Source organism: Amaricoccus sp. W119 (assembly GCF_047275745.1).
Taxonomy (GTDB): Bacteria; Pseudomonadota; Alphaproteobacteria; order Rhodobacterales; family Rhodobacteraceae; genus Amaricoccus.
Window position 1 is genome coordinate 1 of record NZ_JBKQWU010000001.1, and the last position, 57,347, is coordinate 57,347.

The 57,347-nt window shown below is 68.4% G+C and carries 50 protein-coding genes, 1 pseudogene and 1 riboswitch (1 of these 52 running past the window's edge); of the genes and pseudogenes, 33 read left to right on the forward strand and 18 right to left on the reverse strand.

Features of this window, described 5'->3' with window-relative positions:
- Window positions 1-318 precede the first annotated feature (318 nt).
- The 9 genes from rplJ to ACLJK8_RS00045 all read left to right on the forward strand — a co-directional run bounded on the left by rplJ (window position 319) and on the right by ACLJK8_RS00045 (window position 14,184).
- A complete protein-coding gene (rplJ, locus tag ACLJK8_RS00005; protein WP_413147896.1) occupies window positions 319-834 on the forward strand; it encodes a 50S ribosomal protein L10 in 516 nt (171 codons plus the stop codon).
- Between the two features lie 75 nt (window positions 835-909).
- Window positions 910-1,296, forward strand: a complete 387-nt coding sequence (gene rplL / locus ACLJK8_RS00010; RefSeq protein ID WP_413147897.1) for a 50S ribosomal protein L7/L12 — start codon at window positions 910-912, stop codon at window positions 1,294-1,296.
- Window positions 1,297-1,603: 307 nt separating this feature from the next.
- Complete coding sequence (gene rpoB / locus ACLJK8_RS00015) at window positions 1,604-5,737, forward strand: DNA-directed RNA polymerase subunit beta (protein ID WP_413147898.1); 4,134 nt, start codon at window positions 1,604-1,606, stop codon at window positions 5,735-5,737.
- Window positions 5,738-5,783: 46 nt separating this feature from the next.
- On the forward strand, window positions 5,784-9,986 hold the full coding sequence (rpoC, locus tag ACLJK8_RS00020) for a DNA-directed RNA polymerase subunit beta' (RefSeq protein WP_413147899.1): 4,203 nt from the start codon (window positions 5,784-5,786) through the stop codon (window positions 9,984-9,986).
- Between the two features lie 138 nt (window positions 9,987-10,124).
- Window positions 10,125-10,427 carry a PepSY domain-containing protein gene (locus tag ACLJK8_RS00025; protein WP_413147900.1) on the forward strand — a complete coding sequence of 101 codons (303 nt, stop codon included), beginning with the start codon at window positions 10,125-10,127 and terminating at the stop codon, window positions 10,425-10,427.
- Window positions 10,427-11,089, forward strand: a complete 663-nt coding sequence (locus ACLJK8_RS00030) for a response regulator transcription factor (protein ID WP_413147901.1) — start codon at window positions 10,427-10,429, stop codon at window positions 11,087-11,089. The genes ACLJK8_RS00025 and ACLJK8_RS00030 overlap by 1 nt, the downstream gene beginning before the upstream one ends.
- Window positions 11,086-12,435 carry a sensor histidine kinase gene (locus tag ACLJK8_RS00035; protein ID WP_413147902.1) on the forward strand — a complete coding sequence of 450 codons (1,350 nt, stop codon included), beginning with the start codon at window positions 11,086-11,088 and terminating at the stop codon, window positions 12,433-12,435. The genes ACLJK8_RS00030 and ACLJK8_RS00035 overlap by 4 nt, the downstream gene beginning before the upstream one ends.
- Window positions 12,436-12,512: 77 nt before the next feature.
- Entirely contained in the window at window positions 12,513-13,202 is a 690-nt protein-coding gene (locus ACLJK8_RS00040; RefSeq protein WP_413147903.1) for a calcium-binding protein, read from the forward strand.
- A 124-nt stretch (window positions 13,203-13,326) separates the two neighbouring features.
- On the forward strand, window positions 13,327-14,184 hold the full coding sequence (locus ACLJK8_RS00045; protein ID WP_413147904.1) for a MaoC family dehydratase N-terminal domain-containing protein: 858 nt from the start codon (window positions 13,327-13,329) through the stop codon (window positions 14,182-14,184).
- A 7-nt stretch (window positions 14,185-14,191) separates the two neighbouring features.
- Here ACLJK8_RS00045 and ACLJK8_RS00050 read toward each other — a convergent pair whose 3' ends face one another.
- Entirely contained in the window at window positions 14,192-14,680 is a 489-nt protein-coding gene (locus ACLJK8_RS00050; RefSeq protein ID WP_413147905.1) for a cupin domain-containing protein, read from the reverse strand.
- A gap of 104 nt (window positions 14,681-14,784) precedes the next feature.
- Here ACLJK8_RS00050 and ACLJK8_RS00055 point away from each other — a divergent pair, with 104 nt between their 5' ends.
- A complete protein-coding gene (locus ACLJK8_RS00055) occupies window positions 14,785-15,279 on the forward strand; it encodes a GreA/GreB family elongation factor (protein ID WP_413147906.1) in 495 nt (164 codons plus the stop codon).
- Window positions 15,280-15,281: 2 nt separating this feature from the next.
- Window positions 15,282-15,599, forward strand: coding sequence for a hypothetical protein (locus ACLJK8_RS00060; RefSeq protein WP_413147907.1), 318 nt, complete (start codon window positions 15,282-15,284; stop codon window positions 15,597-15,599).
- A 43-nt stretch (window positions 15,600-15,642) separates the two neighbouring features.
- Here ACLJK8_RS00060 and ACLJK8_RS00065 read toward each other — a convergent pair whose 3' ends face one another.
- On the reverse strand, window positions 15,643-17,250 hold the full coding sequence (locus tag ACLJK8_RS00065; protein WP_413147908.1) for a bifunctional metallophosphatase/5'-nucleotidase: 1,608 nt from the start codon (window positions 17,248-17,250) through the stop codon (window positions 15,643-15,645).
- Between the two features lie 204 nt (window positions 17,251-17,454).
- Here ACLJK8_RS00065 and ACLJK8_RS00070 point away from each other — a divergent pair, with 204 nt between their 5' ends.
- Complete coding sequence (locus tag ACLJK8_RS00070) at window positions 17,455-18,681, forward strand: aspartate kinase (RefSeq protein ID WP_413147909.1); 1,227 nt, start codon at window positions 17,455-17,457, stop codon at window positions 18,679-18,681.
- Window positions 18,682-18,705: 24 nt separating this feature from the next.
- Entirely contained in the window at window positions 18,706-20,964 is a 2,259-nt protein-coding gene (ptsP, locus tag ACLJK8_RS00075) for a phosphoenolpyruvate--protein phosphotransferase (protein ID WP_413147910.1), read from the forward strand.
- A gap of 36 nt (window positions 20,965-21,000) precedes the next feature.
- Here the strand turns inward: ptsP and ACLJK8_RS00080 are convergent, their stop codons facing one another.
- Window positions 21,001-21,531: a GNAT family N-acetyltransferase gene (locus tag ACLJK8_RS00080; protein ID WP_413147911.1), complete on the reverse strand. Its 531-nt coding sequence runs from the start codon at window positions 21,529-21,531 to the stop codon at window positions 21,001-21,003.
- A gap of 199 nt (window positions 21,532-21,730) precedes the next feature.
- Between ACLJK8_RS00080 and ACLJK8_RS00085 the strand changes: the two genes are divergently transcribed.
- Window positions 21,731-22,324: a flavin reductase family protein gene (locus ACLJK8_RS00085; protein WP_413147913.1), complete on the forward strand. Its 594-nt coding sequence runs from the start codon at window positions 21,731-21,733 to the stop codon at window positions 22,322-22,324.
- Window positions 22,325-22,524: 200 nt separating this feature from the next.
- Here ACLJK8_RS00085 and ACLJK8_RS00090 read toward each other — a convergent pair whose 3' ends face one another.
- From ACLJK8_RS00090 to coxB, 10 genes are all read right to left on the reverse strand, one after another.
- Window positions 22,525-23,952 (reverse strand): FAD-binding oxidoreductase, encoded by a 1,428-nt coding sequence (locus ACLJK8_RS00090; protein ID WP_413147914.1) that lies wholly within the window; start codon window positions 23,950-23,952, stop codon window positions 22,525-22,527.
- Complete coding sequence (locus ACLJK8_RS00095; protein ID WP_413148249.1) at window positions 23,949-24,494, reverse strand: GNAT family N-acetyltransferase; 546 nt, start codon at window positions 24,492-24,494, stop codon at window positions 23,949-23,951. The genes ACLJK8_RS00090 and ACLJK8_RS00095 overlap by 4 nt, the downstream gene beginning before the upstream one ends.
- Before the next feature lie 59 nt (window positions 24,495-24,553).
- Entirely contained in the window at window positions 24,554-25,816 is a 1,263-nt protein-coding gene (locus tag ACLJK8_RS00100) for a M16 family metallopeptidase (protein ID WP_413147915.1), read from the reverse strand.
- Window positions 25,813-27,213: a threonine synthase gene (gene thrC, locus ACLJK8_RS00105; protein WP_413147916.1), complete on the reverse strand. Its 1,401-nt coding sequence runs from the start codon at window positions 27,211-27,213 to the stop codon at window positions 25,813-25,815. Before thrC ends, ACLJK8_RS00100 begins: the two co-directional genes overlap by 4 nt.
- Before the next feature lie 17 nt (window positions 27,214-27,230).
- Entirely contained in the window at window positions 27,231-27,902 is a 672-nt protein-coding gene (locus ACLJK8_RS00110; RefSeq protein WP_413147917.1) for an SURF1 family protein, read from the reverse strand.
- An 88-nt stretch (window positions 27,903-27,990) separates the two neighbouring features.
- A complete protein-coding gene (locus ACLJK8_RS00115) occupies window positions 27,991-28,812 on the reverse strand; it encodes a cytochrome c oxidase subunit 3 (protein WP_413147918.1) in 822 nt (273 codons plus the stop codon).
- Between the two features lie 13 nt (window positions 28,813-28,825).
- Window positions 28,826-29,470, reverse strand: a complete 645-nt coding sequence (locus ACLJK8_RS00120) for a cytochrome c oxidase assembly protein (protein WP_413147919.1) — start codon at window positions 29,468-29,470, stop codon at window positions 28,826-28,828.
- 3 nt (window positions 29,471-29,473) lie between these two features.
- The gene (locus ACLJK8_RS00125; RefSeq protein WP_413147920.1) at window positions 29,474-29,662 is read right to left on the reverse strand and encodes a hypothetical protein; all 189 of its coding nucleotides are present in this window, start codon (window positions 29,660-29,662) and stop codon (window positions 29,474-29,476) included.
- Window positions 29,663-29,672: 10 nt separating this feature from the next.
- Complete coding sequence (cyoE, locus tag ACLJK8_RS00130) at window positions 29,673-30,632, reverse strand: heme o synthase (protein ID WP_413147921.1); 960 nt, start codon at window positions 30,630-30,632, stop codon at window positions 29,673-29,675.
- Between the two features lie 138 nt (window positions 30,633-30,770).
- Window positions 30,771-31,628, reverse strand: coding sequence for a cytochrome c oxidase subunit II (gene coxB / locus ACLJK8_RS00135; RefSeq protein ID WP_413147922.1), 858 nt, complete (start codon window positions 31,626-31,628; stop codon window positions 30,771-30,773).
- A 177-nt stretch (window positions 31,629-31,805) separates the two neighbouring features.
- Here coxB and tldD point away from each other — a divergent pair, with 177 nt between their 5' ends.
- On the forward strand, window positions 31,806-33,227 hold the full coding sequence (gene tldD / locus ACLJK8_RS00140; RefSeq protein WP_413147923.1) for a metalloprotease TldD: 1,422 nt from the start codon (window positions 31,806-31,808) through the stop codon (window positions 33,225-33,227).
- A 16-nt stretch (window positions 33,228-33,243) separates the two neighbouring features.
- Here tldD and topA read toward each other — a convergent pair whose 3' ends face one another.
- Window positions 33,244-35,856, reverse strand: a complete 2,613-nt coding sequence (topA, locus tag ACLJK8_RS00145; RefSeq protein ID WP_413147924.1) for a type I DNA topoisomerase — start codon at window positions 35,854-35,856, stop codon at window positions 33,244-33,246.
- Between the two features lie 138 nt (window positions 35,857-35,994).
- Complete coding sequence (gene dprA, locus ACLJK8_RS00150) at window positions 35,995-37,269, reverse strand: DNA-processing protein DprA (protein WP_413147925.1); 1,275 nt, start codon at window positions 37,267-37,269, stop codon at window positions 35,995-35,997.
- 128 nt (window positions 37,270-37,397) lie between these two features.
- Here dprA and ACLJK8_RS00155 point away from each other — a divergent pair, with 128 nt between their 5' ends.
- A complete protein-coding gene (locus ACLJK8_RS00155; protein ID WP_413147926.1) occupies window positions 37,398-38,201 on the forward strand; it encodes an MBL fold metallo-hydrolase in 804 nt (267 codons plus the stop codon).
- Between the two features lie 94 nt (window positions 38,202-38,295).
- Entirely contained in the window at window positions 38,296-40,554 is a 2,259-nt protein-coding gene (rnr, locus tag ACLJK8_RS00160) for a ribonuclease R (RefSeq protein WP_413147927.1), read from the forward strand.
- A gap of 135 nt (window positions 40,555-40,689) precedes the next feature.
- Here rnr and ACLJK8_RS00165 read toward each other — a convergent pair whose 3' ends face one another.
- Complete coding sequence (locus ACLJK8_RS00165; protein ID WP_413147928.1) at window positions 40,690-41,238, reverse strand: histidine phosphatase family protein; 549 nt, start codon at window positions 41,236-41,238, stop codon at window positions 40,690-40,692.
- Window positions 41,239-41,301: 63 nt separating this feature from the next.
- Window positions 41,302-41,379, forward strand: a riboswitch (cobalamin riboswitch).
- Between the two features lie 53 nt (window positions 41,380-41,432).
- On the opposite strand from ACLJK8_RS00165, the gene ACLJK8_RS00170 reads away from it, so the two are divergent.
- From ACLJK8_RS00170 to ACLJK8_RS00180, 3 genes are all read left to right on the forward strand, one after another.
- Window positions 41,433-41,642: a CbtB domain-containing protein gene (locus ACLJK8_RS00170; protein WP_413147929.1), complete on the forward strand. Its 210-nt coding sequence runs from the start codon at window positions 41,433-41,435 to the stop codon at window positions 41,640-41,642.
- A gap of 7 nt (window positions 41,643-41,649) precedes the next feature.
- Window positions 41,650-42,453, forward strand: coding sequence for a CbtA family protein (locus ACLJK8_RS00175; RefSeq protein ID WP_413147930.1), 804 nt, complete (start codon window positions 41,650-41,652; stop codon window positions 42,451-42,453).
- Window positions 42,454-42,673: 220 nt separating this feature from the next.
- Entirely contained in the window at window positions 42,674-43,915 is a 1,242-nt protein-coding gene (locus ACLJK8_RS00180) for a lytic murein transglycosylase (protein ID WP_413147931.1), read from the forward strand.
- Between the two features lie 88 nt (window positions 43,916-44,003).
- Here ACLJK8_RS00180 and zapE read toward each other — a convergent pair whose 3' ends face one another.
- The gene (zapE, locus tag ACLJK8_RS00185) at window positions 44,004-45,113 is read right to left on the reverse strand and encodes a cell division protein ZapE (RefSeq protein ID WP_413147932.1); all 1,110 of its coding nucleotides are present in this window, start codon (window positions 45,111-45,113) and stop codon (window positions 44,004-44,006) included.
- Window positions 45,114-45,420: 307 nt separating this feature from the next.
- Here zapE and ACLJK8_RS00190 point away from each other — a divergent pair, with 307 nt between their 5' ends.
- The 10 genes and pseudogenes from ACLJK8_RS00190 to rpmE all read left to right on the forward strand — a co-directional run bounded on the left by ACLJK8_RS00190 (window position 45,421) and on the right by rpmE (window position 53,584).
- On the forward strand, window positions 45,421-46,674 hold the full coding sequence (locus tag ACLJK8_RS00190) for an MFS transporter (protein WP_413147933.1): 1,254 nt from the start codon (window positions 45,421-45,423) through the stop codon (window positions 46,672-46,674).
- Between the two features lie 200 nt (window positions 46,675-46,874).
- Window positions 46,875-47,270: a VOC family protein gene (locus ACLJK8_RS00195; protein ID WP_413147934.1), complete on the forward strand. Its 396-nt coding sequence runs from the start codon at window positions 46,875-46,877 to the stop codon at window positions 47,268-47,270.
- A 400-nt stretch (window positions 47,271-47,670) separates the two neighbouring features.
- The gene (locus ACLJK8_RS00200; RefSeq protein ID WP_413147935.1) at window positions 47,671-48,789 is read left to right on the forward strand and encodes a glycosyltransferase; all 1,119 of its coding nucleotides are present in this window, start codon (window positions 47,671-47,673) and stop codon (window positions 48,787-48,789) included.
- A 330-nt stretch (window positions 48,790-49,119) separates the two neighbouring features.
- Window positions 49,120-50,610, forward strand: a complete 1,491-nt coding sequence (gene ffh, locus ACLJK8_RS00205; protein ID WP_413147936.1) for a signal recognition particle protein — start codon at window positions 49,120-49,122, stop codon at window positions 50,608-50,610.
- Between the two features lie 74 nt (window positions 50,611-50,684).
- Window positions 50,685-51,020: pseudogene (locus tag ACLJK8_RS00210) on the forward strand (chorismate mutase); the annotation flags it as partial.
- Between the two features lie 4 nt (window positions 51,021-51,024).
- Entirely contained in the window at window positions 51,025-51,387 is a 363-nt protein-coding gene (rpsP, locus tag ACLJK8_RS00215; protein WP_413147937.1) for a 30S ribosomal protein S16, read from the forward strand.
- Window positions 51,388-51,437: 50 nt separating this feature from the next.
- The gene (rimM, locus tag ACLJK8_RS00220; RefSeq protein WP_413147938.1) at window positions 51,438-51,959 is read left to right on the forward strand and encodes a ribosome maturation factor RimM; all 522 of its coding nucleotides are present in this window, start codon (window positions 51,438-51,440) and stop codon (window positions 51,957-51,959) included.
- 185 nt (window positions 51,960-52,144) lie between these two features.
- Window positions 52,145-52,954 carry a tRNA (guanosine(37)-N1)-methyltransferase TrmD gene (gene trmD / locus ACLJK8_RS00225; protein WP_413147939.1) on the forward strand — a complete coding sequence of 270 codons (810 nt, stop codon included), beginning with the start codon at window positions 52,145-52,147 and terminating at the stop codon, window positions 52,952-52,954.
- A gap of 1 nt (window position 52,955) precedes the next feature.
- Window positions 52,956-53,351: a 50S ribosomal protein L19 gene (gene rplS, locus ACLJK8_RS00230; protein ID WP_413147940.1), complete on the forward strand. Its 396-nt coding sequence runs from the start codon at window positions 52,956-52,958 to the stop codon at window positions 53,349-53,351.
- Window positions 53,352-53,362: 11 nt separating this feature from the next.
- Window positions 53,363-53,584 carry a 50S ribosomal protein L31 gene (rpmE, locus tag ACLJK8_RS00235; protein ID WP_413147941.1) on the forward strand — a complete coding sequence of 74 codons (222 nt, stop codon included), beginning with the start codon at window positions 53,363-53,365 and terminating at the stop codon, window positions 53,582-53,584.
- Window positions 53,585-53,769: 185 nt separating this feature from the next.
- Here the strand turns inward: rpmE and ACLJK8_RS00240 are convergent, their stop codons facing one another.
- Window positions 53,770-55,338 (reverse strand): D-alanyl-D-alanine carboxypeptidase family protein, encoded by a 1,569-nt coding sequence (locus tag ACLJK8_RS00240; RefSeq protein ID WP_413147942.1) that lies wholly within the window; start codon window positions 55,336-55,338, stop codon window positions 53,770-53,772.
- Window positions 55,339-55,584: 246 nt separating this feature from the next.
- Between ACLJK8_RS00240 and ACLJK8_RS00245 the strand changes: the two genes are divergently transcribed.
- From ACLJK8_RS00245 to ACLJK8_RS00255, 3 genes are all read left to right on the forward strand, one after another.
- Window positions 55,585-56,100 (forward strand): phasin family protein, encoded by a 516-nt coding sequence (locus tag ACLJK8_RS00245; RefSeq protein WP_413147943.1) that lies wholly within the window; start codon window positions 55,585-55,587, stop codon window positions 56,098-56,100.
- Between the two features lie 280 nt (window positions 56,101-56,380).
- Window positions 56,381-56,704: an ATP-dependent Clp protease adapter ClpS gene (gene clpS, locus ACLJK8_RS00250; protein WP_413147944.1), complete on the forward strand. Its 324-nt coding sequence runs from the start codon at window positions 56,381-56,383 to the stop codon at window positions 56,702-56,704.
- A gap of 18 nt (window positions 56,705-56,722) precedes the next feature.
- On the forward strand, window positions 56,723-57,347 hold the 5' portion of the coding sequence (locus ACLJK8_RS00255) for a class I SAM-dependent methyltransferase (protein WP_413147945.1). The gene runs 392 nt beyond the window's last position; only the first 625 of its 1,017 coding nucleotides appear in the window; its start codon is at window positions 56,723-56,725; its stop codon lies beyond the right edge, outside the window.

Genomic DNA, 57,347 nt, shown 5'->3' on the forward strand with positions numbered 1-57,347 from the left:
CGCTCTCCTCGACCATGGGGCCGGGCGTCAGCGTCGACATCGCGACCGCGGTCGCCGAATAAGGAATCTCCGTCGGGGGCGACCCCGGCGGGATCAGGGCGGCCGACCTCCGGGGCGGCTTCCCTTCTGTCCGAGACGGTGGGCGGCCGAAAGGCGCTAAGTCCTGCCCGAGACGGGAAACGATCAGGATCGAATTGGGGCCCGCGCGGCTCCGGGGCGGTTTTGGCGGGACCCGGATACGGACCCGAGACGCCGGGAGATGTCCCGGCGAAACTGAGCCGGCGGGGGTCTCCCTCGCCATGAACTTGGAGCAACACTGTGGATAGAGCCCAGAAAGAAGTCGTGGTCGGCGAGCTCGGCCAGATCTTCGCGGACTCTGGTGTCGTCGTGGTCGCGCACTACGAAGGCCTCACGGTTGCCGAGATGACCGATTTCCGCCTGCGTATGAAAAACGCCGGCGGATCGGTCCGTGTCGCCAAGAACAAGCTCGCCAAGATCGCCCTCAAGGGATCGGCCGTCGAAAAGATGGGCGATCTGCTGAAGGGCATGACGGTGCTCGCCTATTCCGAGGACCCCGTCGCCGCCGCGAAAGTGGTGGACGACTATGCGAAGGCCAACAAGAAGCTTGTTGTCCTCGGGGGTGCCATGGGGGCGACGCCGCTCGACGAGGCCGGTGTGAAAGCCGTGGCCCAGATGCCGTCGCGCGAGGAGCTCATCGCTTCCGTCGTCGCCTGCATCGGTGCCCCGGCCGGCAACCTGGTCGCGGCCATTGGCGCGCCCGCGAGCGACATCGCAGGTATCCTCACCACGCTCGAAGAGCGTGAGGCGGCCTGAGCGAAGCAACCCGAAGGGCCGGAGAGGCGAACCCGCCGATACCGGACAGAACGAACCTGATTGGAAACGGATAAAATGGCTGACCTGAAGAAACTCGCCGAAGAGATCGTGGGCCTGACCCTGCTCGAGGCCGCCGAGCTGAAGAAGATCCTGAAGGACGAATACGGCATCGAACCCGCCGCCGGTGGCGCGGTCATGATGGCCGGCCCGGCCGCCGGTGGCGACGCCGGCGCCGCCGCCGCCGAGGAGCAGACCGAGTTCGACGTCATCCTGAAGGCGGCCGGCGCGCAGAAGATCAACGTGATCAAGGAAGTCCGCGCGATCACCGGCCTCGGCCTCAAGGAAGCCAAGGACCTCGTCGAGGCCGGCGGCAAGGCCGTGAAGGAAGGCGTCTCCAAGGCCGAGGCCGAGGAGATCCAGAAGAAGCTCACCGACGCCGGCGCCGAAGTCGAGTTGAAGTAATCCTCCCGGGCGCCTATATGGTGCGGGAGCGATTTTGAAAATGGGGGCTGGACCCGCGGAGACGCGGGCCCGGTCCCCTGTAGGTTTCTCAATGACGTCAAGGGTTTGCTGATCCCCTGACGCTGTCGATGCCTCTCTCAGGACGCCCGACTCGCCCGACGCATGGGCGCACGGGCCTCCTGACAGACGCATCTCGATCCGGGTGCGTGGCCTTGGGACGCCGCGCAAGCATGGGATCGGATCGTCGAGCATGGTCGAGCGCCCCGTTCCCCGCCGGGCCGCTCGCGGCAGAGGGTACCAGAAGAGCATGGCTCAGACGCATTCAGGTCACAAGCGCATTCGGAAATTCTACGGGCACATCCGCGAAGTCGCGCAGATGCCCAATCTCATCGAGATCCAGAAGTCGAGCTACGACCTGTTCCTGCAATCGGGCGACCAGGAGATTCCCCAGGACGGCGAGGGCCTGAAGGGGGTGTTCCAGTCGGTCTTCCCGATCCGGGACTTCAACGACACCGCCGTTCTCGAATTCGTGAAATACGAGCTCGAGGCGCCGAAATACGACGTTCAGGAATGCATGCAGCGCGACATGACCTATGCCGCGCCGCTGAAGGTCACGCTGCGCCTCATCGTCTTCGAGGTGGACGAGGAGACCGGCTCGCGCTCCGTGAAGGACATCAAGGAGCAGGACGTCTACATGGGCGACATGCCGCTCATGACCCAGACCGGCACCTTCGTGGTGAACGGGACCGAGCGCGTAATCGTTTCCCAGATGCACCGCTCGCCCGGCGTCTTCTTCGACCATGACCGGGGCAAGACCCATTCCTCGGGCAAGCTCCTGTTCACGAGCCGCATCATCCCCTACCGCGGCTCCTGGCTCGATTTCGAGTTCGACGCCAAGGACATCGTCTACGCGCGCATCGACCGGCGCCGGAAGCTTCCGGTGACGACGCTGCTCTACGCGCTCGGGCTCGACCAGGAGGGCATCTGCGACGCCTATTACGACACCGTCACCTACCGCAAGGAAGGCGACATGTGGGCGACGCGCTTCTTCCCGGAGCGGCTGCGCGGCACCAAGCCCGCGCATGATCTGATCGACGCGGCGACCGGCGAGACCGTGGCGCCCGCTGGCAAGAAGATCACCCCGCGCATGGTCAAGGAATGGCTCGACCGGGGCGACATCAACGAGATCCTCGTGCCCTTCGAGACGGTGATCGGCCGCTTCTCGGCCAAGGATATCATCGACGAGTCCAACGGCCGCATCTGGGTCGAGGCCGGCGACGAGCTGACCTGGGAAGTCGATGCCAAGACCGGCGATCTCGTCGGCGGCACGCTCAAGACGCTGCTCGACAGCGGCGTGACCGAGATCCCGACGCTCGACATCGATAACGTCAACGTGGGCGCGTATATCCGCAACACGATGGCGGTCGACAAGAACATGAACCGCGACCAGGCGCTGATGGACATCTATCGCGTCATGCGTCCGGGCGAGCCGCCGACCGTGGAAGCGGCGAGCGTGCTCTTCGCAGGCCTGTTCTTCGATCCCGAGCGCTACGACCTCTCGGCCGTCGGCCGCGTGAAGATGAACATGCGCCTCGACCTCGACGCGCCCGACACGACGCGCACGCTCCGCGAGGAGGACATCATCGCCGTCATCAAGGCGCTGGTGGAGCTTCGCGACGGCAAGGGTGAGATCGACGACATCGACCATCTCGGCAACCGCCGCGTGCGCTCGGTCGGCGAACTCATGGAGAACCAGTACCGCGTCGGCCTGCTCCGCATGGAGCGCGCGATCCGCGAGCGCATGTCCTCGGTCGAGATCGACACGGTGATGCCGCAGGATCTCATCAACGCGAAACCCGCGGCGGCCGCGGTGCGCGAGTTCTTCGGCTCGTCGCAGCTTTCGCAGTTCATGGACCAGACCAACCCGCTCTCCGAGGTGACGCACAAGCGGCGTCTCTCGGCGCTTGGCCCGGGCGGTCTGACGCGTGAGCGCGCGGGCTTCGAGGTCCGCGACGTGCACCCGACCCATTACGGCCGAATGTGCCCGATCGAGACGCCGGAAGGCCCGAACATCGGTCTCATCAACTCGCTCGCCTCCTTCGCGCGGGTGAACAAGTACGGCTTCATCGAGACCCCCTACCGCAAGGTGGTGGACAGCCAGGTCACCGACGAGGTGCACTACATGTCCGCGACCGAGGAGATGCGGCACACGGTGGCGCAGGCCAACGCGCAGCTCGACGACGAGGGCCGCTTCGTCAACGATCTCGTCTCGACCCGCAAGGCCGGCGACTTCATGCTGAACCCGCCGTCGAACGTCGATCTGATCGACGTCTCGCCGAAGCAGCTCGTCTCGGTCGCCGCCTCGCTGATCCCGTTCCTCGAGAACGACGACGCGAACCGCGCGCTCATGGGCTCGAACATGCAGCGTCAGGCCGTGCCGCTTCTGCGCGCCGAGGCGCCCTATGTCGGCACCGGCATCGAGGAGATCGTTGCCCGCGACTCGGGCGCGGCGATCACCGCGCGCCGGGCGGGTGTCATCGACCAGGTGGACGCCATGCGCATCGTCGTGCGCGTGACGGAGGATCTCGCACCGGGCGAACCGGGCGTGGACATCTACAAGCTCCGGAAGTTCCAGCGTTCGAACCAGAACACCTGCATCAACCAGCGGCCGCTGGTGAAGGTGGGTGACACCGTGCGCAAGGGCGAGTTCATCGCCGATGGCCCGTCGACCGATCTGGGCGAGCTCGCGCTCGGCAAGAACGTCCTCGTCGCCTTCATGCCCTGGAACGGCTACAACTACGAGGACTCGATCCTCATCTCCGAGCGGATCGTGAAGGACGATGTCTTCACCTCGATCCATATCGAGGAATTCGAGGTCTCGGCCCGCGACACCAAGCTCGGGCCGGAGGAGATCACGCGCGACATCCCGAACGTCGGCGAGGAGGCGCTGCGCAACCTCGACGAGGCGGGCATCGTCTATATCGGCGCCGAGACGGGCCCGGGCGACATTCTCGTCGGCAAGATCACCCCCAAGGGTGAGAGCCCGATGACGCCGGAGGAGAAGCTCCTCCGCGCAATCTTCGGCGAGAAGGCCTCGGACGTGCGCGACACCTCGCTCCGCCTGCCGCCGGGCAACTACGGCACGGTGGTCGAGGTCCGCGTCTTCAACCGGCACGGCGTCGACAAGGACGAGCGCGCGCTGCAGATCGAGCGGGAACTCGTGGAACGGCTCTCCCGTGACCGCGACGACGAGCTCACGATCCTCGAGCGCAACATCTACGCGCGCCTCAGGACGCTGATCCTCGGCAAGACCGCGGTGAAGGGTCCGAAGGGGATCAAGGCCGGCTCGGAGATCACCGAGGAACTGCTCGGCACGCTCTCGCGCGGCCAGTGGTGGCAGCTCGCCCTCGGCGACGACCAGGACGCGCAGGCGCAGGAAGCCCTGCACCAGCAGTTCGAGATCCAGCGCAAGGCTCTCGAGCGCCGGTTCGAGGACAAGGTGGAGAAGGTCCGCCGCGGCGACGACCTGCCGCCGGGCGTGATGAAGATGGTCAAGGTCTTCATCGCGGTGAAGCGCAAGCTTCAGCCGGGCGACAAGATGGCCGGCCGTCACGGCAACAAGGGCGTCATCTCCCGCGTCGTGCCCGAAGCCGACATGCCCTTCCTCGCGGACGGGACGCCGGTCGATTTCGTGCTGAACCCGCTTGGCGTGCCGAGCCGCATGAATGTCGGGCAGATCCTCGAAACCCACATGGGCTGGGCGGCCCGCGGTCTCGGCCGCGCGATCGACCAGGGCCTCGACGAGTACCGCCGCACCGGCGACATGACACCGACCCGCGAGGCGATGAAGGTCGCCTATGGCGAGCAGCTCTACAACGAGGTGCTCTCCGAGATGCCCGAGGAGGACTTCCTCGAGGCGGCGGGCAATGTCACCCGCGGCGTGCCGATCGCGACCCCGGTCTTCGACGGCGCCAAGGAGAAGGACGTGAACGACGCGCTCCAGCGCGCGGGGTTCGACACCTCGGGCCAGTCGATCGTCCATGACGGCCGCACCGGCGAGCAGTTCGCGCGTCCGGTCACCGTGGGCGTGAAGTACCTGCTGAAGCTGCACCATCTCGTGGACGACAAGATCCACGCGCGCTCGACGGGGCCGTACTCGCTCGTCACCCAGCAGCCCTTGGGCGGCAAGGCGCAGTTCGGCGGTCAGCGCTTCGGCGAGATGGAGGTCTGGGCGCTGGAAGCCTATGGCGCCGCCTACACGCTGCAGGAGATGCTGACGGTCAAGTCCGACGATGTCGCCGGCCGCACCAAGGTCTACGAGTCGATCGTCAAGGGCGAGGACAATTTCGAGGCCGGCGTGCCGGAATCGTTCAACGTTCTCGTCAAGGAGATCCGCTCGCTTGGCCTGAATATCGAGCTTCTGGACTCGGAAGCGGAGTGAGGGCGCCCGGCGCCCTCCCTTTCCCGAACTCGATCAAGGATTTGAGATGAACCAGGAACTCACCAATCCGTTCGCCCCGGTCCAGCCGATGCGGACCTTCGACGAGATCAAGATCTCGCTCGCCTCGCCGGAACGAATCCTCTCCTGGTCCTACGGCGAGATCAAGAAGCCGGAGACCATCAACTACCGCACGTTCAAGCCGGAGCGGGACGGGCTCTTCTGCGCCCGGATCTTCGGCCCGATCAAGGACTACGAGTGCCTGTGCGGCAAGTACAAGCGGATGAAGTATCGCGGCGTCGTCTGCGAGAAATGCGGCGTGGAAGTCACGCTGCAGAAGGTCCGGCGCGAGCGCATGGGCCATATCGAGCTTGCCTCGCCGGTCGCGCATATCTGGTTCCTGAAGTCGCTGCCCTCGCGCATCGGCCTCATGCTCGACATGACGCTGCGTGACCTCGAACGCATCCTCTATTTCGAGCAGTATGTCGTCATCGAGCCGGGCCTGACCGATCTCAAGCACGGCCAGCTTCTGGGCGAGGAGGAATACCTCGACGCGCAGGACCGGTTCGGCGAGGACGCGTTCCGCGCCGGCATCGGCGCCGAGGCGATCCGGGAGATGCTCGCCGCCATCGACCTCGATTCCGAGGCCGAGCAGCTGCGCGCCGATCTCGCGGAAGCCACCGGCGAACTGAAGCCGAAGAAGATCATCAAGCGGCTGAAGCTCGTGGAATCCTTCCGCGAGTCCGGCAACCGTCCCGAGTGGATGGTGCTCACCGTGATCCCGGTGATCCCGCCCGAGTTGCGCCCTCTGGTGCCGCTCGACGGCGGCCGCTTCGCGACCTCGGACCTCAACGACCTCTACCGCCGGGTCATCAACCGCAACAACCGCCTGAAGCGGCTGATCGAGCTGCGCGCCCCCGACATCATCATCCGCAACGAGAAGCGGATGCTGCAGGAATCGGTCGACGCCCTCTTCGACAACGGCCGCCGGGGCCGCGTCATCACGGGCACCAACAAGCGCCCGCTGAAGTCGCTCTCCGACATGCTGAAGGGCAAGCAGGGCCGGTTCCGCCAGAACCTGCTTGGCAAGCGCGTGGACTTCTCCGGCCGCTCGGTCATCGTGACCGGCCCGGAACTGAAGCTGCACCAGTGCGGCCTGCCGAAGAAGATGGCGCTCGAACTGTTCAAGCCGTTCATCTACTCGCGGCTTGACGCCAAGGGCCTCAGCTCCACCGTGAAACAGGCCAAGAAGCTGGTGGAGAAGGAGCGCCCGGAGGTCTGGGACATCCTCGACGAGGTGATCCGCGAGCATCCCGTCCTGCTGAACCGCGCGCCGACGCTCCACCGTCTCGGCATCCAGGCCTTCGAGCCCGTGCTGATCGAGGGCAAGGCGATCCAGCTTCACCCGCTGGTCTGCTCGGCCTTCAACGCGGACTTCGACGGCGACCAGATGGCCGTCCATGTGCCTCTCTCGCTGGAGGCGCAGCTGGAAGCGCGCGTCCTGATGATGTCCACGAACAACGTGCTGAGCCCCGCGAACGGCAAGCCGATCATCGTGCCGTCGCAGGACATGATCCTCGGCCTCTACTACCTCTCCATCGCGCGTGAGGGGCAGCCGGGCGAGGGCATGATCTTCTCCTCGATCGAGGAGGTCGATCACGCGCTGCAGAACGGCATCGTCAACCTGCACTCGAAGATCACCGCCCGGATCGAGCAGATCGACGAGAACGGAGAGAGCGTGACGCAGCGCTTCGAGACCACGCCCGGCCGACTCCGGCTCGGCGCGCTGCTCCCGAAGAACTTCCGCACGCCCTTCGACATCGTGAACCGGCTCCTGCGCAAGAAGGAGGTCGGCGAGGTCATCGACACCGTCTACCGCCACTGCGGCCAGAAGGAATCGGTGATCTTCTGCGACCAGATCATGTCGCTCGGCTTCACCGAGGCGTTCAAGGCCGGGATCTCCTTCGGCAAGGACGACATGGTGATCCCGGAGGAGAAATGGGGAATCGTCGGCGAGACCCGCAGCCAGGTCAAGGACTTCGAACAGCAGTACATGGACGGCCTGATCACCCAGGGTGAGAAGTACAACAAGGTCGTCGATGCCTGGTCGAAGTGTAACGACAAGGTCACGGATGCGATGATGCGGACCATCTCCGCCACGCGGCGGGACGAGGGCGGCGCCGAGCAGGAGCCGAACTCGGTCTACATGATGGCCCATTCCGGCGCCCGCGGCTCGGTCACGCAGATGAAGCAGCTCGGCGGCATGCGCGGCTTGATGGCCAAGCCCTCGGGCGAAATCATCGAGACGCCGATCGTGTCGAACTTCAAGGAAGGCCTGACCGTGCTCGAGTACTTCAACTCGACCCACGGCGCCCGCAAGGGCCTCTCCGACACCGCCCTGAAGACGGCGAACTCGGGCTATCTCACCCGCCGTCTCGTGGACGTGGCGCAGGACTGCATCGTCAAGATCGACGATTGCGGCACCGACCGTTCGATCACCGCCCGCGCGGCGATCGCGGATGGCGAAGTCGTGGCCTCGCTCTCCGAACGCATCCTCGGCCGCGTCGCCGCGGAGGACGTGCTCGATCCGAAGACCCAGGAGGTGATCTTCCGCCAGGGCGATCTGATCGACGAGCGCGCCGCCGACATGATCGAGGCCGCCGGCGTTCTGGAGTTCCAGATCCGCTCGCCGCTGACCTGCGAGGCCGAGGACGGGATCTGCGCCCAGTGCTACGGGCGCGACCTCGCCCGCGGCACCAAGGTGAACCCCGGCGAAGCCGTGGGCATCATCGCGGCGCAGTCGATCGGCGAGCCGGGCACGCAGCTCACGATGCGGACCTTCCACATCGGCGGCATCGCCCAGGGCGGCTCGCAGAGCTTCCTCGAAGCGAGCCAGGAGGGCGAGCTTGCGATCCGCAATTCCAACATGATCACCAACGCCGATGGCGAACAGATCGTGATGGCGCGGAACATGGAGCTCGTCATCACCGACGAGAACGGCGTCGAGCGGGCGGTCCACAAGCTGACCTACGGCTCCAAGCTGCTCGCGAAGGAAGGCACGCGCGTGGCCCGCGGCGACAAGCTCGCCGAATGGGACCCCTACACGCTGCCGATCATCGCCGAGAAGGCGGGTGTCGCGAAATTCGTCGATCTCGTGGCGGGCTTCTCCGTCCGCGAGGAGACCGACGACGCGACCGGCATCAGCCAGAAGATCGTCTCCGACTGGCGCGCGGCCCCGAAGGGCAACGAGTTGAAACCGGAGATCATCGTCATGGACCCGCTCACCGGGGAACCCGTCCGCCTCGCGAACGGCAATCCGGAGGTGCATGCCATGTCGGTGGACGCGATCCTCTCGGTCGAGGATGGCCAGGAAGTCCGTCCGGGCGACGTGCTCGCGCGTATCCCGCGTGAAGGCGCGAAGACGAAGGACATCACCGGTGGTCTGCCGCGGGTGGCCGAACTCTTCGAGGCGCGGCGTCCGAAGGACCACGCGATCATCGCCGAGGTCTCGGGTACCGTGCATTTCGGGAAGGACTTCAAGAACAAGCGCCGCATCACGATCGTACCGAGCGAGGAAGGCGTCGAGCCCGTCGAATACATGGTGCCGAAGGGCAAGCACATCCCGGTGCAGGAAGGCGACTTCATCCAGAAGGGTGAGTACATCATGGACGGCAACCCCGCCCCCCATGACATCCTCGCCATCATGGGCATCGAGGCGCTGGCCGACTACCTGATCGAGGAGGTGCAGGAGGTCTACCGGCTGCAGGGCGTGAAGATCAACGACAAGCACATCGAGGTGATCGTTCGCCAGATGCTGCAGAAGTGGGAGATCGCCGAGTCCGGCGGCACCACGCTCCTGAAGGGCGAGCAGGTCGACAAGATCGAGTTCGACGAGGAGAACGAGAAGGCGATCGCCGCGGGTCGCGAGCCCGCCAAGGGCGCACCGATCCTGCTCGGCATCACCAAGGCGAGCTTGCAGACGCGGTCGTTCATCTCGGCGGCCTCGTTCCAGGAGACGACCCGCGTGCTGACCGAGGCGGCGACCCAGGGCAAGCGCGACCGTCTCGTGGGGCTGAAGGAGAACGTCATCGTCGGACGCCTCATCCCCGCCGGCACCGGCGGCGCGACGCATCAGATCAAGCGGATCGCGACCGAACGCGACCACAAGATCATCGCCGAGCGCCGCGAGGAAGCCGCCGAGGCCCTGTCGGTCGACGAGCCGCTGACGGCGCCGATCTTCGACGGCGAATAGGACCCGCCGGTCCGCGCGGCCAACCGCGCGGCCGACACGAAGGGGCGCCCTACCCGGGCGCCCCTTTTTTCGTGCGCCCACGCGCTGGCGGCCACATCCGTCAGCGCCGTGTCAGGCGAAATGACGCATGATGGCCGCATGAAAACCCTGCTCACGACAGCCACCCTGCTCCTCGCCTCGACCGCGAGCAGCGACTCCCCCGACGATCCCGACCGGGCGCGTCAGGCGATGGAGCTTGGACTGGCGAAACCGCTGGTCGAACTGCTGCCGATGGTCGAGCGCGAGACCAAAGGCCATGTGGTGGAGGTCGAATTCGAGTTCATCGAGGACGGCTATATGTACGAATTCGAATTCATCGGGCAGGATGGCCACCTGATGGAGGCGGTCGTCGATGCGAAGACCGGCAGGATTCTTTCGGTCGAGGCGGACGAGGACGACTGATGCGCGCTCTGGCCGTCGAAGACGACCCGCGGATCCAACGCGACCTTGCCGCCGCGCTCTCGGCCGCCGGGTTCCGGGTCGAGACCGCCGCCGATGGCGAGCAGGCCTGGTTTCTCGGCGATACCGAGGATTATGATCTAGTCGTGCTCGACCTCGGGCTGCCGGTGATGGACGGGCTGGCCGTGCTGAAGCGCTGGCGCGCCAATGGCCGGGACATGCCGGTCATCATCCTGACCGCGCGGGGCGCCTGGACCGAGCGCGTCGAGGGGATCGACGCCGGCGCCGACGACTATCTGCCGAAGCCCTTCCACATGGAGGAACTCGTCGCGCGCGCCCGGAGCCTCGTGCGTCGCGCGGCGGGGCGGGGCGCGCCCATGATCACCGCCGGCGCGCTGGCGATCGACGCCAACCGTATGACCGCGGTGCTGCGCGGCGTACCGCTGGCGCTCTCGCCGCTCGAATACCGGCTCATGGCCTATCTCGCCCTGCATCGCGAGCGGGTGGTCGCACCCACCGAACTGCTCGAGCACCTCTACGGCGACGACGACGCGCGCGAGGCGAACGCGCTCGAGGCACTGGTCGCCCGGCTGCGGCGCAAGCTCGGACCGGGGGTGATCGGCACACGACGGGGCTTCGGCTATTTCATCGAACAGGCCGCGTGAGCCGCGATTCCGTCAGGCTCCGGCTCGTCGTCGCCGGGACGGTGGCGGTGCTCATCGCACTGGCGCTCGCCGCCGTGGGGCTCGACCTGCTCTTCCAGCGCCATGTGGAGCGGCGCGCCTTCGCCGAGATGCTGGTCGATCTCGACCAGCTGGCGGCGGGCATGACGCGCGATGCCACCGGGGCCTTCAGGATCGCCCAGCCGCCCACCGATCCGCGCTACGGCCAGCCGCTCTCGGGCCATTACTGGCAGGTCGATACCCCGGCCGGGCCCTTGCGTTCGCGTTCGCTCTGGGACAGCGCGCTGACGCTGCCGCCGCGACCCGCGCCGCCCGGCGTCGCCCGCGAGACGACGGCGATCGGTCCCGGTGACACCAGCCTGCTCGTGATCGAACGAACGCTCGCCTTCGGTCCCGACGGCCACCGGATACGAACCGCCGTGGCGATGGACAGGCGCGAGCTGCGCGACGCCGCCCGCGCCTTCCTCCGCGATCTCGTGCCTTATCTCACGCTGCTCGGCGTCGCCCTCGTCGCAGCGGGCGCGCTGCAGGTCGCGGTGGGTCTGCGGCCGCTGGCCGCCGTGGGGGCCCGCGTCGCCGCCGTTCGCTCCGGCGCCGAGCGCCGGCTGGGGCGCGACTTCCCCGCGGAAGTGCGCCCTCTCACCGCGGAGGTGGACGCGCTCATCGAGGAACGCGAGACGGAGCTTGCCCGTGCCCGGGGCCGCGCGGCGGATCTGGCCCATGGCCTGAAGACGCCGCTGCAGGCGCTGATCGGCGAGGCGGACCGCTTGCGTGCCAAGGGGGACAGGGAGAGCGCGGACGGAATCGAGGAGATCGCACTTGCGATGCACCGCCACGTCGACCGGGAGCTCGCCCGTGCCCGCGTCGCCGCCGCGGCGCGTTCGGCGACCTGCGATCCGGGGCGGGTGATCGAGCGGCTGCTGGCGGTACTTCGCAGGACACCCGACGGCGCGCGGCTGGACTGGATCGTGACCGCGCCGCGGGGGCTTCACGCGCGAATCGACGCGGACGATCTGACCGAGGCGCTCGGCGCGCTCATCGAGAACGCGTCGCGACACGCAAGCGAGGCAGTCGAAATCCGAGTATCCGCCAGCGCGGACCGGCTCCTGATCGAGGTCGAGGATGACGGGCCGGGAATCCCGCCGGATCAGCTCGAAACGCTGGCTACACGCGGCGTTCGGCTCGATATGGCGGGTCCAGGGGCCGGACTCGGGCTCTCGATCGCCTCGGAGATCGTCCGGGCGGCGGGAGGATCGCTCCGGTTGAATAACGGAACCGCGGGCCTTGTCGTCAGTCTGGACTTGCCACCGGGGGCGATTTCCTCCTGACATGCGCGTGACGATTCGCGTCAGACGGGCGTTTGCCCCGTCAGTTAGAGGAAGCGTCAAACGAGAGGAGACGCAATATGCTCATCCGAGGCAACTCGAGCAACAACAACCTTACCGGCACCGCGGACGCCGATGAAATCTTCGGTTTCAACGGCAACGATCACCTGATCGGCGCTGGCGGCAACGATCGCATCTTCGGTGGCCGGCACGCCGACCATCTCGACGGACAGGCCGGCGACGACCTCCTGAACGCCGGCACGGGCCATGACGCGGCGCACGCGGGCGCCGGGAACGACACGATCTACGGCGGCGGCGGCAATGACGAAATCACCGGCGGCGACGGCAGCGACCGTGTCTCGGGCGGCTCGGGCACCGACGAGTTGAACGGCGGCCGGGGCTTCGACACGCTCTTCGGCGGTCTCGGCGACGATGAACTCGAAGGCGACGGCGGCGGCGACCGTCTCGTGGCCGGCGAAGGCGACGACACGCTCGACGGCGGCACCGGAGCCGATGTCCTGGTCGGCGGCGCCGGCGCGGATGTCTTCGAATTCGACGCCGGCGGCGGCCGCGACCGGATCGACGATTTCGAGTTCGGCGTGGACCGGATCGACTTCGAGGAATTCGAGTTCGCGGATCTCGCAGCCGCTCTCGCGGTCGCGACCGAGGAGGGCGACGACGTGGTCTTCGCGCTCGACACCACCTCGGAAGTGACCATCCGGAACGCGAGCATCGCGGATTTCTCGGAAACCGACTTCATCCTCGGCTGAGGCCGGGCGATCTGGAAGGCGGCCGGGATCTCCCGGCCGCCGACACCAAGGTGCCATTGCACCGCACCGTCCCCGCCGCGATGCTGGTTCTCAGCCCGCCCGCAGCCGAGGGAGAACGACCACCGTGCCCGAAATCGAAATCGCGCCCGCGGATATCACCGGCTGGATCGGCCGCTCGGAGCTGGCGGAGGATGACGCCACCCCCCTGCTCGCGCGCCGGATGGCCGGCCTCCTCGATCGCGATCCGCCGGAGATGGGGGAGGTCTGGCCGCATTGCTGGATCTGGGCGCTGTTCTGGCCGGCCCTGCGCCATGATGCGACCGGAGCGGATGGTCACGCGGCACGCGGCGGCTTCCTTCCGCCGATCGATCTGCCCCGGCGGATGTGGGCGGGATCGCGCATCATCGCCCAGGCGCCGATCCGGGTCGGGGATCATGTCACCCGCCACTCGACCATCGCCAAGGTCGCAGAGAAATCCGGCCGTGCCGGGCGCCTCTGCTTCGTCACCGTCGAACACGCGCTCGCGGTCGGCGGTGAGTCGCGATTGACCGAGATCCAGACCATCGCCTATCGCGAGGCGACGGCGGCCGCGCCCTCCGCCGCCAGCGATCCCGGACCGGGGGCGGATTTCGAACCCATGTGGCGCCGCCGCGTCACGCCGGACCCGGTGCTGCTCTATCAATACTCGGCCGCGACCTTCAACACGCACCGCATCCACTACGACCATCCCTATGCGAACGGCGTGGAGGGCTATCCGGGCCTCGTCGTCCACGGGCCGCTGACGGCGACGCTGCTGATGGAACTGCTCGGCGAGAATCTGCCGTCGGCCGCGCCGAAGGACTTTCAGGTCACCGCGCTCCGGCCCCTCTTCACGCCAGCGCCGTTCGATCTCGTCGGGCGGGCGGACGGCGGCGCCTTCCGGCTTCTGGCGCTGAGCGAGGACGGCCATCCGGCGATGCGGATCGAAGGCACGTATCGCTGAGTCGCGATCAGTCCTTCGGGGCGGCGTGGATCGGATCGACCCAGTAGACCTCCTCGGGCGGCTCCACGGGATCGACATCGGTGATGTTCACGACCACCGCCTCGTTGTCCGACCGGACCAGCACGCATTCGAGCGGCTGGTCGGGGTCGGCGTTGATCTCCTGATGCGGCACGTAGGGCGGGACGAAGATGAAATCTCCGGGACCTGCCTCCGCCACGAATTCCAGCCGCTCGCCCCAGCGCATCCGGGCGCGGCCGCGGACCACGTAGATCACGCTCTCGAGCGCGCCGTGATGATGGACGCCGGTCTTCGCATTCGGCTCGATCGCGACGGTGCCGGCCCAGATCTTCTGGGCGCCGACGCGGGCGTGGTTGATCGCCGCCTGCCGGAACATGCCGGGTGTCTGCGGCGTGTTCGGGTCGAGTTGATCGCCCTTGATCACCCGCACCCCGTCATGCTTCCAGCGCGGCTCCGTCCCGGTGTGATCATGCGGCATCCGAGCCTCCCGTCCAACCAAACCTCGCCAGCATGCCGCGGCGCGGCCGCGATGGCCAGCGGAGCCGCTAGGCGCTACACTGATCGTCTGAGAGGGAGACTGACATGAGCCGTGCCTTTGTCCGCGAAGATGACGGGTCCCGCCCCGAGGTGCCGCCGGAGATCCCGGTGAGCGCCGCTCCGAACCTCGTCACGCCGCGCGGCCTTGGTCTGATCTCGGCCGAGATCGAGCGGCTGGACGCGGCTCTGGACGCGGCCGAGCCCGAGAGCGATCAGGCGGCGCGGCTCCGCCGCGACCTGCGCTACTGGAACCTCCGCCACGCCACCGCGCGGCTCACGCATCCCGACCCCAACGTGCCGGGCGTCCAGTTCGGCAGCCGCGTCACGTACGAGACCGAGGAGGGCGAGCGCAAGACGGTGGAGATCACGGGCGAGGACGAGGCCGATCCCGCCTCGGGCCATATCGCCTATACCGCGCCGATCGCCCGCGCGCTGATGGGCGCCGAGCCCGGATCGAGCGTCACGGTGACGCTCGGCCCCCGGAGGATGGAGCTCGAGATCCTCGCCGTGGAAAGCGCCGAGGGCGACAAGGAGGCCTGAACATGCGCGGGCTCGTCGCGGTCGTCGTTCTTCTCGCCGCGCTCTCGCCCGCGCTCCCGGCCAATGCGATCGAGGTCTGCAGGGAGAACCATCTCGGACAGGTCGTCTGTCGCGGGACGCCGACGCATGGGCTCGACCCGATCACGCCCTTTCCGCCGCGCTCGAAGATCATCCCGCCCGCGCCGACACCTCAGGCACGCGTCCCCGGCAGGCGGACCAATACCTTCGGCGACAGCTACCCGAAGGCGGACGAGACGACGACCGGCCGCCCCCGCCCGCGCGTCTGCCGGAGCGACAGTTTCGGCAACCTCCGGTGCTGAGGCTCACTCCCGCGCGCTCACCCGGCGTGCTCGCCCGGCGCACTCACTCGGCGCGCGTGATCCGGTCGGCGGGCGGCGGCGTGAAGCCCTGACGCTTGCCGAGATAGGCGGCCACCACATCCTCGAGGTTCGGTCCGTAGTCATAGGCGTTGGTGCCTTCGTCACGCAGCACCGCGTAGCCATCGCCGCCGTTTCGCAGGAAGTTGTTGGTGACGACGGTGTAGATCCTCGCCGGATCGATAGGGACGTAGCCGTCGCCCTCGGCGACGAGCACCTCCCTGATCCGGCCTTCGTTCGGCGCGACCTTCGGGTCCCAGGTGAAGCGCAGCCCCGCGACCTGCGGGAAGCGGCCGCCGCCCTCCTCGACCTGGCTCACCCCGTTCTCCAGCGCCGCGATGATCCCGGCGCCGGCGATGTTGAAGGTCGCAAGCGTGTTCTGGAACGGCAGCACCGCGAGCACGTCGCCCATGCTGACCTCGCCCGCGCCGATCGAAGCGCGCAGCCCGCCGCCGTTCGTGAGCGCGATGGTGACGCCCTGCCCCTTCACACGGTCGAGCATCGCATCGGCGACGAGATCGCCCATCGCGCATTCACCGGTCCGGCAGCTTTCGCGCGTCCCGTCGATATCGGCGCCGGCCTCGCCGACCCGCCGCTGCTTCAGGGCCTCGATCCGACCGGAATAGCCGCCGATGGCATCGAGAGCCGTGGGATCGGGCGTCACCGAGGCGTCGAGCAGGGCGGTATCCCCGGTCGCCTCGGTCACCACGCCCGCGTCGTCGAAGGTGAGCGCCAGATCGCCCAGATATTTCGAATAGGCCCCGGCCGAGACCACCGGAACCTTCACGCCCTCGGGCCCGTCGACCATGAGCGGATAGGGATAGGCGGCCGTCTCATCGGTGTTCGAGAAGAGCGTGTGGGTGTGCCCGCCGATGATCGCGTCGATCCCCGCCACCGACTGGGCGACGCGTATGTCCTCCGGGACGCCGAGATGGCTCAGCAGGATGATCCGGTCCACGCCCTGATCGCTCAGCGCCTTGACGTCGCGTTCGATCGAGACCGCCGGCGCCTCGAAGGTCACCGTCGGCCCCGGCGTCGAGATCGTCTCGGTGTCCGGCGTCACCGCGCCGACGATGCCGACCCGCTCGCCGCCGAGTTCGATGACCCGGGGGCCGACCGCGAGCGGCGCGAGCGCCGGCTCCTCGGTGATGACGGCGTTGCCGAAGATCAGGGGAAAGTTCGCGCCCTGTGCGAATTCCGCGAGCGGCCCCGGTCCGAGATCGAACTCATGGTTGCCGACGACCATCGCATCGAGCCCGAGCCGGTTCATGAAATCGAGCTCGGCCTTGCCGGAATAGGTGGTGAAGAAGAGCGAGCCCTGGAAGACGTCGCCCGCGCTCAGGACGAGCATCGGCCGGCTTTCGGCCTCGGCCGCGTCGCGGCGGGTGTCGATCGCGGTCAGGAGCCGCGCGGCGCCCCCAAAACAGGCGCCCTCCTTCTCCTCCTCGCCGGAACAGGTCGAATCGAACTTGTTGATCGACTCGATCCGGCTGTGGAAGTCGTTGAAATGCAGGATCTCGAGCGTGAAGGCCTGCGCCGCGCCGGCGCCCAGAAAGAGCGTCGCGAGCGCGACGAGCGACGGCCGTACCGACATGGCTGATCCTCCATGAGCCACCCCCGCGCGCGGCCCGCGCGTGGCTGGGCGCAGCATGGCGTCCCCGCTCGTTTCGCGCAAGTCACTCGTCCCGGCGGCGAAAACGCCCGCGCCGCCGCGCACTCCGCGAGCGGCCGAGCAGGCGCCTTGCGGCCGGGAAGCGGGCGGGATAAGAGGGCGCGAAAAAGCATCGAGGGGCCGGGAATGCCCAGACTTGTGATGAAGTTCGGTGGCACCTCGGTCGCCGATCTCGAGCGCATCCGCAACGCCGCCACCCGTGTCAGACGCGAGGTGGAGAACGGTTACGAGGTCTGCGTCGTCGTCTCGGCGATGTCGGGCAAGACCAACGAACTCGTCGGCTGGGTGCGCGACACCTCGGTGCTCTACGACGCGCGCGAATACGACGCCGTCGTCGCCTCGGGCGAGAACGTCACCGCCGGGCTCATGGCGCTGACGCTTCAGGAGATGGGCGTCCCGGCGCGGAGTTGGCAGGGCTGGCAGGTGCCGCTCCGCACCAACTCCATGCATGGCGGCGCGCGGATCGAATCGATCGACACCACGATGCTCGACCAGAAGTTCTCGGAGGGCCTGCACGCGGTCGTCGCCGGCTTCCAAGGGATCAGTCCCGAGGGCCGGATCGCGACGCTGGGCCGGGGCGGCTCCGACACTTCCGCCGTCGCCTTCGCCGCCGCGCTCGGGGCCGATCGGTGCGACATCTATACGGATGTCGATGGCGTTTATACGACCGACCCGAGGATCACCAAGAAGGCGCGCCGCCTCGACAAGATCTCCTACGAGGAGATGCTCGAACTCGCGAGCCTCGGCGCCAAGGTGCTGCAGACCCGCTCGGTCGAGCTTGCGATGCGCTACAAGGTGCGCCTTCGGGTGCTCAGCAGTTTTTCCGACGGGCCCGGCACGCTCGTCTGCGACGAGGAGGAAATCTTGGAAAGCAGAGTGGTGAGCGGCATCGCCCATTCCCGCGACGAGGCCAAGCTGACCCTGATCAGCGTCGCCGACCGTCCCGGCATCGCGGCCGCGATCTTCGGTCCCCTCGCCGAGGCGGGTGTGAACGTGGACATGATCGTGCAGAACATCGGCGCGGACGCGCGCACCGACATCACCTTCTCCTGCCCCGTGGACGAGGTGCCGCGCGCCCGGCGCGCGCTCGAGGAAGCGGTGGCGGAGGGTCAGATCGACTACCGCGGCCTCGACGTGGACGAGGAAGTGGCGAAGGTCTCGATCGTCGGTATCGGGATGCGCAGCCACGCGGGCGTCGCCCACAAGATGTTCGCGGCCCTCGCCTCGGAGAGCGTGAACATCAAGGTCATCACCACCTCCGAGATCAAAGTCTCGGTGCTCGTGGACCGCAAATATCTGGAACTGGCGGTTCAGGCACTGCATGATGCGTTCGAGCTGGAAAAGATCAGCTGAGTTTCCTTGACCTACGGACGGCCCATGCCCTTTTCCGACGCGGTAGACAGTCGGGTCATTCTCACGCGCTTGCGCGCCGCGCTGGCCGAGTCCGGCGAGGGGCAGGAGAGGCTTGACCGAATCGTCAACCTGATCGCCGACGGGCTCGTGGCCGAGGTGTGCTCGGTCTATCTCCGGCGGGAAGAACAGATGCTCGAGCTCTGCGCGACCCGCGGGCTCAACCCGGAGGCGGTGCATCAGACGCGGATGCGGGTGGGCCAGGGTCTCGTCGGCCGGATCGCCGAGCTCGCCGAGCCGATCAACACCCCCGACGCGCCGCGCACCAAGGGCTTCCGCTTCATGCCCGAGACCGGCGAGGAAGTGTTCTCGAGCTTCCTCGGCGTGCCGATCCAGCGCCTCGGCGAAGTGCTCGGCGTCCTCGTCGTGCAGAACCGCGAGGCGCGAGAATATACCGACGACGAGATCTACGCGCTCGAAGTGGTCGCGATGGTCATCGCCGAGATGGCGGAGCTCGGCGCCTTCGTGGGCCCGGGCGCGATGGAGATCGCCCGGCCGCACAAGACGCCGTTCTTCGTCCGGGGTCTCGTAGGACAGGAGGGCGTGGCCGAGGGCGTCGTGCTGCTGCATGAGCCTCAGGTCTTGGTGAACAATCCGATCAGCGACGATCCCGCGCGGGAATGCGCGCGGCTCAGGAGCGCCATCGTCGCGCTCCGCGCGGAAGTCGACCAGATGCTGGCCGCCGACTACCTGACGGCGAGCGGCGAGCATCGAGACGTGCTCCAGGCCTACCGGATGTTCGCCCATGACAAGGGCTGGGTCCGCCGGATGGAGGATTCGATCGAGAGCGGCCTCGCCGCCGAGGTCGCGGTCGAGAAGGAGCAATCCGCGACCCGGACCCGGATGAGCCGCGTCGCCGATCCCTATCTGCGCGAGCGCCTGCACGATCTCGACGACCTGTCCAACCGGCTCCTGCGGCTGCTCGCCGGGGTCGATGCGAACAGCGGGCGCGACATCCCGGAAAATGCGATCCTCGTCGCACGCAACATCGGACCGGGCGAGTTGCTGGATTACGGCCGCACGCTCAAGGGCGTCGTGCTCGAAGAGGGCTCGGTCGGCAGCCACGCGGCGATTGTCGCCCGCGCCCTCGCGATCCCGCTGGTGATCCAGGCCGCGCGCATCACCCGCGAGGCGCTGAACGGCGACGTGATCATGGTCGATGGCGATCAGGCCATGGTGCATCTCCGCCCCGAGGAAACCATCGCCCGCGCCTTCCGCGAGAAGGTCGAGATGCGGGCCGAGGCGCAGCACGCCTATGCCGCGCTGCGCGACAAGCCCGCGACGAGCCGGGACGGGATCACGCTCAACCTGCACATGAACGCGGGGCTGATGGCCGACCTGCCGAGCCTGTCGAAATGCGGCGCGCTCGGGGTCGGGCTCTTCCGGACCGAGTTGCAGTTCCTGATCCGCACCACGGTGCCGAAACGGACGGATCTCGCCGCGCTCTACGCCCATATCCTCGATTCCGCCGGCGACAAGCCGGTGGTGTTCCGCACGCTCGACATCGGCTCCGACAAGGTCCTGCCCTACATGAAACGGGGCGAGGAGCCGAACCCGGCCCTCGGCTGGCGGGCGATCCGGGTCGGGCTAGACCGGCCGGGGATCATGCGGATGCAGGTGCAAGCGCTGCTCCGGGGCGCGCGCGGCCGGCCGCTCAACGTCATGTTCCCCTTCGTGACCGAAAGCGCCGAGTTCGAGATGGGGCGCGAGATCGTGCTGCGCGAGGTCGCGCGCGAGAAGGGGCTCGGCAATGTGCTGCCCGCGGGCCTCAGGATCGGCGCGATGCTCGAGACGCCGAGCCTCGCCTATGCGCCGGACCGGTTCTTCGAACTGACCGATTTCATCTCCGTCGGCGGCAACGATCTGAAGCAGTTCTTCTTCGCCGCCGACCGCGAGAACGAGAAGGTGCGCCGCCGCTACGATTCGCTCAGCATCAGCTTCCTGACCTTCCTCGAAGGCATCGTGCGCCGCTGCGCCGCGCATGGCACGCCGCTGTCCTTCTGCGGCGAGGATGCCGGGCGACCGGTCGAGGCGCTCGCCTTCGCGATCGTCGGTTTCCGCAACCTCTCGATGCGCCCGGCCTCCATCGGTCCGGTCAAGGCATTGCTGCGGCAGATCGATTTCGAGGAGCTTCGCGCCGTCTTCGACGCGACCCGCGCGCAGGGTCACAGGAGCTTCCGCCCCGCGCTCGAGGAATGGCTCGCGGCCCGCGGCTTCCAGTTCTGAGCGGTCGGGTCCTGAACGGGGTCAGGCTCTGAACGGTCAGGCCGAGGCCGCCTTCTCCTCTGCGAAGCGTTCGTTCCAGTTGTGGACCAGCCCCGACACCCCCCGGAACGCGCCGGGGACGAGCGCGCGGGCCAGCAGCCGGTCGGGGTTGTAGGGCGGCGGGTAGTCGATGTCGCGCGCCAGATCGCGCCGGAAGCCGAAGCGGCTGTAATAGGGCTCGTCGCCGATCAGCACGATCCGGGTCCAGCCGAGTTCGAACGCCCGACGCAGGCTCTCCGAGATCAGCACCGCGCCGAGCCCCTCGCCCTGACGCGTCGGATGCACCGCCACCGGCCCGAGCAGCAGCGCCGGATGATCCCCCGCGCCGATCCGGACCGGCCAGTAGCGGATCGCACCCGAGACCGCGTCGTAGTCGTCCCGCGCCATCAGGCACAGGTCCGCGACCGGATCGACGCCGTCGCGCAGCCGGTACGACGAGAGCGCCGTCCGCCCGGGAGCGAAGGCCAGATCGTAGAGATATTCGACCTCCGTGAGGTCGCTGTCGGTTTCTTTGTAGATACGGAACATCGGTCGGCGGGCACGAGAATCGGGAGGGCGGGTCGGCGAGAATGGGTCGGCGAGGATGGATCGCCTGGCACGAATGCTGGGCACGGATCCCGGGGCGCACGGTTCCCGGGCACGGATCGTCGGGCGCGCCCTGGCCCGCTCGACTTCGCCGTACCACGCGGCTAGGTAGGGGGCAAAGGCAAAACGCCCGGAGGTGTCCTTGTTCTATCGTCCCGGTCTCGACCCCCACGGGCTGCCGCACAATCCGTTCAAGGCCATCGTTTCCCCCCGCCCGATCGGATGGATCTCGACGCTGAGCGCCGAGGGGCTACCCAATCTGGCGCCCTACAGCTTCTTCAACGCGATCGCCGACGTGCCGCCGATGGTCGCCTATGCGAGCACCGGCGCGACGAAGGACACCGTCACCAATATCCGCGCGACGGGCGAGTTCGTCGTCAACATCGTCTCCATGGCGTTGCGCGACGCGATGAACGCCTCATCCGCGGCGCTGCCACGCGGGGTGGACGAATTCGAGATAGCGGATCTCGAGAAGGCGCCCTCCGAGATCGTCGCACCTCCCCGGGTGCGCGACGCCCCCGCCTCGCTCGAATGCAGGCTCTGGCAATCGATCGACCTGCCGGGCGAGGGCAATGTGCTCACGATCGGCGAGGTGGTGGGCGTTCACATCAACGAGGCGATCCTGCGCGACGGGCTGGTCGACGTCACGCTCTATCAGCCGCTGTCCCGGCTCGGCTATCGCGACTACGCCGCCGTGCGCGAGGTCTTCCCGCTCAACCGGCCCGGGCAGACCTGAGCGTCGGATGCCCCTTTCAATTGAATCTCGTTTTCCGCGTTAACCTTTCGGTAACCCTGAGCGGCGAGATTGGGGATGCCCGGGGTTACTCGGGCCGCTGCTTGCAAGCCACAGACCTCCAGTCTGCATTGGACGCCCCCTTCCCACCCCCCGGGAAGGGGGCGCGCTTCGTTCAGGCCGCGCGCCACCGCTTCGCCGGATCAGGGCAGGACGGCGCCGGGATTGAGGATGCCGCGCGGGTCCAGCGCCCGCTTGATCGCCTGCATCGCCGCCAGCCGGCCGGGATCGGCGTAGCGCGTCATGTCGCCGGTCTTCAGCCGGCCGATGCCATGCTCGGCGCTGACCGAACCGCCGAGCGCATGGGCGAGGTCATGCACCGCCTCCTTCACCCGCCCGCGAACCGGTTCGAAATCGTCTCGCGACCGCCCGGCCGGCGGGAAGACGTTGTAATGCAGATTGCCGTCGCCGATATGGCCGAAACAGTTGATCCGGAGGCTTGGGTCGATCGCATGGATCGCCGCGCCGCCGCGCTCGATGAATTCGACGAGCCGGGAGCGCGGCACCGAGATGTCGTGGCTCGATATCGAGCCGATCAGCCGGTTCGCCTCCGGGATCTGTTCGCGCACCGTCCAGAAGGCCGCGCGCTGCGCCACGTTCTGCGCGATCAGCACATCCTCGATCGTCCCGCGCTCCAGCGCCTCGGCGAGCATCGCCTCGAACCGGGCGGGCACGTCCGATCCGGCGCCGTCCGCGACCTCCGCGAGGACGTACCACGGGGTCGCGGCCGACTTCGGTACCGTGACGCCCGGCAGCTTCTCCCCGAGAAACGCGATCCCCTGGGCGCCGACGAGTTCGAAGGCCTCGATCGCCGAGCCGAGCCGTTCCCGCGCCAGCCCGAAGAGTTCGAGCGCGCGCGCGGGCGTATCGAGCGCGATCCAGCCGGTCGCCGTCTCCACCGGGGCCGGGAAGAGCTTGAGGCTCGCCGCGCAGATGATGCCGAGCGTGCCTTCCGAGCCGATCAGCAGATCGCGCAGGTCGAAGCCCATGTTGTTCTTGTGAAGGCGTGTGAGGTCGCTCAGCAGGCTGCCGTCCGCCATCACCGCCTCGATCCCGAGACAGAGCGCCCGGGCGTTGCCGTAGCGGACCACGTTCACGCCCCCCGCGTTCGTCGCGAGCAGCCCGCCGATCCGGGCCGAGCCCTCCGAGGCGAGCGAGAGCGGGAACAGGCGCCCCGCCTCCCGCGCGGCCGCCTGCGCGTCGGCCAGGATCACCCCCGCCTCGGCGACCAGCACATCATCGATCAGGTCGATATCTCGGACCGCATGCATCCGCTCGGTCGAGAGCAGCACCGGGAGCGGCCCCTCGGCCATCACCTGCCCGCCCACGAGACCCGTGCCGCCGGAATAGGGAACGAGCGCGACCCGCGCCTCGGCGCAGGCCCGAACGATCTCCTGAACCTCGGCGGTCCCCGATGGACGCAGCACGGCGGCGGCGCGGCCGATGTAGCGCCCGCGCGGCTCTTCGAGATAACGCGGCTCGGCCGGCGCGACACCGCCCTTGCCGAGCATCGCCTCGATCCGGGCGAGGAACGCGGCATCCGCGTCGCGAAGTTCGGGTGAAACGCTCAACTCGCCGGCTCCTCGCTGTCCCGCCGGTCGATCCGCAGCGTCGCGTAGAGCACATGGTCGCGCCAGCGTCCGTCGATCCGCAGATATTTCTCGGCGATCCCCTCGGTCCGGAAACCGGCCCGCTCCAGAAGCCCGCGGGAGGGCGCGTTCTCCGGCAGGCAGGCCGCCTCGATCCGGCTGAGATCCAGGATCGAGAAGGCGTAGCGGACCGTCGCCTCCAGCGCCTCGGTCATGTAGCCGGCGCGCGCGAATTCCGGACCGATCCAGTAGCCGACCTGCGCCGTCTGCGCCGGACCCCGGCGGATGTTGTCGAGGGTGATCGCACCCATGAGCCGGCGATCCTCACGGCGCACCAGGAAAAGCGCGATCGCCCTTCCATCCTCCCGCGCCCGCTGCGCCCAGTAGACCCGGTTGCGGAAGGCGCGGCGGGAGAAATGGTCGGAAGACCAGCTCGGCTCCCAGCGGCGCAGGAAATCCGCGCCGTCCTGGCGCAGCCGGGTCCAGACCAGGTGGTCGCCCATTTCCGGCAGCCGCAGCACCATCCGCGGTGTGTCGATGGTGAGGGGCGTCGCGCGCCGAAAGGGAAGCACCCCCAGGACCCTCAGGCGGCGAGGCGCCGGGCGAGTTCCGCCCGGTCGGGCGCCCGACTGACTGGCCCGAGCAGCGCGAGCGCGGGCTCGGAGTGTTGCGCGACCCGCTCGGCGAAGCCGCGGAGCCCGGCGAGATCGACCGCGTCGATCCGGGCGATCGTCTCCCCCAGGCTCGGCACCCGGTCCCAGATGCCGACCATCCGCGCCAGTCGTTCCGCCCGCGCGGTCGGGCTTTCGAGACCCATCAGCAGCCCGGCCTTCATCTGAGCCCGCGCGCGCTCGAGTTCCGCCGCGCTGAACCCGTCGGCGGCGCGCCGAAGCTCGTCCACGATCAGCAGCGATAGATTGCCGACCTGCTCGCCGCCGGTGCCGGCGTAAAGCGTGATCATGCCGGTGTCGTCATAGGCGCCCGCCTGGGCGAAGATCGTGTAGCAGAGACCGCGGCGCTCGCGGATCTCCTGGAAGAGCCGCGAGGACATGCCGCCGCCGAGCGCCGAGGCATAGAGCTGCGCGGCATAGGCATTGGAGGCGCGGACATTGGGCCCCTCGAAGGCGAGCGCGACATGCGCCTGTTCGAGGTCCCGCTCCTCACGATACTCGGTGCCGCGGAACCGCGCCGGCATGACCGCGAGCCCCGGCCGCGCCGGCAGGTCGCCGAAGAGCCGCTCGGCCGCGCGCACCACCGCGTCGGGGTCGATCCCGCCCGCCGCCGAGACGATCATCTGGCTTGGCCCGTAATGCTCGCGGATGAAGCCCGAGAGATCGGAGCGGCCGAAGGCGGAGACCCGTTCGGAGGGTCCGAGGATGGTGCGCCCGAACGGCTGGTTCGGGAAGGCCGCCTCGTGCAACCAGTCGAAGATGATGTCGTCGGGCGTGTCGAGCGCCTGGCCGATCTCCTGCAGGATGACGTTGCGCTCGACCTCGATGTCGCCGCTGTCGAAGATCGGGTTCAGAACGATGTCGCCGAGGAGGTTCATCGCCAGATCCACGTCGTCCTTCAGGACGCGCGCGTAATAGGCGGTCATCTCCTTGCCGGTATAGGCGTTGATATAGCCGCCGACATCCTCGATCTCCTCGGCGATGCGGAGCGCGGTCCGCGTCGGCGTGCCCTTGAAGGCCATGTGTTCGAGGAAATGCGCGATGCCGTTCTGCTCGACCCGCTCGTGCCGGCCGCCCGCCGTCACCCAGATGCCGACGGCGGCGGAATGCAGCCCTGGCATCGGCTCGGTCACGACGCGGAGGCCGTTCGACAGGCGGTGGATCGCGGCCGTCACGCGGTCTTCTCCGTCTCTCCGGCGACAATCGCCTCGATCGCGGCGAGGTCGTTCGGCACCGCCGTCACCCGCTCGGGCCGGTCGAAAAGATCGGCCATCGACGGCGGCAGCGCCGGGCGGACGCCGCAGGCGGCTTCCACCGCGTCGGGAAATTTCGCGGCGTGCGCGGTGGCGAGCACCACCATCGGCACCGCCGGATCGCCGCGGCGCGCCTTCGCCGCGTGAACCGCGACGGCGGTATGCGGGCAGATCACCTTGCCCGTCCCCGTCAGCGTGTCGCGGATCGTCGCGCGCGTCTCGTCCTCGGAGACGCGGGCACTGTCGAATTCGGCCCGGAGCCGGTCCACCGCGCCCTGCGACAGCGCGAATTCGCCGAGCGTGGAGAGGTCCCCCATGAGCTGCGTCACCGCCGGTCCCTCGCGGTCGTAGAGTTCGAAGAGCAGCCGCTCGAAGTTGGAACTCACCTGAATATCCATCGAGGGACTGATCGACGGCTCGACCTGGCCCTTCACATAGGCGCCGGATTCGAGCGTGCGGTGCAGGATGTCGTTCTGGTTGGTCGCGATCACCAGGCGGTCGATCGGAAGCCCCATGCGCTTCGCGACATAGCCGGCGAAGACATCGCCGAAATTGCCGGTCGGGACGGTGAAGCTCACCTTGCGATGCGGCGCGCCGAGCGCCACGGCGGCGGTGAAGTAGTAGACCGCCTGCGCCAGCACCCGCGCCCAGTTGATCGAATTGACCCCGGCGAGCCCCGTCGCGTCGCGGAAGTCATGATCGTTGAACATGTCCTTCACGCGCGCCTGCGCGTCGTCGAAATCGCCGGCGATGGCGAGCGCATGGACATTGGCATCGTCGGGCGTCGTCATCTGCCGCCGCTGCACGTCCGAGACCCGGCCATCGGGGAAAAGGATGAAGACCTCGACGCCCTCGCGCCCCCGGAAAGCCTCGATGGCGGCGGAGCCGGTGTCGCCGCTGGTCGCGCCGACGATGGTGATCCGCTTGCCGGAGCGTTTCAGGCTCGCCTCGAAGAGCTGGCCGATCAGCTGCATCGCCACATCCTTGAAGGCGAGCGTCGGGCCGTGGAACAGTTCGAGCAGCCAGTCGTTCGGGCCGATCTGGCTCATCGGGCAGCGGGCGGCATGGTCGAAATCCGCGTAGGCGCGAGCGATGATGTCGCGGAACTCGGCCTCGGAGAACGCGTCGCCGACGAAGGGCCACATCACCCGGAAGGCGACCTCCTCATACGGGAGACCCGCGAAACCCGCGATCTCCTCGGGCGAGAGTTGGGGCCAGCTCGGCGGCAGGTAGAGCCCACCGTCGCGCGCCAGACCCGCCAGCATCGCATCCTCGAAACCCAGTTCCGGCGCGGTGCCGCGCGTCGAGATATATCGCATCGTTGGATTCTGCCCGTTCAATCGGTCCGGCTTCTGATGCGCCAGAGCCAGTAAACTGTCATGCCCGCCCAGCCGACCGCAAGCCCGAACCAGGTGATCGCATAGCCCAGGTGGTCGTTCGGGATGTCGACGGTGACCGGCAGCGCCAGCGGCGCGGCCGCGTCGTCGCTCGCCTCGGTCACCACCATGACCGGCACCGTGTCGAGCGCCGCGCTCATCCGCGCGACATCGCGGGCGAACCAGATGTTCTTCGCGAGATCCGGCGGGTCGGTGAACCCGTCGGTCTCGTCGGGCCAGAGCAGCGAACCGCGCACGCGGATCGGACCCGCGTGCCGCGCCGCGTCCTTTTCCGCGATCGGGACGAACCCGCGGTCGAGGAGGACCCGCCTCCCGTCGTCCAGCAGGAGCGGGACGATCACGCGGTAGCCGACCCCGCGTTCGGGCACCGAGGTATAGACGTGCGCCTCACCCGGTTCGATCACGCCGGAAACCAGGACGCGCAGATATTCGTCACGCTCCGGATCGGGTTCGGCCGGCACCGCGACGGGTTCGGCGGCGAGCGTCGCCTCGATCCGGTCAATGATCCCGGTCTTCCAGCCGAGCCGCTGCACCTGCCAGACGCCGAGCCAGATCAGCACCGCGCAGCCGGCGATGCCGAGCAGAAGGGCCGGGATCATGCGTCGGATCATCGGTGTCGTCCCAAGCGAAGGGCGCGGAGCCCGAAGGCGCCGCGCCCGGCAGACCCGCGGAGACGCGGGCGAGGAAGTCGAAATCGGGTCAGTGCGCCGCCGTGCCGCCGCCCCAGATGTAGACCGCCGCGAAGAGGAACAGCCAGACCACGTCGACGAAGTGCCAGTACCAGGCCGCCGCCTCGAAGCCGACATGCTGTTCCTGCGTGAAATGACCGGCATAGACGCGGGCGAGGCAGACGGCGAGGAAGATCGTCCCGACGATCACATGGAAGCCGTGGAAGCCCGTCGCCATGAAGAAGTTCGCGCCGTAGATGTTGCCCGAGAACTCGAAGGCGGCGTGGCTGTACTCATAGGCCTGGAAGATCGTGAACAGGACGCCGAGCGCTATGGCGAGCCAGAGGCCCCACTTCAGCTGTTCCCGGTCGTTCTCCTCGGCGATCGCATGGTGCGCCCAGGTCGCCGCGCAGCCGGAGCAGAGCAGGATCAGCGTGTTGATGAGCGGCAGGTGCCACGGATCGAAGGTCTCGATCCCCGCCGGCGGCCATTGGCCCGGCGTGATCTCCACCCCCTCGATCACGCCCATCGGATAGAGCGCGTGCTTGAAGAAGGACCAGAACCAGGCCGAGAAGAACATCACCTCCGAGATGATGAAGAGCACCATCCCGTAGCGCAGCCCGATGCGTACGACGGGCGTGTGGTCGCCGACCTCGCCCTCGTTGATGACGTCGCCCCACCAGGCATACATCGAGTAGAGGACCGTCAGCAGGCCGAGCAGCGCGACCCAAGGACCGTATTCGTGGAAATAGAGCACCGAGCCCAGCAGCATCACGAAGGCGCCGCCGGCCAGGGTCACGGGCCAGATGCTCGGAGGCAGGATATGGTAGTCGTGGTTCTTGTGGCCGGCCATCTCGGGCGTCCTTCTACTGTTCGAGCGTCTGGTCGGGGGCCGCGCTCGGCCCGGCTGCGAGTTCGGTCGCCGGCGACGCGTCGGCGGCTTCGGCCTGATCGTCCCCGGCGGATCGGTATTCCTCCGGCACCTCGATCGAGAACATCGTATAGGAGAGCGTGATCGCCTTGATGTAGGTCGCCTCGCTGTCCTTCACGAGTTCGGGGTCGACGAAGAAGCTGACCGGCATCTCGACCCGCTCGCCCGGCTTCAGGACCTGCAGGTTGAAGCAGAAGCAGTCGACCTTGTCGAAGAACCGGCCCGCGCTGTCGGGCGTCACGTTGTAACCCGCCTGGCCCGCGGTCACCTCGTCGGTCGGATTGTAGGCCTCGAAGAAGGCAAGCCCGCTTTCGCCGATCCGGATCTTCATCTCGCGTTGCGTCGGGCGGAATTCCCACGGCATGCCCTTCGCGAGATTGGCGTCGAAGGTCACGGTGATCTCGCGCTCCAGTACCTCGTCCGGCGCCTGGTCCGCGACCGAGGTCGTGCCGCCATAGCCAGTCGTCCGGCAAAACCAGTTGTAGAGCGGAACGGCCGCGAAGCTGAGGCCGACCATGGCCGGGATCACGGCGGCGAGGCCGAGGGCGACGCGGAGGTTGGCGTTCGGATTCCGCTTCATGGCTCAGTTCTCATCGTCTGTCAGCATCTGCGAGCGCGACGACCCGGAGTCGACATGGCCGAGCGCGGCGCCTTCGCTGAGTTTGACGACGGTCACCGCGAATACAAGCGCGACGAAGGCCGCCAGCACCAGCCCGACGCCGACGTTGCGGCTCTTCCGCCGTCCGTAGATCTCATGGCTGTCCGGGCGCATCCCTCACTCCTCAGAACAGAACCGGCCAGCCGAGGCCGGGCATGACGCCAAGCGCGCGCAGCGCCGCCTCGGCGAGAAACAGGCAGAAGTGCAGGAAGAGATAGACGATCGAGAGGCCGAAGAAGCGCTTCTCGACGATGTGCCGGTCGGCCGCGGCGGTTTCCTCGTCCCGCCGCCGGATCCTCCAGGCGCCCCGCAGCAGGAGCGCGTTCAGGATGAGCGATCCCGCGAGATAGACCGGGCCGCCGATGGTGGTGAAGGCGGGCAGGATCGCGACGGGGGCGAGGATCAGCGAATAGATCAGGATCTGGTCGCGCGTGGCGCGGGCGCCCGCGGTCACCGGCAGCATCGGCACGCCGGCCCGCGCGTAGTCGTCGTTCCTGAACAGCGCCAGCGCCCAGAAATGCGGCGGCGTCCAGAGGAAGATCAGCAGGAACATGAGGACGCTCTCGACCGAGACGCCGCCGGTCGCGACCGCCCAGCCGATCATCGGCGGGAAGGCCCCGGCCGCGCCGCCGATCACGATGTTCTGCGGCGTGGAGCGCTTCAGCCACATCGAATAGATGACGACATAGAAGAAGATCGTGAAGGCGAGCAGCCCGGCGGCGAAATGATTGGCGAAAAGCCCGAGCATCACCACGGAGAAACCCGAGAGCGTGAGGCCGATCGCCAGCGCCTCGTCGCGGGTGACGCGGCCCGAGGGGATCGGCCGGCTGATCGTGCGGCGCATCACCGCGTCGATGTCGGAATCCCACCACATGTTGAGCGCGCCCGAGGCGCCCGCGCCGACCGCGACGCAGATGATCGCGGCGAGCGCCACCACCGGATGCACCGTGGCGGGGGCGCAGATCAGGCCGACCGCGGCGGTGAAGATCACGAGCCGCATCACACGGGGCTTCAGCAGTTCGACGTAATCGCCGAACTGCGCTTCCCTTGGCGGAGCATTGTCGATCCAGCCGGTCTCGCTCATCTTCTCCCCGCTTGGCCCGCCGGCCTGGCAATCGCCGGTTCGGTCGGCGTCGTTCGGCCGCTCACTTGGCCCGTCTCGTCTGGCCGCGCCTCGTCTGGTCGCGTCTCGTCTGGCCGCGCCTCGTCGGCCCCGTCCGGCTTATTCGGCCTGCGCGACGGGCGTCGGCGTGCCGCCGTATTCCTCGATCGCCCAGGCGAGCCAGGTCTGGTACTGCTCCTCGCTCACCACCTTGACGGTGATCGGCATGTAGGTGTGGTCCTTGCCGCAGAGTTCGGAGCACTGACCGAAATAGACGCCCTCCTGCTCCGCCCGGAACCAGGTCTCGTTCAGACGGCCCGGCACCGCGTCCATCTTCACGCCGAAGGCCGGCATCGCCCAGGCATGGATCACGTCGGCGCCGGTCGTGAGCAGGCGCACGTTCGCATTGACCGGGACGACCACCGCGGTATCCGTCGCGAGCAGGTAAAGGTCGGGCGTGTAGCCATAGGCTTCGAGGTCCTCGCGCGCGAGCATGAGGCTGTCGAAGGTGAGTTCGTTCTCCGGATAGTCGTAGGTCCAGTACCACTGGTTCCCGGTCGCCTTGATGGTCAGATCGGGCTCCGGAACCTCGAGCTGCTTGAAGAGGATCGGCAGCGAGAACGAGCCGATGATGATCAGGATCAGGACGGGAATGAGCGTCCAGGCGATCTCGATCTTGGTGTTATGCGTGAAGGACGCGGGCTCCGGATTGGCCTTCCGGTTGAACTTGAGCACGACGATCGCGAGCAGAGCGGTCACGAAGAGGACGATCAGCAGCATGATCCAGTGGATCATGCCCGAGAGCCAGTGCATGTCATGGGCGATGGGCGTGACCGCGGGCTGATAGTTCACCCCGTTCGGAACCGGAGCGCCGATGACCGGCAGACCGGTTGGCTCGCCCGCGGGTTGTGCGAAGACCGCGCCTCCGGACATCAGCGTTACGAGGCCGAGCCATAGGGCGATCCGTATCTGCTTCATTGCCTGTCCCGTCCCTTACGGCCGTGGCATCCTCGCAATCGGGACCGCTGCGCGCCGTGTTGTAACCGAGTGCAGATGAACCATATTAAGGCGGCGAGAACAAGACGCGCCTTTGGTCCCCGAGGGACCGTCGGGCCTGCCGTGCTTGCTCCGGCCATTTCCCAGAGGAGGCGCGACATGTCGGCGACACCCCGTTTCAGACCTTTCGAGACCCATCTCGACGAGGGTCTCGCCCTCGCCGAACTGCGCCTGTCCGTCGCGGGCGCCGATGATGGCGAACTCTACCTCGAGCGGCGGCGGGGCGAAGCGCTGGTCTTCGACGACGGGCGTCTCAGGAACGCGAGCTACGACGCGGCCGAGGGATTCGGCCTCCGCGCCGTGCGCGGCGAAACCGTCGGCTACGCGCATTCGACAGAGATTTCAGAGGCCGCGCTCGCGCGGGCGGGCGAAACCGCCCGGCTCGCGGTCGGCGCGGGCGGTGGTACGCTCGCCGCGCCGCCCAAGGCCACGAACCAGCGCCTCTATACCGATCACGACCCGTTCGACGACGCCGCCTTCGCGGTCAAGGTCGAGATGCTGCGCGAGATCGACGCCTATGTCCGCGACCTCGACCCGAGCGTCGCCCAGGTCACGGCGAGCCTCGCCGCCTCGATGCAGGAGATCGAGATTCTCCGCCCCGAAGGCACCCGGCTCGCCGATGCGCGGCCCATGGCGCGGCTCAACATCTCCGTCATCGTCGAGGAGAACGGGCGGCGCGAATCGGGCAGCGCGGGCGGTGGCGGCCGCTACGGGCTGTCGCCGCTGATGGGAACCGACCATTGGCAATCCGTGGCGCGCGAGGCGCTCCGGATCGCCAAGGTCAATCTCCGCGCGGAGCCCGCGCCCGCCGGCGTGATGGATGTCGTGCTCGGCCCCGGCTGGCCCGGCATCCTGCTCCACGAGGCGATCGGCCACGGGCTCGAAGGCGACTTCAACCGCAAGCGGACCTCGGCCTTCGCCGGGCTGATGGGGCAACGCATCGCGGCGCCCGGCGTCACCGTGGTCGATGACGGAACGATCCCCGACCGCCGCGGTTCTATAAGCTTCGACGACGAGGGCACGCCCTCGAACCGCACCGTGCTGATCGAGGACGGGATTCTCGTCGGCTACATGCAGGACCGGCAGAACGCCCGGCTCATGGGGGTGGCGGCGACCGGCAACGGGCGGCGCGAGAGCTACGCCCATGTGCCGATGCCCAGGATGACCAATACGATCATGCTGGGCGGGGAGACCGACCCCGCCGACCTGCTCGCCGGGCTGAGGGACGGGATCTACGCCGTCGGCTTCGGCGGCGGGCAGGTCGACATCACCAACGGCAAGTTCGTCTTCTCCTGCACCGAGGCCTACCGCGTGAAGGACGGCCGCGTCGGCGCGCCGGTCAAGGGCGCCACGCTGATCGGCGACGGCGCGACGGCGCTCGGGAAGATCCGGGGCATCGGCAACGACATGGCACTCGATCCGGGCATGGGGAATTGCGGCAAGAACGGCCAGTGGGTGCCGGTCGGCGTCGGCCAGCCGACGCTGCTCATCGGCGGGCTGACGGTAGGCGGCAGCGCCTGAGCGGCGCTGCGAGCGGTCACTCGCCGGAGGCGGCCTTCTTCGCGGCGGCGGCCTTCGGCGCGGCCTTTTTCGCCGGGGCCTTCTTCGACCCCGCTTTCGCCGTGGCCTTCTTCGCGGGCGCCTTCCTCGCACCCGCCTTCTTCGCCGGCCGTTTCGCCGCGATGAGTTCCAGCGCCTGTTCGAGCGTCACGGCCTCGGGCGCGGTCTCCTTCGGGATGGTCGCGTTGACCTTCTCCCATTTCACGTAAGGCCCGTAGCGGCCCTCGTAGAGCCCGATCTCGCCGCCCTCGGGATGCTCGCCGACCACGCGCAGCGGCTTCACCGCCGCCCGGCCGCCGCCCCGCGCGAGCTTCTGCGCCAGAAGCTCCATCGCGCGGTTCATGCCGATCGTGAGCACCTCCTCCGCGTCCTTGATGTTCGCATAGACCTTGCCATGCTTCACATAAGGCCCGAAGCGGCCGATCGAGGCCTCGACCTTCTCGCCATCGTCGGGATGCATCCCGATCAGCCGGGGCAGCGACAGCATGTCGAGCGCGCGCTGGAGGTCGATCGCGGACGGGTCCATGCCCTTGGGGATCGAGGCGCGTTTCGGCTTCGGCGTCTCCTCCGTCACCTCGCCGAGCTGGACATAGAGCCCGTAAGGTCCGACCCGCATGCTGACCGGCGTGCCGTTGTCGTCATAGCCGAGGAGCTTGCCGTCCGGCCCCGCCGCGTCGCCGCCCTCGACCTCGCCGGCGAGCGGACGGGTGTAGCGGCATTCGGGGTAGTTCGAGCAGCCGATGAACGCCCCGCCCGAGCGGGCCGTCCGGAGCGACAACCGGCCCACGCCGCAGGCCTTGCAGCGCCGCGGCTCGGGATCTTCCGGCGTCACCGGGAAGAGATGCGGCTCCAGCACCTCGTTGATCTTCTCGAGCACATCGGTGATGCGGAGTTCCGCCGTCTCGCCCAGCGCGGCGGAGAAATCCGTCCAGAACCGCGCCAGGAGCGCCTTCCAGTTCTCCTCGCCGGTCGTGACCCTGTCGAGATCCTCTTCCAGATCGGCGGTGAAATTGTAGTCGAGATAGCGCCCGAAATAGCTTTCGAGGAAGGCCGTGACGAGCCGCCCCTTGTCGCGCGGCAGAAGCCGGTTCTTGTCCTTGAAGACGTAGTCGCGCTCCTGGATCGTCGAGACGATCGAGGCATAGGTCGAGGGCCGGCCGATGCCGAGTTCCTCCATCCGCTTCACCAGCGTCGCCTCGGTATAGCGCGGCGGCGGCTGGGTGAAATGCTGCTCCGGGGTGACCTGGCGCTTCTCGGCGGCGTCTCCTTCGATGATCTGGGGCAGTCGGCCGCCTTCCTCGTCATCGGAGAGATCCACGTCCTCGTCGCGGCCCTCGGTATAGACCTTGAGGAAGCCGTCGAAGGTCACGATCTGCCCGTTCGCACGAAGCTCCACCGCCTGATCGGCGGAGGCGACGGTGATCACCGTCCGCTCGAACCGCGCGGCCTCCATCTGGCTCGCGAGCGAGCGCTTCCAGATCAGGTCGTAGAGCCGCGCCTGATCGGCTTCGAGCTTGAGCCGCTCCGGGCTCGTTCCCATGTCGGTCGGCCGGATGCACTCATGCGCTTCCTGGGCGTTCTTGGCCTTGTTCTTGTACATGCGCGGGCTTTTCGGCACGTAATTCTCGCCGTAGCGCGCCTTGATCACGTCGCGCGCCGCCATCACCGCCTCGGGCGCCATGTCGATGCCGTCCGTCCGCATGTAGGTGATATGCCCGGCCTCGTAGAGCCGTTGCGCCGCGTTCATCGTCTGGCGCGCGCCGAAGCCGAACTTGCGGCTCGCCTCCTGCTGCAGCGTCGAGGTCATGAAGGGCGCCGCCGGATTGCGCGAGGCGGGTTTCGACTCGACCGCCGCCACCTTCAGGTCGCGCCGGTTGATCTCTCCGACCGCCCGCGTCGCCGCCGCCTCGTCGCCGAGGTCGAACTTGTCGAGCTTCTTCGCGTCGAGCGTGACGAGGCGTGCCTCGAAGGTATCGCCGCGGGGCGTGGCGAGCAGCGCCTTCACCGTCCAGTATTCGCGGGCCTTGAAGGCCTCGATCTCCATCTCGCGCTCGACGATGAGGCGGAGTGCCACGGACTGCACGCGCCCCGCCGATTTCGCGCCCGGCAGCTTGCGCCAGAGCACCGGCGAGAGGCGGAAGCCCACGAGATAGTCGAGCGCGCGCCGCGCGAGATAGGCCTCGACCAGTTCCATGTCGATCTGGCGCGGCTGCTGCATCGCCGTCGTGACCGCGTTCTTGGTGATCGCGTTGAAGACGACGCGCTCGACCTCGGTGTCCTTTTTGATCGCGCGCCGCTTGGTCAGGGCTTCGAGCAGATGCCAGGAGATCGCCTCGCCCTCGCGGTCGGGGTCGGTCGCGAGAATGAGCTTCTGGTCATCCTTCAGCGCCTCGGCGATCGCGCGGACATGCTTCTGGCTGTCGGAGGCGATCTCCCACTTCATCTCGAATTCATGATCGGGATCGACCGAGCCGTCCTTGGGCGGCAGGTCGCGCACATGCCCGTAGGAGGCGAGGACGGTGTAATCCGAACCGAGGTATTTGTTGATGGTTTTCGCCTTGGCGGGCGACTCGACTACGACGACGGCCATACGGGTACCCCTCCGCGCGGACCGTCCGCCGGAGCCGCGACGGCGGCTTACATGTGTCGAAGCCGCCATCTTGTCAACATCGCGCCGCGCCGCCGCTCGTCACAGGGGCATGAGCGCGCCGGCCGGGTTTCATCGGGGTCACGGGATCGCGAGGCTGATCCCGCCGCCCGGAGACCGGGTGATCCTGCCCCCGAGTTCGAGGTCGAGAAGCGCCGCCGCGATGGCCGGGGCCGTCCCGCCGAGCGCGCGCGTCAGCGTATCCTCCGTGACCGGAACCGGCCCGAGGAGCGCGAGCAGGCGCGCCTCGAGGCTGCCGGCGTCGCCGTCGGCGGCGCATGCCGGGCCGGTCATCATCGGATCGGGCGTGGGCCGCGGCCTGAGGACGGGCCCGCGCTCGACGGCGAGCATGGCGGCGAGCATGGCGGCGAGCGCCTCGGTCACATCCGCCGCGTCGCGCACCAGCGTCGCGCCTTCGCGGATCAGTTCGTTGCAGCCGGCGGCCCGCGGGTCGAGCGGGCTGCCCGGGACGGCCATCACCTCACGCCCCTGGTCGAGCGCCGCCCGGGCGGTGATGAGACTGCCGGAACGGAGCGCGCCCTCCACCACGACGACCCCGAGCGCGAGCCCGGAAATGATCCGGTTACGGCGCGGGAAATCCCGGGTGCGCGGCGGATGCCCGACCGGCATCTCGGAGAGCCGGAGCCCTCCGGCCGCGATGGCGACGGCGAGATCGGTGTTCTCGGGCGGGTAGATCTCGTCGATGCCCCCTGCCTGGATCGCCACCGTGCCCGTGTCGAGCGCGGCGCGATGCGCGGCCGCGTCGATGCCGCGCGCGAGGCCCGAGGCGACGACCAAGCCCGCCGCCCCGAGATCTCGCGCCAGCCGCGCGGCCATGCGGCAGCCGAGCGCCGAGGCGTTGCGCGCGCCGACGAGTGCCACGGCGGGCCGGGCCGCGAGCGCCGGATTGCCCAGTGCCCAGAGCACCGGCGGCGGGTCGGAGATCGCCGCGAGCCGCGGCGGATAGCCGGGCGCGCCGAGCGCCAGCAGCCGGGCGCCGAGCGCCGCGCCCGCGTCGAGTTCCGCCTCCGCCGCGCCGCGCGGAAAGGCGGCGTAGCCGCGCAGCCCCGCGCCGGATGCGAGCGCCGGCAAGGCGGCGAGCGCCCGCGCGGGCTGGCCGTGCTCGCGCATCAGCCGCAGGAACGTCGCCGGACCGACCCGATGCGACCGCGCCAGGCGCAGCCAGTCGACGAGATCCGCCCGCGACCGGGGCGCCTCGAAACCGAGGGGAACGCCCGAATCGCCGGAGCTCGGATCGTCGGATCTCGGACCTCCGGCGCTCGGGCCGGGCGCGTCCGGTCTGTTGGGGTATGGCTTCTCGGGGTCTGGATTCTCGGGCTTCGGCTTTTCGGGCATGCGCTCCTCCTCGCCCGGAGATGCGCCGCGAGCGGTTAAGCCCCGGCTAACCGGCCTCACCCCGCCGCCAGCCCTTGAACTCCCGCCCCCCGCGCTAGCTCTCTGGGAAACGCGACAGGGGGAACCGAATGATGTCCTATTCACGACGCGAAGCGATACGCCTGACGACGATGACCGGTGCGACGATCACGGGCGCGACGCTCATGGGAACCGCCGTCGGTCTCCGGGCCGCGCGGGCCCAGGGCGCGGCCGAAGGCCATGCCCACGAGACGGACGCGGGCGAGATCGTCATCCACCCGGTCGAACACGCCTCCTTCGTCCTGACGACGCCGGGGCTCGTGATCTACAACGATCCGGTGGGCGGCGCCGCGCTCTATGAGGGGCTGCCGCCGCCGGGCCTCATCCTGATCACGCACGAGCATCAGGACCATTTCGACCCCGGCACGCTGGAGGCGATCGTCGGCGATGGCACGGCGCTCATCACCAACCCTTCGGTCCATGAGAAGCTGCCCGCCGCGCTCCAGGCGAAGGCCACGGCGATCGCGAATGGCGAGACCACGACGGCGGGCGAGATCGGGCTCGACGCGATCCCGGCCTACAACCTGACCGAGGATCGGCTGAAATATCATCCGAAGGGCCGCGACAACGGCTATGTGCTCACCATCGGCGGCAGGCGGATCTATATCGCGGGCGATACCGAGGACATCCCCGAGATGCGCGCGCTCGAGGCGATCGACATCGCCTTCGTGCCGATGAACCTGCCCTATACGATGGATGTGACCCAGGCCGCCTCGGCGGTCGCCGAATTCGCGCCGGGGATCGTCTACCCCTATCACTACGGGGAGAGCGACATCGACGAATTCGCGCGCCAGCTCGGCGAGAGCGGCGCGGCCACCGAGATCGCGCGGGGCGGCTGGTATCCCGCGAGTTGAGGCAAGGCCGGCGTTTGCGAGGGGCTGGCGCCCGTCCGCGGGCCGCCGGCGATTTCCCCGTGCCGACCGCTCCGGCGCGTGATAACGCGGGCGCATGAGAGAACTCCCCTCCGAGGCGCAACTGCTCGAATGGCTGCGCGACAATCCGACGACCACGACGAAGCGCGACATCTCCCGCGCCTTCGGGCTCAAGGGCGCGGCCAAGGTCGAATTGAAGCAGATGCTCGCCCGGCTCGCGCGCGAGGGGAAGATCGAGAAGCGCGGGCGCCGGGCGCGGCCGGCGGGCGACCTGCCGCCGGTGCTGGTGCTCCGCGTCGTCTCGGTCGATGCCGAGGGCGAGCTTTGGGCCGAGCCCGAGGACTGGGAGACGGAGGGCGAGCGGCCGCGGTTTCTCGTCCAGACCCGCCGCGACGATCCGGCGCTCGGCCAGGGCGACCGGCTGCTCGGGCGGCGGATCACGCTCGACACGCCCGAGGCGCCACTCGCGGTCCGGGTGATCCGGCGGATCGGCATGGGGCCGAGCCGGGTGATCGGCATCTATCACGAGACCGAATCCGGCGGGCGGATCGCGGCGATCGACAAGAAGACCGACCGCGACTGGCGCGTCGAGCCCGGCGACCGCGCCGGCGCGCGCGAGGGCGAACTGGTCGAGGCGGAGCAGATCGGCTCGGCGCGCGGTCACGGCCTGCCCCGCGCGCGGGTGATCGCGCGCCTCGGCGATCCGACCGCGCCGAAGTCGGTCTCGCTGATCGCCATCCACGAACACGGCATCCCCGACGATTTCCCCGACGCCGCGCTCGCCGAGGCCGAGGCGGCGAAGCCGGTGCGGATCGGCAGGCGCGAGGATCTGCGCGACCTGCCGCTCGTCACCATCGACCCCGAGGACGCGCGCGACCATGACGACGCGATCTGCGCCGCGCCCGACGATGATCCCGAGAACCCCGGTGGCCATGTGGTCTGGGTCGCGATCGCCGATGTCGCGCATTACGTCACGCCCGGCTCCGCGCTCGACCGCGAGGCGCTTCGGCGCGGGAATTCGACCTATTTCCCTGACCGCGTGGTGCCGATGCTGCCCGAGGCGCTCTCGGCCGATCTCTGCTCGCTCGTCGCGGGCAAGAATCGGCCCTGTGTCGCCGTCCGGCTGGTCCTGAACGCGGATGGCGAGAAGATCTCGCACCGCTTTACCCGCGGCCTCATGCGCTCCCCGGCCTCGCTTTCCTACGAACAGGCGCAGGCCGCCGCCGATGGCAGGCCCGACAAGGCGACCGCGCCGCTCGTGGAGACGGTGATCGCGCCGCTCTGGGCCGCCTGGCGCGCGGCGCATGGCGCGCGGGACCGGCGCGCGCCACTCAATCTCGACCTGCCGGAACGCAAAATCGTGCTCTCGGATGAAGGCAAGGTCGTCTCGGTCAATTTTTGCGACCGGTTCGACGCGCACAAGGTGGTGGAGGATTTCATGATCCTCGCCAATGTCGCCGCCGCCGAGACGCTGGAGAGCCAGCGGACCCGCCTGCTCTACCGGGTCCATGAGGAACCCTCGCCCGAGAAGCTCGACGCCCTGCGCGAGACGGCGGAGAGCGTCGGCCAGACGCTCGCCAAGGGGCAGGTCCTGAAGACCGCGCATCTGAACCGCCTCCTCGATGGTGTCGCGGGGACCGAGCACGCGGAGATGATCAACATCTCCGTGCTGCGCTCGATGACGCAGGCCTATTACGCGCCGGAGAATTTCGGGCATTTCGGCCTCAACCTGCCGCGCTACGGCCATTTCACCTCGCCGATCCGCCGCTACGCCGATCTCATCGTGCATCGCGCGCTCATACGCGCGCATGGCTGGCCGCCCGATCCGAAGAAGGACGGGCTGAGCCGCGAGACGGAGGTCGATCTGCCGGAGATCGGCGAGCATATCTCGATGACCGAGCGGCGTTCGATGATGGCGGAGCGCGACACGATCGACCGCTACCTGGCCGCCTATCTCGCCGACCGGGTGGGATCGGAATTCGACGGCCGCGTCTCGGGCGTCGCGCGGTTCGGCCTCTTCGTGAAGCTCGACGAGACCGGGGCGGACGGGCTCATCCCGATCTCGATGCTTGGGCGCGAGTATTTCACCTACGATCCCGATAGCCAGACACTGACCGGCGAGAAGAGCCGGCGGCGGATCGGGCTCGGCGACCGGGTGACGGTGCGGCTTTCCGAAGCGGCGCCGGTGACGGGCGGGCTGCTCTTCGAGCTGCTCGCCATCGAAGGCCGGGCGATGCCGCGCACGGGGCGGACCACCAGGGGGCCGGGCCCGCGGGCGAAACTGTCGCGGAGCCGAAGTTTCGCGCGCAAGAAGGGCAAGACCGGGCGGCGGTGATTTCCGGGGCGGTGGTTCCGAGGCGCTGACCTCAGGCGCTGACCTCAGGCGCTGACCTCAGGCGCTGACCTCAGGCGCTGACCTCAGGCGCTGACCTCAGGCGCTGATCTCGGGTGTTGACCTCAGGCAACGACCTCAGAACCGGAGCGACCAGCGCCCCTCGCGGCGGCTGAGCGCCGCCTCGGCGAGCGGCGGCACGTCGATTCGCCAGAAGGTGGCGGGAGGCGTCTCCAGAATTGTCACGACGACGGCACGGAAGACGGCGGGCGGCACGACCGCGACGGCGCGCCGCCGCTCCGGGACCGCGCCGAGCCATGCCGCGACGCGGGCGATCACCGCCGCGACGCTCTCGCCTTCCGGCGCCGCCGCCTCCGGGTCGGTCAGCCAGGCCAGCAGCGCCTCGGGCGCGTCGCGCTGCACCTGCCCGAGGCTTCGCCCCGCCCAGGGCCCGACGGCCATGTCGCGCAGCGCCTCGACCGCGACCGGCTCAGGCCGCGGCCCCAGCGCCGCCGCCGTCTCGCGGCAGCGCGTCTCCGGCCCGTGCCAGAGCGTATCGACCCGGCCGAGCCGCGCGCCGAGCGCGGCGGCGCGCGCGAGCGAATCCGGTTCCGGCGGCTCGTCCTCCGGGAAGGCGGCGACGCGGGTGGCCGAGGTCGGGCAGTGTGAGACGAGAATGAGTCGCATGGTCCGGGGTCAAAGGCTCGTTGACGCCAGCGCGGCCGCGTCCTACCGTGAGCCGGACGGGTAGGAAGCCAGTGCGAGTCTGGCACGGTCGCGCCGCTGTGACCATCCCGGGGCGGGAAATGCCCGGCATGGAAGTCAGACCTTGTCCGTCGGAGATCAACATTTGACGGGCGCGCATACCCGAGGAGACCGAGATGGCAGACATCGCCTACCAGACAATCGCCGAGCCGAGGCCGATTCCGCTCGGCGAGATCCTTCCCTGGGCGGTGTTCGTCGGGCTCATCTGCCTGATGACGCTCTATTTCGTGGGCGCGGAACAGGGCGCGACGGCGGTCTTCGCCGGCACGGGCGTGCATGAGTTCGTCCACGACGCGCGCCACCTCCTCGGCTTCCCCTGCCACTGACACCATGATGAGCAAGCTTCTGTTGCGCGGGATGCTGATCGGCATCCTCGCGGGCCTCGTCGCGTTCGGCTTCGCCCACATCTACGGCGAGCCGCAGGTCGCCCAGGCCATCGCCCTCGAAGGCGAAGGCGGGCACTCGCATGGCGCGCCGGCCACCCCGGACCCCGCCTCGGATCACGAACATGCGCCAGGCACCGCCGCGCATGACCATGGCGAGGCCGCGAGCGAGGACGGTGGCGAGGGCCTCAGCCGGGGCACGCAGGCCGGCGTCGGTCTGCTGACCGGGACCACCGCCTATGGCATGGCGATCGGCGGCATCCTCGCGCTGGTCTTCGCCGGCGTTCAGGGCCGCGTCAGCCATCTGCGGCCGCAGGCCACCATCGCGCTCGTGGCATTCGGAGGCTATGTCGCGCTGGTGCTGGTGCCGGGGCTCAAATATCCGGCCAACCCGCCCGCGGTCGGCAGCGGCGAGACGATCGGCATCCGCACGGCGATGTATTTCGTCATGCTGGGTTTCTCGGTCGCGGCGATGGTGCTCTCGGTCATCCTTGCCCGCAACCTCTCCGCCCGGCATGGCGCCTGGAACGCGACGCTCTATGGCGCCGCCGCCTATCTCGTGCTGGTCAGCATCGTGGGCCTCGCGCTGCCGAGGCTCGACGAGGTCACGGGCTCGGGTTTCCCGGCGCAACTGCTCTGGGAGTTCCGCGCCTCGACCTTCGCTCTGCAGGCCGTCATCTGGACCGTGCTCGGCATCGGCTTCGGCATCGCCGCCGAACGGCTGCTCGGGCAGCGCCGCGCCGCCGGCATCTGAGACCGGTGAAGGCCGGTTCGAGCCGGCCTCCACCCCGGATGGGCGGAAAGACTTCTCGCCTCGCACGGCCCCCGCCCCGGTCCGGGACAAACCGCGCCATGCACGCGGCAGGCGACCGATATAATCGCCCGCCGAAGCCTGCTCCACGCGGAAAGTGCATTCCCCCGCGGCGGCGCCCGCGGTAGCCTTCGCAAAAAACATCGAGCCGGAGGCAGGCACCTTGAAACATCTATCCTTGGCCGCGCTCGTGGTCGTGCTCGGCGCGGCGGGTTGCGCCGGCGGGACGACGGCGACGCGGGTGGAAACGGGTCCCGTGGCATCGCGCGCCAAAGACAGCCCGCAACCTTCCGATTTCGTCGCATGGCGCAGCGACTTCCGGCGCACGGCGGTCGCGAGCGGCATCGAGCCGGCGGTCTTCGACCGCGCCTTCGCGGGCGTCGGCGTCAACCCGGAGGTCGTCCGACTCGATGGCAGGCAGGCCGAGTTCACCAAGCCGATCTGGGAATATCTCGACAGCGCCGCCTCGCCGACGCGGATCGAGACCGGACGGGCGCAGGCCGCGCGGCTCTCCGCCACGCTCGACGCCATCGAGGCGCGCTACGGCGTGGACAGCCAGGTCGTGCTGGCGATCTGGGGCATGGAGACGAACTACGGCAAGAACCGGGGCGACATCCCGGTGATCGAGAGCCTCGCTACCCTCGCCTATGACGGCCGCCGGAGGTCCTTCGCGGAGGAACAGCTCATCGGCGCGCTCCGCATCCTGCAATCGGGCGACACGACGCCGGAACGGATGGTCGGGTCATGGGCCGGTGCGATGGGGCATACGCAGTTCATCCCGTCGAGCTATCTCTCCTACGCCGTCGATTTCACCGACGACGGGCGGCGGGATGTCTGGGCGGAGGACCCGACCGACGCGCTCGCCTCCGCCGCCAACTATCTCGCCCGCTCCGGCTGGGTGCGCGGCGCGCCCTGGGGGCTCGAAGTCCACATGCCGGCCGGGTTCGATTACACCAAGGCCGACCAGAAGAACCGGCGGCCGGTCTCTTACTGGCGCGATCAGGGGATCACACTGATGGACGGCCGGTCCCTGCCCGACCACGGCGAAGCGGCGATCATCGCCCCCGCCGGCGCGCGCGGTCCGACCTTCATCGTCTACCGCAACTTCCAGGTCATCAAGCGCTACAACAACGCCACCTCCTATGCGATGGGCGTCGGCCATCTCGGCGACCGGATCGCGGGCGCGGGGGATTTCGCCGCCGCCTGGCCGCGCGACGAGCGCGAACTCAGCCGGACGGAGAAGATCGAGCTGCAGCGCCGCCTGATCGCGGCGGGCTACGATCCGGGCTCCACCGATGGCGTGATCGGCCCGGACACGTCGACCGCGATCCGCGGCTTCCAGCTCGCGCAGGGCATGACGCCCGACGGCTATCCGAGCTCGATCCTGCTCGAAAGGCTCCGGTAAGGCGGAGATCCGTCCGCCGTCCCCATGCCCTCCGTTGCGTGACCTGCCGCGGGGGGCTCTGACGGGCAGGGCAGACAGATGTCGGCCCCTACGCGCCGCCGAGCCAGGCTTCGCCGCGCATTTCCTGCAGGCGCGAGGCGGTGCGCTCGAATTCGAAGGCGCCGGCGCCCTCGACATAGAGATCATCCGGCTCCGCCTCCGCCGAGACGACGAGCCGGGTCTTCGCCTCGTAGAGCGCGTCGATGAGCGTCACGAAGCGTTTCGCCTCGTTATTCCTCGCCGGCGACAGCGTCGGCACATCCTCGAGCAGAAGCCAGTCGAGCGCCTCGGCGATGGCGAGATAATCGGCCGGGCCGAGCGGCTTGCCGCAGAGATCGGCGAAACTCGCCCGCGCCACGCGTCCGTCATGCGCGGGCAGCCGCACCTTGCGCCCCTGCACGTCGAGCACCAGCGGTTCGGCCGATCCATTCGTCAGCCGCTTCCAGTTCGCCTCGACCCCCTCCCGCGCCCCGGGCCCCAGCGGCGAGAAATAGACCTGCTGGCCCCGCGTCCGCTCCTGCCGGTGGTCGGTGAGGCTCTCGAGCTCGTGGACGTCGAGCTTGTCCTTGATGAGCGCGATGAACGGCAGGAAGAGCTGCCGGTTCAGCCCGTTCTTGTAGAGGTCGTCCGGTTCGCGGTTCGAGGTCGTGACGATCACCACGCCGCGCTCGAAGAGCCGTTCGAAGAGGCGGCCGACCAGCATCGCATCGGTGATGTCGGTGATCTGCATCTCGTCGAAACAGAGCAGCGTCGCGCCATCCGCCACCTGGTCGGCGACGACGCGGAGCGGGTCCTTGACGCCCTTCTGCCGCTCCTTGTGCACGGCGGCGTGGATCTCCTGCATGAAGGCATGGAAATGCACGCGCCGCTTCGGACTGACCGGCGCCGTCTCGAAGAAGACATCCATCAGCATCGACTTGCCGCGGCCCACGCCCCCGTAGAGGTAGAGGCCCGGCACGTTCTTCTCCTCGATCCGCTCCCGGCCCCAGCCGAAGAGCCCGAGCCCGACCCGCTTCGGCTTCGTCGGGTTGTAGTCGCGCAGCCGCATGTGAAGGAGTTGCAGCTTCTCCATCGCGAACCGCTGCGCCGGGTCGGGATTGAGTTCACCCGCCGCCACCCGGGCGCGATAGGCCGCCATCGGCCCGAGCGTCTCCGCCATGCCTCAGACCTCCGGTGGAGAAACAGGACGCGCGAGGGCGCGAGGGCGGCGGATGTCGCGGGCGGGACTGTCGGTCATTGGGCCTCTCAGCGCGGTCCGGGGCGCGGGATCTTCTCCCTACCATCTCGGCCGGACAGGTCAACGGCGGCGCCCCCCGCTCCCGCCCGCGCCGCCGCCCAGGCGCCGATCGACCGACGTGGGGAAACCCGTGCGGTTCATCGGGTGTGATGGACGCCATCACGGAAAGTGCTTTGACGCGGCGCGCGACGCGGTAGAAGAGGAGCGGCCCTCCAGCGGAGACTCGTCCATGGCGCCTTCCCCGTCCAAGCCCGCCTCCGGGATCGTCACGCCGATTCTCGTCGCGAGTTGCATCATCCTGCTCGTGAACTTCGGCATCCGGGCCAGCTTCGGCCTGTTCCAGATCCCGATCGCGATCGAGTTCGACTGGCCGCGCGCCGAATTCTCCCTCGCGATCGCGATCCAGAACCTCGCCTGGGGCATCGGCCAGCCGATCTTCGGCGCCATAGCCGAGCGATTCGGCGATCGGCGCGCGATCATCCTCGGGGCGATCTTCTACGCGGCGGGGCTGGTCCTGTCCTCGCAGTCGGTGACGCCGATCGGCCATCAGACGCTCAACGTGCTGATCGGCTTCGGCATCGCGGGGACCGGATTCGGCGTGCTGCTCGCCATCGTCGGCCGCGCCGCCTCGCCCGAGACCCGCTCGCTCTCGCTCGGCATCGCGACGGCGGCGGGCTCGGCTGGACAGGTGCTCGGACCGCCCTTCGCCGAGATCATGCTCGGCGTCATGCCCTGGACCTCGGTCTTCATCGTCTTCGCCGTATTGATCCTCGCCGTGCTGGTGCTCCTGCCGTTCATCGGCCCCAAGGAGCACGCTCCGGCACCGACGCTGACCGAGGAGAAGATGTCGGCCATCGTCGGCCGCGCGGTTCGCGATCCGAGCTTCGTCCTGATCTTCCTCGGCTTCTTCTCCTGCGGCTATCAACTCGGCTTCATCACGGCGCATTTCCCCGCCTTCATCACCGAGGTCTGCGCGCCGATCGCCTCGGGCAGCCTGCTCGCGAGCCTCGGCATCACCACGACCTCGGCGCTCGGCGCCTTCTCAATCGCCGTGATCGGGCTGGCCAATATCGGCGGCACGCTGCTCGCGGGCGCGCTCGGCAATCATTTCCGCAAGAAATACCTGCTCGCGCAGATCTATGTCGCGCGAACCGTGGTCTCGGCGGCCTTCATCCTCGCGCCGATGACCCCCGCCTCGGTGCTGATCTTCTCCGTCCTCATGGGCGCGCTCTGGCTCGCGACCGTGCCGCTGACCTCGGGGCTCGTGGCGCAGATCTGGGGGCTGCGCTACATGGGCACGCTCTATGGCATCGTCTTCCTCAGCCACCAGATCGGCGCCTTCCTCGGCGTCTGGCTCGGCGGGCAGCTCTACGACACCTTCGGCGACTACACGCTGGTCTGGTGGATCGGGATCGGCGTCGGCGCCTTCTCGGCGATCGTCCACCTGCCGATCCGCGAACGGCCCGCGGCGCTGCCCGCCTGAGGGCGCCGCGCGCCGCGCCTTCCAGCCGAGGGTCGCCAAGCCTGTGGCCCCCGGCGCCCAGGACCATCCGCGGCTGGAGCGGAGGGCGGGACGCCGATCCGTGCGACCTGCGACTTCATGGGCCCCGCGAGGGCATCGCCGCGTGCTTGCCTTTCCACCCGGCCGGGCGGCATGCTGACACCACTGCGAAGGGGGGGCTCATGGCCAGGATGGTGCATTCGATGATCCGCGTGCGCGATGAGGCGCGCTCGCTGGCGTTCTACCGCGAGGCCTTCGGGCTCGGCATCGCCGACCGGCTCGATTTCGACACGTTCACGCTGATCTACCTGTCGAACCCGGAGACCGCGTTCGAACTGGAACTCACCGTGAACAAGGACCGGACCAAAGCCTACGATCTCGGCGACGGCTACGGGCACCTCGCGCTGGTGGTCGACGACCTGGACGCCGAACACGCCCGCTTCACCGAGGCCGGGCTGAACCCGCGCAAGCTCGTCGATTTCCAGCATGGTGGCGCGACGCTGGCACGGTTCTTCTTCGTGGCGGACCCGGACGGCTACCAGATCGAGGTGATCCAGAAGGGCGGCCGGTTCGGCTGAGCCACCGCTCCGCGCGCACGATTCCTAGGGTTGGGCCGGGGTCGGGCAAGCCGCACCCCGAGGCAGAGCTGACCGATGCGCCCAGACCGTCGGGCACATGTCTCCATGACCCGGGCACCCGGCAGTGGCGCGACGCTGCGAGCAGCACCGGAACTCATCGGCTATATCCCTTAAGTCATGGTAAAACGTGTTTACTCAACCTGCAGTTAAGTAACGGGAAAGACCGGCCCCTCGTGTAGAATTCTCTTGTCTCGCAAACCGACGGAGTTCATTCTTCATGCGCATTGTAGGGGGGCCAATTGTAATGGAAACGCGCGTTTCAGCGCCCATGAGTGCTGTTGCCGATCGTCGTACACTTCTGTTTTCGCTGCAGAACCTCGTTCCCGCCGCGTGGAACGGCGTGTTCTATGAACTCTTCGAGGTCCTGAAACAGATCGAGAATGCCACATTCGTCGCACCCAGGCCGGGCGGCGAGCAATGGTCGCGCTGGGAGGGGTACAGGAAGCTCCGCCAGCGGGCGATGATCCGTCTCGGCAAGTCCTGCGCCGTGACCGCGCCGCCGACCCAGGTGGAAGGCGAGTTCGATCTGGCGTTCTTCGCCTGCCAGTTCCCGCGTCAGATCCCCGAGATCAATTCCGTCCCCGGGTGGCGGGAGCGGTCGCGGAAGGCCTGCGTCTTCGTCCTGGAGACATGGTCGACCGCGGTGGAGGAGCAGAAGGAGTTCTACCGGCACCTCGATGCCTTCGACCATGTCTTCGTCTTCTGCCAGGCGAGCGCGCCGCTGATCCAGCGTTACACGAAGGCGCCCGTCACCTATCTGCCGACCGCCACCGACACGCTCATGCTGCCCGAGCGCGCCTATGCGCGCGAGCGCACCGTGGACTATCTCTGCATCGGCCGCCGGCACGCACCGGTGCACGCGGCCATGTACGACTACGCCTGCCGGAACGATCGGTTCTATCTCTTCGATCTCTGGAAGGTGAAAGAGGTGAAGGAATGGGGCGCCGCCCGGCGGCAGAACGCGGACATGGGTTCCCGGGCCAAGCACTTCTTCGTCTGGCCGCCATTCAGGCCGCTTCCGGGCGGCAGGTTCGAGACCGCGATCTCGACCCGCTATTTCGAGGGTGCGAGGAGCGGGGCGGTGATGATCGGCGCCGCTCCGAAGGTGCCGGAGTTCGAGGGGCTGTTCAGCACGCCGGAGCCCGTGATCGAGATGCCGGAGGACCCTGCGCTGGTGCACGCCTTCCTCGACCGTCTCGACGCGGAGGCGGCCCATTTCGCCGAGATCGGCAGGTCGAACCGTCTCGATAGCCTGGAGCGGCATGACTGGGCGCATCGCTGGGCCGAGATCCTCGGCATCATGGGCCTTCCCGCCAGCGTCGGTCTGGAGACGCGCCTCGCAGAGTTGCGCCGCCGTCGCCTGTCGGAGGACGGAACGCGGCCGCGTCTCGTACATCCCGCGGCGCCGCCGCCGGCGGAGCCGGCGACCACGCACGCCGGCTCGGCGACCCACGCCTGACCGGGCCATCCGGCGCATGGTGTCAGCGGATGCGCTGACACCATGCGCCGGCCTCGCGTCAGTTCGCTAGGGCCGATCGCCCGCCGGCCGGGGCCCGAAGTCTCGGCCGAAGTGGGGCCATGCCCTGAGCGGCCGGCCCTGACCATTCGCCCTTCACCGCTCCCCCCTCCACTGATCGCCCCCACCGATCGCCTTGACCCCGCCCCGCGTTTCCCGTAAGGCCCATGGCCAATCTCCGGAGCGTGAAAGCACTCCGGTCCTGTGTGTCGTCCCAGGATCGCCGTCGGTCAGCGCGTCGCGCCCACCGGCGCGATCAGCGTTGGAGAGGCCATGTTCGAGAATCTGTCCGACCGCCTCGGCGGAGTCTTCGGCAAGCTCACCCGTCAGGGCGCGCTCTCCGACGACGATATCGCGACCGCGCTCCGCGAGGTCCGCGTCGCATTGCTCGAGGCGGATGTCTCGCTGCCCGTCGCGCGGAACTTCGTCAAGTCCGTCACCGAGAAGGCCAAGGGCCAGGCCGTCACCAAATCCGTGACCCCCGGCCAGCAGGTGGTGAAGATCGTACATGACGAGCTGGTCCGCGTGCTCGCCGGCGAAGGCAAGAGCCCGGAACTGCGCATCGACAACCCGCCCGCGCCGATCCTGATGGTGGGTCTGCAGGGGTCGGGCAAGACGACGACCACGGCGAAACTGGCGAAACGGCTCAAGGATCGCGAGGGCAAGCGCGTCCTCATGGCCTCGCTCGACACGCGGCGCCCCGCGGCGATGGAGCAGCTGGCGGTTCTCGGCACCCAGGTCGGCGTCGATACGCTGCCGATCGTGCCCGGCCAGACGGCGGTCCAGATCGCGGGCCGCGCGAAGCAGCAGGCAACGCTCGGCGGCTACGACGTGGTGATGCTCGACACCGCCGGCCGGCTCCATGTCGACGATGAACTGATGAGCGAGGTCGAGGCGGTCCGCGACGCGGCGAAACCGCGCGAGACGCTGCTCGTCGTCGATGGCCTGACCGGCCAGGACGCGGTCAACGTCGCCGAGCAGTTCGACGGCCGCGTCGGCATCTCGGGCGTCGTGCTCACCCGGATGGACGGCGACGGCCGCGGCGGCGCCGCGCTCTCGATGCGCGCCGTCACCGGCAAGCCGATCCGCTTCGTCGGCCTCGGCGAGAAGATGGACGCGATCGAGGAATTCCACCCCGAGCGGATCGCGGGCCGCATCCTCGGCATGGGCGACATTGTCAGCCTCGTGGAGAAGGCGCAGGAGACGCTGGAGGCCGAAGCCGCCGAGCGGATGGTCAAGCGCTTCCAGAAGGGTCAGTTCAACATGAACGACCTGAAGGGCCAGCTCGAACAGATGATCAAGATGGGCGGCATGTCCGGCCTGATGGGCATGATGCCCGGCATGCAGAAGATGACGAAGCAGATGGACGAGGCCGGGCTCGACGACCGGATGCTCCGCCGCCAGATCGCGCTCATCGATTCGATGACGAAGAAGGAACGCCGCGACCCGGTTCTTTTGCAGGCGAGCCGCAAGAAGCGGATCGCCGCCGGCGCGGGGCTCGAGGTTTCGGACCTGAACAAGCTCCTGAAGATGCACCGGCAGATGGCCGATGTGATGAAGAAGATGGGCGGAATGGGCAAGAAGGGCCTCTTGCGCGGCGGCCTCGGCGCGCTGCTCGGCAAGGGCGGCGGCATGCCGCCCGGGATGGGCGGAATGCCGGGCGGGCTGCCGCCGATGCCGGGCGGACTGCCCGGCGGGCCGGGCGGCCTGCCGCCGGGCATGACGCTTCCGCCCGGGCTGTCGGGGCTGGGGAAGAAGAAATGATCGCCGAAACACCCGACGACACACGCGACAGCGACCCCGATGGGGGGAGCGACTGGCGAGTCGCGACCAACCCGGATGATGTCCGCCGGGCCGCAGAACTGCTGCGCGGGCATCGCGAGTCGATCGACCGGCTGGATGCGATCCTCGTCTTCGCGCTCGCCGAGCGGTTCAAGCACACCCAGGCGGTCGGCGTGCTCAAGGCGGCCCACGACCTGCCGCCCTCCGATCCGGCCCGGGAATCGAACCAGATCGCCCGGCTGGAAGGGCTGGCGAAGGAGGCGGATCTCGATCCCGTCTTCGCAACGAAATTCCTGAACTTCATCATCTCCGAAGTCATCAGGCATCACGAGAAGCATCTCGAAAACGGGGGCTCGCAAGGAGCCCAAGACCAGACCATGAACAGGAGTTGACAGCATGGCCATGAAGATCCGGCTCGCCCGCGGCGGGTCCAAGAAGCGTCCCCATTATGCGATCGTCGCCGCCGACTCGCGCTATGCCCGCGACGGCCGCTTCCTCGAGAAGCTCGGCACCTACGACCCGCTGCTGCCGAAGGACAACGAGAACCGCGTCAAGATGGACCTCGAGCGGGTGAAGTACTGGCTCGGCGAAGGCGCCCAGGCGACCGACCGTGTGTCGCGCTTCCTCGAAGCGGCCGGCGTCGTCGAGAAGAAGGCCCGCAGCAACCCGAAGCAGGGTGAGCCGGGCAAGGCCGCCGTCGCCCGCGCCAAGGAACGCGCCGACAAGGCCGCCGCCGCCGAGGGAACCGCCGCCGAATAAGCGGCGCCCGGCGCCTCCCTCGGGAACGCGCCCGCGCTCGGGAAACGGTCATGGCTGATCCGCGAGGTCTCGTCTGCGTCGGGGCGATCGCCGGCGGTTTCGGCGTTCAGGGCGAGGTGCGCCTCAAGTCCTTCTGCGCCGACCCCGCCGCGATCGCCGACTACGCACCGCTCGTCACCGAGGACGGGCGGGGCTTTGGTCTGCGCATCACCCGGACGCTCTCCGGCGCCTTCGCGGCGCGGCTGACCGGGGTCTCAACGCGCGAACAGGCGGAGGCGATGAAGGGCACGCGGCTCTACGTACCGCGCGACCGGCTGCCCAACCCGGGCGAGGACGAGTTCTATCACGCCGACCTGATCGGCCTCGCGGTGCTCGACACCGGCGGGGCGGCGCTCGGCAAGGTCAGGGCGGTGCTCGACCACGGCGCCGGCGACATCCTCGAGATCGCGCGGCCAGGCCGGCCCGACCTGCTGCTGCCCTTCACCCGCGCGGCGGTTCCGACCGTCGATCTCGCCGGCGGCAGGATCATCGCCGACCCGCCGGAAGGGCTCGACGCCCCCGCCGACGATTGATCCCGCGAACCACGAGCGGAGCGCCGGGCCATGTCCCAAACGGTCTCATACAGGTTTGCTGATTTGGAGAGCAGTCGAGAGCCGGGCCAACAGGCTCGGCTCCAGCGAAAGGACTCGCGCGCACCCGCGCGCTCCGAATGGCCGCTATGGCGGCCACGCGGCGAAGCCGCGCCCGGAACACGTACATGACCCCGCCCCGGACACCACCGTGGACCGCGCGGGTCCTCACCCTCTTTCCGGAGATGTTCCCCGGCCCCCTCGGCGCCTCCCTCACCGGCCGGGCGCTCCGGGACGGACTCTGGACGCTCGCGCCCTTCGACATCCGCTCCGTCGCGGCGGACAGGCACCGTACCGTCGATGACAGCCCCGCCGGCGGCGGCGCCGGCATGGTGCTCCGCGCCGATATCATCGCCGCCGCGCTCGACGCCGCCACCTGCGAAGCCACCCGCGAAGCCAGCGCGACCGGCCCGACGCTCTATCTCTCGCCCCGGGGGCCGCGATTCGACCAGATGATGGCCCGGAGTCTCGCCAGCGGCCCCGGCGTCACGCTCATCTGCGGCCGGTTCGAGGGGATCGACCAGCGTGTGCTCGACGCGCGGGGCATCGCCGAGGTCTCGCTCGGGGATTTCGTCCTCTCGGGGGGTGAAATCGCCGCCATGGCCTTGATCGACGCCTGCGTCCGCCTTATACCCCGCGTTCTGGGCAATGCCGAGTCGTCGGTCGAGGAATCGTTCTCGAACGGCCTTTTGGAGTACCCGCACTACACACGCCCGACCGAATGGGAAGGTCTGCGGATACCCGAGGTTCTCCTCTCGGGGCACCACGGACGGATCGCCGAGTGGCGACGCACCCAGGCGGAGAGGCTGACCAAGGAACGTCGTCCCGATCTCTGGCGGGCCCATGTCGAAAGGACATGCGCGGACCCGGCGGGAGAAGCAGAGCTCTCGGACGCGCAGACCATCGCCGCCAAAGGCGAGCCTGAGAAGGACGACTGAGATGAACCTGCTGCAGCAGCTCGAAGCCGAGCAGATCAAGGAACTCGGGAAGAGCATTCCCGACTTCGCCGCCGGCGACACCGTGCGCGTCGGCTTCAAGGTGACCGAGGGCACCCGCTCCCGCGTCCAGGCCTATGAGGGCGTCTGCATCGCCCGCAACGGCGGCGCCGGAATCGGCGCGAGCTTCACGGTCCGCAAGATTTCCTTCGGCGAGGGCGTCGAGCGCGTCTTCCCGCTCCACTCGCCGAACATCGACTCGATCACGGTCGTCCGCCGCGGCAAGGTCCGCCGGGCGAAGCTCTACTACCTGCGCGAGCGTCGCGGCAAATCCGCCCGTATCGTCGAGAAGACCAATTACCGCGAAAAGAAGGCCGCCCCGGCCGACGCGAACGCCTGAGGACCGCCGCGATGAAGAAGAACGTCCATCCCGACTATCACATGATCGAGGTGAAGCTGACCGACGGCAGCACCTATCAGACGCGCTCGACCTATGGCGCGGAGGGCGCGACGCTGACGCTCGAGATCGATCCCTCGGCGCATCCGGCCTGGACCGGCGGCTCGGCCCGTCTGCTCGACACCGGCGGCCGCGTGTCGAAGTTCAAGAAGAAGTACGAGGGCCTCGGCTTCTGAGCACGAGCCCCCCGCGCCGCCGCCGCGCGGCGCAACTCGGAACGGCCAGCGACACGTCGCTGGCCGTTTTTCGTTTCTCGCGTGTGGAGGAAACCCGGCGGAGCGACGGGTCGCCGGGTCCCCGGACCCGATCTCCGGCCAGAGTCAGCCGCCAGTCGGCCCGAGATCCGCGTCTCAGATCCGGGTCAGATCCCGGGAGCCAGCGGCAGGCAGTCGGTGGTGCGGCGGCTCAGCGTCTCGCAGGCGCCCATAGCGCCGCGGCGCGTCAGGCCGACGAACTGCGCGCGGAACACCGTCACGCCCTGCACCTTCGCCGCCTCGACCCGGCGGAGGCCGCCGTTGAGTTCCGGCACATCCTGAAGCGCCGTGGTCAGGAGTTGCCGCTCGGCGTCGCCCCTGGATCGGAAAGCGCCGATCTGGATGCCCCAGTCCCGGTCGCCGCCGAGCGCGCCGGCGTCGGACAGCACGCCCGCGTCATTGCTCGCGACCATCGTGCCCTCCGGCCCGGCCGCGGCCGACGGCGCCGCGGGAGCCATCGCGGCGAAGGTGGACGCCGACTCGACGCCGGCTCCGGGCGCGGCGGGCGCCGCATCGGCCAGGCGGGCACCGCCCGGCCGGGGCGCCGGGCGACCGGCATCGGTCAGCGCGACGATATCGGCGGCGCGGCTCGCCTTCAGTTCGCTGTTCACCTCCGCGATCGCGGCGGCGATGCTGGCGCTGTTGCGCGTGATCGCGGCGTCGGCGCTCATCACCCGGGGAAGCGGCCGGGCGGCGGCGAGGCCGGGATCTTCCGCTGCCAGCGCGGCGACCACGGATGGCGCGGCCGCCAGACTCGCGCTCGACTGAACGGCGCCGGGCCGACCCGCCGAGGGAGGCGTCGCGCCGAGGCTCGCGACCGCCGTGCTCCTTCCGCCGAGGTTGAGCGGCGCGGGCATCGCGATCCGCGCCCGGCTCGGCATCTTCGCGAAGCCGACATCCATCAGCCGCGCCACCTCGGCGTTGCGCGCGGCGCTGGAGCGCGCGCCCAGCACCGCGACGATCACGCGCTCATCGCCACGCTGCGCCGAGGAGACGAGGTTGAAGCCCGCCGCGCGAGTGTACCCGGTCTTGATCCCATCCGCCCCGCGATAGGCGTCGAGCAGACGGCGATTGGTGTTCTTGACGGTCTTCAGCCCGGCTGATGTCGCCTCGCGGCTGAAGATGTTGTAGTACTGCGGAAAGTCATAGTAGACGCGCCGGCCGAGCTCGGCCATGTCGCGGGCGGTCGACATATGCCCGGATCGCGTGAGGCCGTTCGCGTTCTTGAAGGTGGTGTTCCGCAGCCCCATCGCCGTCGCATATTGATTCATCATCTTCGCGAAACCGGCTTCGGACCCGCCGATCGCCTCGCCGATCGCGGTCGCGGCGTCGTTCGCCGACTTGATGGCCGCGGCCCTGATCAGGTAGCGCATCTCGATGCGCTGCCCCGATTTCAGCCCGAGCTTGGATGGCGGCTCGGCGGCGGCGTTGTCGCTGATCCTGACTTTCTGGTCGAGCGAGATCCGGCCGCGCTGGATCTGATCGAAGGCGATGTAGAGCGTCATCATCTTCGTCAGCGAGGCGGGATGCACCTTGGTCTCCGCGTTGGTCGCCTGAATCACCTTCCCGGTGCGTGCGTCCATCACATAGGATGCGAATTGCTGCGCATGCGCCATGCCCGCGCATAGCGACAGGACGAACGCGAGGATTGCCCCGCGGACCTCGGTGCTGACCATCACTGCCCTCCGGCGCGGATTCGCGCCTCTGCCTCACCGCGACGCTAAGCCGCGCCACGTTTATTTTCGCTTAACGCTAGCACGAGTCCCCCAGCGGGAAAACACTTTTGTTTCAAGGCGTGGCAGTCCTGCGTTGATATGGCGCGCGTGCCGATGACGTTTGTGTTGCAGTGCAATATAATCCTTGACGCGGCGCAGCGAGAGGCGTATCAAACCCTCAAGACGGCAAACCATAGGAGATACATGATGGCTACGACGACCCGTACCGCCAAGGACGCGACCGAAGCTGCCGAGGCGACCGCCAAGGACGTCGCGAACACCGTTGAGAATGCGACCGCGAAGGCCGCCGAGAAGGTCGAGGCGCTGACCGCCGAGGCCCAGAAGAACGTCTCCGAGCAGATCGAGAAGTTCTCGAAGGGCATCGAAGGCCTGACCGCCTTCTCGCAGGAGAATGTCGACGCGTTCGTGAAGTCCTCCGAGATCGCCGCGAAGGCCGCCGAGGGCATCGGCTCCGAGCTCTCCGCCTACTCGAAGAAGGTCTTCGAGGATGGCGTCGCCGCCGCGCAGGAATTCGCCTCCGCGAAGACGATGACCGAGCTCTTCGAGAAGCAGACCGCCTATGCGCAGAGCACCCTCGAGGGCCTGATGCAGCAGACCACCAAGATGAACGAGATCTACTCGGCCGCCGCCAAGGACATCTCCGCTCCGATCGGCGCCCGTGTGACCGCCGCGACCGAGCAGCTGAAGTCGTTCTCGCTCTAAGTTTACTGATTGGTACAAGGCGCGCCACGTCGCGCGCCGTGAGTAACGAGTTTTGGACCCGGCGGGAAACCGTCGGGTCCTTTGTCGTCTGGGCCATCATTTCGGCCATCGTTCGGGGAATGAACCCGGCCTGACCACGATCATCCGGGCCGGATCATCGCACCGGGACGCGGGGGCCGGCGCGGCGAAAGCACGCGCGGCAACCCTTTCCAATCGCGGCCAAACGCATATATTCTTGGCTTCAGGTCTTGAGGCTGACGAGAACCGAAGCACCACCGCGATGACAGGGTCGGACAAGAAAACCCCGGAAGGCGAATCCGGTCTCCTGACGGAGACGCGGACCAAGACGCAGCGCCCCCCGCTCTACAAGGTCCTGCTCCTGAACGACGACTACACGCCGATGGAATTCGTCGTGCACGTGCTCGAACGGTTTTTCGGCACGAATCACCAGCAGGCCATCGAGATCATGCTGACCGTGCACCGCAAGGGCCTCGCCGTCGTCGGCGTGTTCTCCTTCGAGATCGCCGAGACCAAGGTCACCCAGGTGATGGATTACGCGCGGCGCAACCAGCACCCCCTGCAGTGCACGATGGAAAAGGAATAGGGCCCCGGCCCGGACCCCATGCCCCAGTCAGACCGCCTCGCGACGGCGATCGCGTCGCAGGCCTTCGACCTGCCCGTGACGGGACCGATCCTGTTCATCCGCGCGACATCGGGCCCGGCGCTCGGCCTCATCGGGCCCGGCCGGCTCCTGTGCGAGCAGAGCCTCCGATTCGCGCATGATCTGCTGGGCGAACAGGGCTTCGAGGTGACGCCGCGCGCGGAGGCGCCGGTGGCGGCCGCGATCGTCGCGCTGACCCGCTCGCGGGCGGAGAACTTCGGCAATATCGCGCGGGCGCTTGCGCTCCTGCCCGAGGCTGGCCTGATCGTCGTCAACGGCGCCAAGACCGAGGGCGTCGACAGCCTCGCAAAGCAGGTCGGGGCCGTGCTGCCCCTGGAGGGTCAGTTGACCAAGGCGCATGGCCGCGTCTTCTGGCTTCGCCGCCCGGCGAGCCTGCCCGAGGCGGTGGACCGCTGGCGCGAAGCGGCTCGGCCCGCGCGAAACGCGGACGGCTTCTTCACCGAGCCCGGCATCTTCTCCGCCGAGGGTATCGATCCTGGCAGCCTCCGCCTCGCCGATATCCTCCCCGGCAGGCTCAAGGGCCGGGTCGCCGATCTCGGCGCGGGCTGGGGCTGGCTGTCGCTGA

Bases quoted from the DNA above. Each gene is read 5' to 3' on its own strand.
- rplL (WP_413147897.1), top strand. From the start codon at position 910: ATGGCTGACCTGAAGAAACTCGCCGAAGAGATCGTGGGCCTGACCCTG.
- rpoB (WP_413147898.1), top strand. From the start codon at position 1,604: ATGGCTCAGACGCATTCAGGTCACAAGCGCATTCGGAAATTCTACGGG.
- rpoC (WP_413147899.1), top strand. From the start codon at position 5,784: ATGAACCAGGAACTCACCAATCCGTTCGCCCCGGTCCAGCCGATGCGG.
- ACLJK8_RS00025 (WP_413147900.1), top strand. From the start codon at position 10,125: ATGAAAACCCTGCTCACGACAGCCACCCTGCTCCTCGCCTCGACCGCG.
- ACLJK8_RS00030 (WP_413147901.1), top strand. From the start codon at position 10,427: ATGCGCGCTCTGGCCGTCGAAGACGACCCGCGGATCCAACGCGACCTT.
- ACLJK8_RS00040 (WP_413147903.1), top strand. From the start codon at position 12,513: ATGCTCATCCGAGGCAACTCGAGCAACAACAACCTTACCGGCACCGCG.
- ACLJK8_RS00050 (WP_413147905.1), bottom strand. From the start codon at position 14,680: ATGCCGCATGATCACACCGGGACGGAGCCGCGCTGGAAGCATGACGGG.
- ACLJK8_RS00055 (WP_413147906.1), top strand. From the start codon at position 14,785: ATGAGCCGTGCCTTTGTCCGCGAAGATGACGGGTCCCGCCCCGAGGTG.
- ACLJK8_RS00060 (WP_413147907.1), top strand. From the start codon at position 15,282: ATGCGCGGGCTCGTCGCGGTCGTCGTTCTTCTCGCCGCGCTCTCGCCC.
- ACLJK8_RS00065 (WP_413147908.1), bottom strand. From the start codon at position 17,250: ATGTCGGTACGGCCGTCGCTCGTCGCGCTCGCGACGCTCTTTCTGGGC.
- ACLJK8_RS00070 (WP_413147909.1), top strand. From the start codon at position 17,455: ATGCCCAGACTTGTGATGAAGTTCGGTGGCACCTCGGTCGCCGATCTC.
- ptsP (WP_413147910.1), top strand. From the start codon at position 18,706: ATGCCCTTTTCCGACGCGGTAGACAGTCGGGTCATTCTCACGCGCTTG.
- ACLJK8_RS00080 (WP_413147911.1), bottom strand. From the start codon at position 21,531: ATGTTCCGTATCTACAAAGAAACCGACAGCGACCTCACGGAGGTCGAA.
- ACLJK8_RS00095 (WP_413148249.1), bottom strand. From the start codon at position 24,494: ATGGTGCTGCGGCTGCCGGAAATGGGCGACCACCTGGTCTGGACCCGG.
- thrC (WP_413147916.1), bottom strand. From the start codon at position 27,213: ATGCGATATATCTCGACGCGCGGCACCGCGCCGGAACTGGGTTTCGAG.
- ACLJK8_RS00110 (WP_413147917.1), bottom strand. From the start codon at position 27,902: ATGATCCGACGCATGATCCCGGCCCTTCTGCTCGGCATCGCCGGCTGC.
- ACLJK8_RS00115 (WP_413147918.1), bottom strand. From the start codon at position 28,812: ATGGCCGGCCACAAGAACCACGACTACCATATCCTGCCTCCGAGCATC.
- ACLJK8_RS00120 (WP_413147919.1), bottom strand. From the start codon at position 29,470: ATGAAGCGGAATCCGAACGCCAACCTCCGCGTCGCCCTCGGCCTCGCC.
- ACLJK8_RS00125 (WP_413147920.1), bottom strand. From the start codon at position 29,662: ATGCGCCCGGACAGCCATGAGATCTACGGACGGCGGAAGAGCCGCAAC.
- cyoE (WP_413147921.1), bottom strand. From the start codon at position 30,632: ATGAGCGAGACCGGCTGGATCGACAATGCTCCGCCAAGGGAAGCGCAG.
- coxB (WP_413147922.1), bottom strand. From the start codon at position 31,628: ATGAAGCAGATACGGATCGCCCTATGGCTCGGCCTCGTAACGCTGATG.
- tldD (WP_413147923.1), top strand. From the start codon at position 31,806: ATGTCGGCGACACCCCGTTTCAGACCTTTCGAGACCCATCTCGACGAG.
- topA (WP_413147924.1), bottom strand. From the start codon at position 35,856: ATGGCCGTCGTCGTAGTCGAGTCGCCCGCCAAGGCGAAAACCATCAAC.
- dprA (WP_413147925.1), bottom strand. From the start codon at position 37,269: ATGCCCGAAAAGCCGAAGCCCGAGAATCCAGACCCCGAGAAGCCATAC.
- ACLJK8_RS00155 (WP_413147926.1), top strand. From the start codon at position 37,398: ATGATGTCCTATTCACGACGCGAAGCGATACGCCTGACGACGATGACC.
- rnr (WP_413147927.1), top strand. From the start codon at position 38,296: ATGAGAGAACTCCCCTCCGAGGCGCAACTGCTCGAATGGCTGCGCGAC.
- ACLJK8_RS00165 (WP_413147928.1), bottom strand. From the start codon at position 41,238: ATGCGACTCATTCTCGTCTCACACTGCCCGACCTCGGCCACCCGCGTC.
- ACLJK8_RS00170 (WP_413147929.1), top strand. From the start codon at position 41,433: ATGGCAGACATCGCCTACCAGACAATCGCCGAGCCGAGGCCGATTCCG.
- ACLJK8_RS00175 (WP_413147930.1), top strand. From the start codon at position 41,650: ATGAGCAAGCTTCTGTTGCGCGGGATGCTGATCGGCATCCTCGCGGGC.
- zapE (WP_413147932.1), bottom strand. From the start codon at position 45,113: ATGGCGGAGACGCTCGGGCCGATGGCGGCCTATCGCGCCCGGGTGGCG.
- ACLJK8_RS00190 (WP_413147933.1), top strand. From the start codon at position 45,421: ATGGCGCCTTCCCCGTCCAAGCCCGCCTCCGGGATCGTCACGCCGATT.
- ACLJK8_RS00195 (WP_413147934.1), top strand. From the start codon at position 46,875: ATGGCCAGGATGGTGCATTCGATGATCCGCGTGCGCGATGAGGCGCGC.
- ffh (WP_413147936.1), top strand. From the start codon at position 49,120: ATGTTCGAGAATCTGTCCGACCGCCTCGGCGGAGTCTTCGGCAAGCTC.
- rpsP (WP_413147937.1), top strand. From the start codon at position 51,025: ATGGCCATGAAGATCCGGCTCGCCCGCGGCGGGTCCAAGAAGCGTCCC.
- rimM (WP_413147938.1), top strand. From the start codon at position 51,438: ATGGCTGATCCGCGAGGTCTCGTCTGCGTCGGGGCGATCGCCGGCGGT.
- trmD (WP_413147939.1), top strand. From the start codon at position 52,145: ATGACCCCGCCCCGGACACCACCGTGGACCGCGCGGGTCCTCACCCTC.
- rplS (WP_413147940.1), top strand. From the start codon at position 52,956: ATGAACCTGCTGCAGCAGCTCGAAGCCGAGCAGATCAAGGAACTCGGG.
- rpmE (WP_413147941.1), top strand. From the start codon at position 53,363: ATGAAGAAGAACGTCCATCCCGACTATCACATGATCGAGGTGAAGCTG.
- ACLJK8_RS00240 (WP_413147942.1), bottom strand. From the start codon at position 55,338: ATGGTCAGCACCGAGGTCCGCGGGGCAATCCTCGCGTTCGTCCTGTCG.
- ACLJK8_RS00245 (WP_413147943.1), top strand. From the start codon at position 55,585: ATGGCTACGACGACCCGTACCGCCAAGGACGCGACCGAAGCTGCCGAG.
- clpS (WP_413147944.1), top strand. From the start codon at position 56,381: ATGACAGGGTCGGACAAGAAAACCCCGGAAGGCGAATCCGGTCTCCTG.